The organism is Pseudomonas sp. NPDC090201, from assembly GCF_044746825.1.
GTDB classification, from domain to species: domain Bacteria; phylum Pseudomonadota; class Gammaproteobacteria; order Pseudomonadales; family Pseudomonadaceae; genus Aquipseudomonas; species Aquipseudomonas putida_AD.
In genome coordinates this window covers 112,190-166,877 of record NZ_JBIVCX010000004.1, presented here as the reverse complement: position 1 = coordinate 166,877, position 54,688 = coordinate 112,190, and the positions used below count along the sequence as shown (strand labels likewise).

59 protein-coding genes (2 of these 59 cut by a window edge) are annotated in these 54,688 nt (G+C 59.5%); 33 read left to right on the top strand and 26 right to left on the bottom strand.

Annotated elements, in window-relative coordinates; translation table 11 throughout:
- Positions 1-102 carry the 3' portion of a pyridoxal-phosphate dependent enzyme gene (locus ACIPOO_RS14860; protein WP_400608164.1) on the top strand. Its footprint begins 813 nt before the window's first position, so the window shows 102 of its 915 coding nt (coding positions 814-915); its start codon lies off the left edge, out of view; its stop codon occupies positions 100-102.
- Positions 103-109: 7 nt separating this feature from the next.
- Here ACIPOO_RS14860 and ACIPOO_RS14855 read toward each other — a convergent pair whose 3' ends face one another.
- Entirely contained in the window at positions 110-301 is a 192-nt protein-coding gene (locus ACIPOO_RS14855; RefSeq protein WP_400608163.1) for a hypothetical protein, read from the bottom strand.
- 258 nt (positions 302-559) lie between these two features.
- On the opposite strand from ACIPOO_RS14855, the gene ACIPOO_RS14850 reads away from it, so the two are divergent.
- The 8 genes from ACIPOO_RS14850 (at position 560) to ACIPOO_RS14815 (ending at position 9,273) form a co-directional block, all read left to right on the top strand.
- Entirely contained in the window at positions 560-1,447 is an 888-nt protein-coding gene (locus tag ACIPOO_RS14850) for a LysR family transcriptional regulator (protein ID WP_400608161.1), read from the top strand.
- Positions 1,448-1,535: 88 nt separating this feature from the next.
- Positions 1,536-2,318, top strand: coding sequence for an aldolase (locus tag ACIPOO_RS14845; protein ID WP_274130478.1), 783 nt, complete (start codon positions 1,536-1,538; stop codon positions 2,316-2,318).
- 169 nt (positions 2,319-2,487) lie between these two features.
- Positions 2,488-3,762: an MFS transporter gene (locus tag ACIPOO_RS14840; protein ID WP_400608158.1), complete on the top strand. Its 1,275-nt coding sequence runs from the start codon at positions 2,488-2,490 to the stop codon at positions 3,760-3,762.
- Positions 3,763-3,978: 216 nt separating this feature from the next.
- Positions 3,979-4,212 carry a hypothetical protein gene (locus ACIPOO_RS14835; protein WP_400608156.1) on the top strand — a complete coding sequence of 78 codons (234 nt, stop codon included), beginning with the start codon at positions 3,979-3,981 and terminating at the stop codon, positions 4,210-4,212.
- A 171-nt stretch (positions 4,213-4,383) separates the two neighbouring features.
- A complete protein-coding gene (locus tag ACIPOO_RS14830; protein WP_400608154.1) occupies positions 4,384-5,988 on the top strand; it encodes an inorganic phosphate transporter in 1,605 nt (534 codons plus the stop codon).
- On the top strand, positions 5,975-7,864 hold the full coding sequence (locus tag ACIPOO_RS14825) for a pyruvate kinase (RefSeq protein ID WP_400608575.1): 1,890 nt from the start codon (positions 5,975-5,977) through the stop codon (positions 7,862-7,864). The genes ACIPOO_RS14830 and ACIPOO_RS14825 overlap by 14 nt, the downstream gene beginning before the upstream one ends.
- A 236-nt stretch (positions 7,865-8,100) precedes the next feature.
- On the top strand, positions 8,101-8,661 hold the full coding sequence (locus ACIPOO_RS14820; RefSeq protein ID WP_400608152.1) for a hypothetical protein: 561 nt from the start codon (positions 8,101-8,103) through the stop codon (positions 8,659-8,661).
- A gap of 66 nt (positions 8,662-8,727) precedes the next feature.
- The gene (locus tag ACIPOO_RS14815; RefSeq protein WP_400608150.1) at positions 8,728-9,273 is read left to right on the top strand and encodes an NmrA family NAD(P)-binding protein; all 546 of its coding nucleotides are present in this window, start codon (positions 8,728-8,730) and stop codon (positions 9,271-9,273) included.
- Positions 9,274-9,358: 85 nt separating this feature from the next.
- Here the strand turns inward: ACIPOO_RS14815 and ACIPOO_RS14810 are convergent, their stop codons facing one another.
- The 6 genes from ACIPOO_RS14810 to ACIPOO_RS14785 form a co-directional block, all read right to left on the bottom strand.
- Complete coding sequence (locus tag ACIPOO_RS14810) at positions 9,359-9,955, bottom strand: hypothetical protein (protein WP_400608148.1); 597 nt, start codon at positions 9,953-9,955, stop codon at positions 9,359-9,361.
- Positions 9,956-10,433: 478 nt separating this feature from the next.
- A complete protein-coding gene (locus tag ACIPOO_RS14805) occupies positions 10,434-11,582 on the bottom strand; it encodes an MFS transporter (protein WP_400608146.1) in 1,149 nt (382 codons plus the stop codon).
- Positions 11,583-11,717: 135 nt separating this feature from the next.
- Complete coding sequence (locus ACIPOO_RS14800; protein ID WP_400608574.1) at positions 11,718-12,464, bottom strand: SDR family NAD(P)-dependent oxidoreductase; 747 nt, start codon at positions 12,462-12,464, stop codon at positions 11,718-11,720.
- A gap of 278 nt (positions 12,465-12,742) precedes the next feature.
- A complete protein-coding gene (locus ACIPOO_RS14795) occupies positions 12,743-13,183 on the bottom strand; it encodes a hypothetical protein (protein WP_400608144.1) in 441 nt (146 codons plus the stop codon).
- 197 nt (positions 13,184-13,380) lie between these two features.
- Positions 13,381-13,947 carry an SRPBCC family protein gene (locus ACIPOO_RS14790; RefSeq protein ID WP_400608142.1) on the bottom strand — a complete coding sequence of 189 codons (567 nt, stop codon included), beginning with the start codon at positions 13,945-13,947 and terminating at the stop codon, positions 13,381-13,383.
- Entirely contained in the window at positions 13,944-14,972 is a 1,029-nt protein-coding gene (locus ACIPOO_RS14785; RefSeq protein ID WP_400608573.1) for an LLM class oxidoreductase, read from the bottom strand. Before ACIPOO_RS14785 ends, ACIPOO_RS14790 begins: the two co-directional genes overlap by 4 nt.
- Positions 14,973-15,078: 106 nt before the next feature.
- Here ACIPOO_RS14785 and ACIPOO_RS14780 point away from each other — a divergent pair, with 106 nt between their 5' ends.
- The 4 genes from ACIPOO_RS14780 (at position 15,079) to ACIPOO_RS14765 (ending at position 22,101) form a co-directional block, all read left to right on the top strand.
- A complete protein-coding gene (locus tag ACIPOO_RS14780; RefSeq protein ID WP_400608140.1) occupies positions 15,079-15,966 on the top strand; it encodes a LysR family transcriptional regulator in 888 nt (295 codons plus the stop codon).
- A gap of 189 nt (positions 15,967-16,155) precedes the next feature.
- Positions 16,156-17,340: an efflux RND transporter periplasmic adaptor subunit gene (locus tag ACIPOO_RS14775; RefSeq protein ID WP_400608138.1), complete on the top strand. Its 1,185-nt coding sequence runs from the start codon at positions 16,156-16,158 to the stop codon at positions 17,338-17,340.
- A 15-nt stretch (positions 17,341-17,355) separates the two neighbouring features.
- Positions 17,356-20,586 (top strand): efflux RND transporter permease subunit, encoded by a 3,231-nt coding sequence (locus tag ACIPOO_RS14770; protein ID WP_400608136.1) that lies wholly within the window; start codon positions 17,356-17,358, stop codon positions 20,584-20,586.
- Positions 20,587-20,607: 21 nt separating this feature from the next.
- A complete protein-coding gene (locus tag ACIPOO_RS14765; RefSeq protein WP_400608134.1) occupies positions 20,608-22,101 on the top strand; it encodes an efflux transporter outer membrane subunit in 1,494 nt (497 codons plus the stop codon).
- Between the two features lie 110 nt (positions 22,102-22,211).
- On the opposite strand, the gene ACIPOO_RS14760 is transcribed toward ACIPOO_RS14765, so the two are convergent.
- Together ACIPOO_RS14760 and ACIPOO_RS14755 are read right to left on the bottom strand one after the other, a co-directional pair.
- Entirely contained in the window at positions 22,212-22,544 is a 333-nt protein-coding gene (locus ACIPOO_RS14760; protein ID WP_400608132.1) for a LysR family transcriptional regulator, read from the bottom strand.
- Positions 22,541-22,855: an antibiotic biosynthesis monooxygenase gene (locus ACIPOO_RS14755; RefSeq protein ID WP_400608130.1), complete on the bottom strand. Its 315-nt coding sequence runs from the start codon at positions 22,853-22,855 to the stop codon at positions 22,541-22,543. Before ACIPOO_RS14755 ends, ACIPOO_RS14760 begins: the two co-directional genes overlap by 4 nt.
- A 96-nt stretch (positions 22,856-22,951) precedes the next feature.
- Here ACIPOO_RS14755 and ACIPOO_RS14750 point away from each other — a divergent pair, with 96 nt between their 5' ends.
- Positions 22,952-23,866, top strand: a complete 915-nt coding sequence (locus tag ACIPOO_RS14750) for a LysR family transcriptional regulator (protein ID WP_400608128.1) — start codon at positions 22,952-22,954, stop codon at positions 23,864-23,866.
- A 150-nt stretch (positions 23,867-24,016) separates the two neighbouring features.
- A complete protein-coding gene (locus ACIPOO_RS14745; RefSeq protein ID WP_400608126.1) occupies positions 24,017-24,409 on the top strand; it encodes a VOC family protein in 393 nt (130 codons plus the stop codon).
- A gap of 76 nt (positions 24,410-24,485) precedes the next feature.
- On the opposite strand, the gene aldA is transcribed toward ACIPOO_RS14745, so the two are convergent.
- The 4 genes from aldA to ACIPOO_RS14725 all read right to left on the bottom strand — a co-directional run bounded on the left by aldA (position 24,486) and on the right by ACIPOO_RS14725 (position 29,312).
- Positions 24,486-25,919 carry an aldehyde dehydrogenase gene (gene aldA / locus ACIPOO_RS14740; RefSeq protein ID WP_274130469.1) on the bottom strand — a complete coding sequence of 478 codons (1,434 nt, stop codon included), beginning with the start codon at positions 25,917-25,919 and terminating at the stop codon, positions 24,486-24,488.
- 18 nt (positions 25,920-25,937) lie between these two features.
- A complete protein-coding gene (locus tag ACIPOO_RS14735) occupies positions 25,938-26,735 on the bottom strand; it encodes an HpcH/HpaI aldolase/citrate lyase family protein (protein WP_400608123.1) in 798 nt (265 codons plus the stop codon).
- 77 nt (positions 26,736-26,812) lie between these two features.
- Positions 26,813-27,997, bottom strand: a complete 1,185-nt coding sequence (rhmD, locus tag ACIPOO_RS14730; RefSeq protein WP_400608121.1) for an L-rhamnonate dehydratase — start codon at positions 27,995-27,997, stop codon at positions 26,813-26,815.
- 16 nt (positions 27,998-28,013) lie between these two features.
- A complete protein-coding gene (locus ACIPOO_RS14725) occupies positions 28,014-29,312 on the bottom strand; it encodes an MFS transporter (protein WP_400608119.1) in 1,299 nt (432 codons plus the stop codon).
- 124 nt (positions 29,313-29,436) lie between these two features.
- Here ACIPOO_RS14725 and ACIPOO_RS14720 point away from each other — a divergent pair, with 124 nt between their 5' ends.
- The 6 genes from ACIPOO_RS14720 (at position 29,437) to ACIPOO_RS14695 (ending at position 34,178) form a co-directional block, all read left to right on the top strand.
- Positions 29,437-30,381 carry a LysR family transcriptional regulator gene (locus ACIPOO_RS14720; protein ID WP_400608117.1) on the top strand — a complete coding sequence of 315 codons (945 nt, stop codon included), beginning with the start codon at positions 29,437-29,439 and terminating at the stop codon, positions 30,379-30,381.
- Between the two features lie 117 nt (positions 30,382-30,498).
- On the top strand, positions 30,499-31,380 hold the full coding sequence (locus ACIPOO_RS14715) for an amidohydrolase family protein (protein WP_400608114.1): 882 nt from the start codon (positions 30,499-30,501) through the stop codon (positions 31,378-31,380).
- Complete coding sequence (gene rhaM, locus ACIPOO_RS14710) at positions 31,380-31,700, top strand: L-rhamnose mutarotase (protein ID WP_400608111.1); 321 nt, start codon at positions 31,380-31,382, stop codon at positions 31,698-31,700. Before ACIPOO_RS14715 ends, rhaM begins: the two co-directional genes overlap by 1 nt.
- Before the next feature lie 40 nt (positions 31,701-31,740).
- Positions 31,741-32,799 carry an L-rhamnose/proton symporter RhaT gene (gene rhaT, locus ACIPOO_RS14705; RefSeq protein WP_400608108.1) on the top strand — a complete coding sequence of 353 codons (1,059 nt, stop codon included), beginning with the start codon at positions 31,741-31,743 and terminating at the stop codon, positions 32,797-32,799.
- Between the two features lie 41 nt (positions 32,800-32,840).
- On the top strand, positions 32,841-33,611 hold the full coding sequence (locus ACIPOO_RS14700) for an SDR family NAD(P)-dependent oxidoreductase (protein ID WP_274130461.1): 771 nt from the start codon (positions 32,841-32,843) through the stop codon (positions 33,609-33,611).
- A gap of 330 nt (positions 33,612-33,941) precedes the next feature.
- Positions 33,942-34,178, top strand: coding sequence for a hypothetical protein (locus tag ACIPOO_RS14695; RefSeq protein ID WP_400608104.1), 237 nt, complete (start codon positions 33,942-33,944; stop codon positions 34,176-34,178).
- Between the two features lie 578 nt (positions 34,179-34,756).
- On the opposite strand, the gene ACIPOO_RS14690 is transcribed toward ACIPOO_RS14695, so the two are convergent.
- Positions 34,757-35,818: an SDR family oxidoreductase gene (locus ACIPOO_RS14690; protein ID WP_400608101.1), complete on the bottom strand. Its 1,062-nt coding sequence runs from the start codon at positions 35,816-35,818 to the stop codon at positions 34,757-34,759.
- Positions 35,819-35,953: 135 nt separating this feature from the next.
- Positions 35,954-36,982 carry a cupin domain-containing protein gene (locus ACIPOO_RS14685; protein ID WP_400608098.1) on the bottom strand — a complete coding sequence of 343 codons (1,029 nt, stop codon included), beginning with the start codon at positions 36,980-36,982 and terminating at the stop codon, positions 35,954-35,956.
- On the opposite strand from ACIPOO_RS14685, the gene ACIPOO_RS14680 reads away from it, so the two are divergent.
- Positions 36,981-37,946, top strand: a complete 966-nt coding sequence (locus tag ACIPOO_RS14680; protein WP_400608095.1) for an oxidoreductase — start codon at positions 36,981-36,983, stop codon at positions 37,944-37,946. The two genes, ACIPOO_RS14685 and ACIPOO_RS14680, sit on opposite strands and share 2 nt — an antisense overlap.
- Positions 37,947-38,061: 115 nt before the next feature.
- Here the strand turns inward: ACIPOO_RS14680 and ACIPOO_RS14675 are convergent, their stop codons facing one another.
- Entirely contained in the window at positions 38,062-38,955 is an 894-nt protein-coding gene (locus ACIPOO_RS14675) for a LysR family transcriptional regulator (RefSeq protein WP_400608092.1), read from the bottom strand.
- 159 nt (positions 38,956-39,114) lie between these two features.
- On the opposite strand from ACIPOO_RS14675, the gene ACIPOO_RS14670 reads away from it, so the two are divergent.
- Positions 39,115-39,594: a GFA family protein gene (locus ACIPOO_RS14670; protein WP_400608572.1), complete on the top strand. Its 480-nt coding sequence runs from the start codon at positions 39,115-39,117 to the stop codon at positions 39,592-39,594.
- Here the strand turns inward: ACIPOO_RS14670 and ACIPOO_RS14665 are convergent.
- On the bottom strand, positions 39,578-40,039 hold the full coding sequence (locus ACIPOO_RS14665) for a GNAT family N-acetyltransferase (protein ID WP_400608089.1): 462 nt from the start codon (positions 40,037-40,039) through the stop codon (positions 39,578-39,580). The genes ACIPOO_RS14670 and ACIPOO_RS14665 overlap by 17 nt on opposite strands.
- A gap of 105 nt (positions 40,040-40,144) precedes the next feature.
- Positions 40,145-41,245 carry a tRNA-dihydrouridine synthase gene (locus tag ACIPOO_RS14660; protein WP_400608086.1) on the bottom strand — a complete coding sequence of 367 codons (1,101 nt, stop codon included), beginning with the start codon at positions 41,243-41,245 and terminating at the stop codon, positions 40,145-40,147.
- 122 nt (positions 41,246-41,367) lie between these two features.
- Between ACIPOO_RS14660 and ACIPOO_RS14655 the strand changes: the two genes are divergently transcribed.
- Entirely contained in the window at positions 41,368-42,270 is a 903-nt protein-coding gene (locus ACIPOO_RS14655) for a LysR family transcriptional regulator (protein WP_274130449.1), read from the top strand.
- A 15-nt stretch (positions 42,271-42,285) separates the two neighbouring features.
- On the opposite strand, the gene ACIPOO_RS14650 is transcribed toward ACIPOO_RS14655, so the two are convergent.
- The 3 genes from ACIPOO_RS14650 to ACIPOO_RS14640 form a co-directional block, all read right to left on the bottom strand.
- A complete protein-coding gene (locus ACIPOO_RS14650) occupies positions 42,286-42,783 on the bottom strand; it encodes a YkgB family protein (protein ID WP_400608084.1) in 498 nt (165 codons plus the stop codon).
- Between the two features lie 294 nt (positions 42,784-43,077).
- Positions 43,078-43,953 (bottom strand): alpha/beta fold hydrolase, encoded by an 876-nt coding sequence (locus tag ACIPOO_RS14645; protein ID WP_400608081.1) that lies wholly within the window; start codon positions 43,951-43,953, stop codon positions 43,078-43,080.
- 151 nt (positions 43,954-44,104) lie between these two features.
- Positions 44,105-44,734, bottom strand: coding sequence for a CGNR zinc finger domain-containing protein (locus ACIPOO_RS14640; protein ID WP_400608079.1), 630 nt, complete (start codon positions 44,732-44,734; stop codon positions 44,105-44,107).
- Positions 44,735-44,941: 207 nt separating this feature from the next.
- On the opposite strand from ACIPOO_RS14640, the gene ACIPOO_RS14635 reads away from it, so the two are divergent.
- Positions 44,942-45,916, top strand: a complete 975-nt coding sequence (locus tag ACIPOO_RS14635) for a zinc-binding alcohol dehydrogenase family protein (protein ID WP_400608076.1) — start codon at positions 44,942-44,944, stop codon at positions 45,914-45,916.
- An 18-nt stretch (positions 45,917-45,934) separates the two neighbouring features.
- Positions 45,935-46,723 carry an SDR family oxidoreductase gene (locus ACIPOO_RS14630; protein ID WP_400608073.1) on the top strand — a complete coding sequence of 263 codons (789 nt, stop codon included), beginning with the start codon at positions 45,935-45,937 and terminating at the stop codon, positions 46,721-46,723.
- A 78-nt stretch (positions 46,724-46,801) separates the two neighbouring features.
- Here the strand turns inward: ACIPOO_RS14630 and ACIPOO_RS14625 are convergent, their stop codons facing one another.
- The gene (locus ACIPOO_RS14625) at positions 46,802-47,764 is read right to left on the bottom strand and encodes a cupin domain-containing protein (RefSeq protein WP_400608070.1); all 963 of its coding nucleotides are present in this window, start codon (positions 47,762-47,764) and stop codon (positions 46,802-46,804) included.
- 114 nt (positions 47,765-47,878) lie between these two features.
- On the opposite strand from ACIPOO_RS14625, the gene ACIPOO_RS14620 reads away from it, so the two are divergent.
- The 6 genes from ACIPOO_RS14620 to ACIPOO_RS14595 all read left to right on the top strand — a co-directional run bounded on the left by ACIPOO_RS14620 (position 47,879) and on the right by ACIPOO_RS14595 (position 51,706).
- Positions 47,879-48,418, top strand: a complete 540-nt coding sequence (locus ACIPOO_RS14620) for a carboxymuconolactone decarboxylase family protein (protein ID WP_274130441.1) — start codon at positions 47,879-47,881, stop codon at positions 48,416-48,418.
- Between the two features lie 164 nt (positions 48,419-48,582).
- The gene (locus tag ACIPOO_RS14615; protein WP_400608067.1) at positions 48,583-49,110 is read left to right on the top strand and encodes a DUF3455 domain-containing protein; all 528 of its coding nucleotides are present in this window, start codon (positions 48,583-48,585) and stop codon (positions 49,108-49,110) included.
- 105 nt (positions 49,111-49,215) lie between these two features.
- Entirely contained in the window at positions 49,216-49,764 is a 549-nt protein-coding gene (locus ACIPOO_RS14610) for a sigma-70 family RNA polymerase sigma factor (protein WP_400608064.1), read from the top strand.
- Positions 49,761-50,459 (top strand): anti-sigma factor domain-containing protein, encoded by a 699-nt coding sequence (locus ACIPOO_RS14605; protein WP_400608061.1) that lies wholly within the window; start codon positions 49,761-49,763, stop codon positions 50,457-50,459. The genes ACIPOO_RS14610 and ACIPOO_RS14605 overlap by 4 nt, the downstream gene beginning before the upstream one ends.
- Positions 50,460-50,829: 370 nt before the next feature.
- Entirely contained in the window at positions 50,830-51,159 is a 330-nt protein-coding gene (locus ACIPOO_RS14600) for a hypothetical protein (RefSeq protein WP_274130437.1), read from the top strand.
- A 142-nt stretch (positions 51,160-51,301) separates the two neighbouring features.
- A complete protein-coding gene (locus tag ACIPOO_RS14595; protein WP_400608056.1) occupies positions 51,302-51,706 on the top strand; it encodes a DUF4279 domain-containing protein in 405 nt (134 codons plus the stop codon).
- A 175-nt stretch (positions 51,707-51,881) separates the two neighbouring features.
- On the opposite strand, the gene arsH is transcribed toward ACIPOO_RS14595, so the two are convergent.
- From arsH to ACIPOO_RS14580, 3 genes are all read right to left on the bottom strand, one after another.
- Positions 51,882-52,616, bottom strand: coding sequence for an arsenical resistance protein ArsH (gene arsH / locus ACIPOO_RS14590; RefSeq protein WP_400608053.1), 735 nt, complete (start codon positions 52,614-52,616; stop codon positions 51,882-51,884).
- Positions 52,616-53,086, bottom strand: coding sequence for an arsenate reductase ArsC (locus ACIPOO_RS14585; RefSeq protein ID WP_400608050.1), 471 nt, complete (start codon positions 53,084-53,086; stop codon positions 52,616-52,618). The genes arsH and ACIPOO_RS14585 overlap by 1 nt, the downstream gene beginning before the upstream one ends.
- Positions 53,087-53,234: 148 nt before the next feature.
- Entirely contained in the window at positions 53,235-53,585 is a 351-nt protein-coding gene (locus ACIPOO_RS14580; RefSeq protein WP_400608571.1) for a metalloregulator ArsR/SmtB family transcription factor, read from the bottom strand.
- A gap of 206 nt (positions 53,586-53,791) precedes the next feature.
- Between ACIPOO_RS14580 and ACIPOO_RS14575 the strand changes: the two genes are divergently transcribed.
- Positions 53,792-54,286, top strand: a complete 495-nt coding sequence (locus tag ACIPOO_RS14575; protein WP_400608047.1) for a hypothetical protein — start codon at positions 53,792-53,794, stop codon at positions 54,284-54,286.
- A 33-nt stretch (positions 54,287-54,319) separates the two neighbouring features.
- Here the strand turns inward: ACIPOO_RS14575 and ACIPOO_RS14570 are convergent, their stop codons facing one another.
- On the bottom strand, positions 54,320-54,688 hold the final stretch of the coding sequence (locus tag ACIPOO_RS14570; protein WP_400608044.1) for a DMT family transporter. It continues 576 nt past the right edge of the window; the window shows 369 of its 945 coding nt (coding positions 577-945); its start codon lies beyond the right edge, outside the window; its stop codon occupies positions 54,320-54,322.

Genomic DNA, 54,688 nt, shown 5'->3' with positions numbered 1-54,688 from the left:
ACCCCAACCTTGCTCAAAGAGTACAAGAACGTGCTGATCGTGGTTTGCGGCGGGGCCACTGCGACCTACGCGCAGATTGGCGCTTGGCGAGCCGGGCTGTGACTGCCGGTTAGCTGAGGCTGGCTAGCTGATACTCGGCGACCAGTTTGTCCAGAAAGATATACAGCTTCTGGTTCATCTCATCCCAGTCGTTGGCGCGAAGCGCAGCGGGCTGTTGCACGAAGCGGTGCCGGGTGAGATTGGCCAGCTCCGTTTCAGAGGCGGCGATCAGAAGCTCAACGACTTCGCGGGTGAACTCCATGTGGCATTGGAAGCCGTACACCAGGTTGCTGTACTCGACGATCTGGCGAGGACAACCCAGGTTTCATACGCTCCGGGTGCTTCGAACGATTCGTGGACGATGAAATGGACTCGCATGACAGGTTTCCCGAAAGTGGAAGGTGAGGGGTAAAGAGAGGTCGTGTGTTCTCTGGACAGGAAAGACACTTGTCGATATTAATGACACCATGTGTCATGATCAAGGGCGTCGTTTTCCCAGGAGCCGCGAAGGAGGCGTAGCGTGAGTGAAGAACAGGACAAAAAGATCCGCAATTTCCTATCCATCTCACTGCACGGATCGATTTCCAGGGCTTCGGAGTTCCTCGATATTTCGCAGCCGAGCTTGAGCCGTCAGTTGGCGAGCCTGGAGGCCTACATTGGCCAGCCGCTGTTCAAGCGTACCGGTCGAGGCCTCGTATTGACCGATGCAGGAACACAACTTGCCTCGGTAGCAGGACCCGCCTTCATGTCGGTTGATTCAGTGGTATCGCAATTGAGGGACGATTACGGAGTGACCCAGGGCAATCTTCGTCTAGCGACGGTGCACACCCTGACGTACTACTTTCTGGGCGAGGCCGTCTCGCGTTTTGTGCATGCCCACGAAGACGTCAACGTTTCTTTCATGGCGAGAAGCTCGACCGATGTAGTCAAACTGGTGGAAAACGGTACAGCCCAGCTTGGACTGGTCTACGACAGTGAAGTGGCCTCGGCAGAGTTGGCTTCCACCCATCTCTTCAACGAAAGGATGGCGATTGTCGCCAGGCAAGGTGATCCACTTCTGCAGTCGCCGGTCAACCTGGTTGAAACCCCGTTGCGACTGGTCGTGTTCTCCACGGGTTACGCATTGCGCAGGATGCTCGACGTCAGTGGCTTTTCATACACCGTCACCGCAGAAGTCGAGACAGTGGACGCGATGCTCGAACTGGTTGCCGCAGGTGTAGGTGCCTGCATCCTTCCGGCGCTGATTCCAGACCGGGTACTCACGCAATACGGTCTGGCGCGATCACTTGATTACTCCCCCCGATTGGCCAGGAAGGTCGTCGCCATCCAGAGGACCGACTCGGCTCCCCGGGCGATGACGAGAGCTTTCCTCGACATGGCAATTCAGACTGCGCGCGGGCTGTACTGAAAAGCAGCTATAACCCTGGCCGCATCGCACCGGCACTGGTGCCAACCCTATTCTTGCGCCGTGAAAGCCCGAGAACAGGAGATGAGTCATGAACCAGAGCCTTCGCAGCAAAGAATACTTCGATCAGCGAGCCACTGAAGAAATGGGCCGCTTGCTCAAGACCAGGGACATGTCACAGAAGGAGCGGCTGGCCTATGCGGCGCGCATCCTCGCCATGACAGGTCAGGAAGCCGGGCTTGCAGGGCAGCTCACCGCCCGTTCGGAGCGGGAAGATACCTACTGGACCCTCCGTTTTGGCCTTGGGTTCGAGGAAGCTACCGCCGAAGACTTCATCGAGGTGGACCAGGACCTCAACACTGTCACCGGCGAAGGAATGGCAAACCCTGCCACACGCTTCCATCTGTGGGTCTACCGAAATCGCCCCGATGTGATGTCGATTATCCATACCCACTCGCCATGGGCCTCGGCCCTGGCCGCTGCACGTCAGCCACTGGTCATTTCGCAAATGGACATGACTCCCTTGTTCAATGATTGCGCCTTTCTCTCGGAATGGCCCGGTGTGCCGATCGCCGACCACGAAGGCACGCTGATATCCGAAGCCTTGGGCGGAATGAAATCGATCATCCTGGCTCACCACGGCTACCTGACCGCGGGCGTCTCGATCGAAGAGGCCACCTACCTCTCTGTGTATCTGGAACGCGCAGCGCGCATGCAGCTGCGTGCCAAAGCCTATGGGGACCTTACCCCGGTCGATCCAGTGCTGGCTCAAGAGGCACACGACTACCTCCTCAAGCCTTCAATCGTCCGCGCCACCTTCGAGTACTGGTGCCGCCAGACCCACCGCGCGCCGGGCATGCCGGCCTTCACCTGACCGAACACCTACGGGTGCCCCACGCTCCCGGGCGTGGGTAGCAAGGCAGACGAGTCAGACAATAAACCTAGAACTGCGGGCCTGAAAAATGCCAAAAACAATGAGAGACGCAGAGTGTGCAAAGCGGTCCGGACGTTCCCAGACCCTAACGGCCGGGCTGGCCAGTCTGATGGGCACAACCATCGAGTGGTATGACTATTTCCTGTACGGGACAGCGGCAGCGCTGATCTTCAACAAAATCTTCTTCCCGGATTTCGACCCGGTAACCGGAACCCTCGCGGCATTCGCCACCTACGCGGTCGGGTTCTTCGCACGTCCGTTTGGCGGCATCGTGTTCGGACATTTCGGTGATCGACTGGGGCGCAAGTCCATGTTGCTGATCACGCTGTTCATGATGGGCATACCCACCATCGTGATCGGCCTGATTCCTTCCTATGACAGCATTGGTTACTGGGCGGCGGTTCTGCTCGTTGTCATGCGATTGCTGCAAGGCATCGCGGTAGGGGGAGAGTGGGGAGGTGCTGTGCTCCTTGCGGTCGAACATGCTCCCGAGGGAAAGAAGGGACTGTTCGGCAGCCTTCCTCAAACCGGGGTGGCGCCAGGTCTCATCCTGTCTTCACTGGCCATGGGCGCGGTCGCGCAAATGCCGGAAGAGGACATGCTCAGTTGGGGCTGGAGAATTCCCTTCCTGGCGAGCGCAGCGCTGCTGTTGGTAGGCTGGTACATCCGCGAGAAGGTCTCGGAATCCCCGGATTTCGTGGCGGTGAAACATGAGCCGAAGTCAATTCCACCCTTGAAGGCAGTGTTTCGTGATCATCGGGTAGAACTGCTGGCAGTCGCGGGAGCTCGACTTGCCGAAGTGACTTGGTTCTACACGGTTGCAACCTTCTCACTGGCCTACGCCACCAAGACGTTGCTCGTGCCCAAGCAGACCGTGTTGTCAGCCGTCGTCTGGGGCGCCGCAGTTGCGATGTTCACCATGCCGATATGCGGGTGGCTGGCCGACAAGATGGGCCAGCGAAGAATGTTCGCTTATGGAACAGTCGGACTTATCATTTTCGCACCGGTGTTTTTCCTGCTTCTGCAAACTCAAGACGCTGCCTGGATCACGGTTGCCATGATCATTGCGATCGGTCTGGTCTATTCGCTGCTCTACGGCCCTGAGGGGGCGCTGTTCGCTGCTCAGTTCAAACCCGAAGTGCGTTACACCGGTATCTCGGTCGGGGTGCAGGTCTCCGGTGCAATCGGCGGTGGCTTGGCCCCGCTGGTGGCCACCTCGCTGCTCGCGTTCGGCAATGGCAACCCGCTGTACATCAGCGGTTATCTCATGGCGTTGGGCGTCATAGCGCTTATCTCCGTGCGGGCGATGAAAAGCGTTTCACAGCCTCTGGAAGTGAAGAAGGGAGAGACGGTCAAGCCGTTCGCCGCGGAGCAGGCCAGGTAATTCGACGTCAGGGATTCAAGAGTCAGTCGCGTCGACAACGCATAGGTCAGGGAAGACCTTCCTGGCCTTGGCTTATCCCTTCCGTATCAAGCTTTCGCTCGGGCGCTCGCATCCTGCCGCTCATCAGCGATCCGGCGCCCGTCTTGGAATGCTCATGAACGAGCGTTACCCTCCAATGACTTCATCTCCCGCAGACTCAAACAAGAAGGGGGCGCCATGAGTTGTCTGATTTGCGCAGGCCACGCTGAAACCATCGAGTGCACGGAGGGTTGGGAAGAGCGTCGCTGCGCGGAGTGCGGCCGCTATCGCATGTCCCTGGCACTGGTGCTCAGCTTGATGGAGCAGGGACAGATCTTCGACACCGAGAGAATGCGCAGCTGGCTAAAAGCGCAGCGGTGTGTCGTTTCAGTGCCGTCCATCGATGTCGACGAAGCGCTGTTGGCTGAGTAGAGCAGTCCGTGAAGTCACTGTCCGCTCTGGAGAGAGCAAGCCAATCGTTTGAGTGGAGTTTGGGCCCGTTAGTCTAAAGTCTTGGCGTATCGTCCCTGATATCGCCACTGGTAAGAAAAGCGTCATCTGCGCTGACTAGGTTGAAGTCTCACTCTGAGCTGAGACAACAACATGAACAATTCAGCCGCCCATGACACCGCCCATCTTTCACGCCCCAAACTCGATCATGCCCTGAGCCGGCGAAGTCTGGCGCTGTTCTTCGGCCTGCTGGTCGTCGGTGTGATCGTTAGCGGATGGGGCATCGTTCAGGACGTCGATGACGCCGGAGCCGTGGCCACTACCTGGCTGCCCTATGGCCTGCTGTGCCTGGCGCTGGTGATTGCGTTGGGCTTCGAATTCGTCAACGGTTTCCACGACACGGCCAACGCGGTGGCGACGGTGATCTACACCCACTCGCTGCCGGCGAACATCGCGGTGGTGTGGTCGGGCTTCTGCAACTTCAGCGGCGTGCTGGCTTCAAGCGGCGCGGTGGCCTTCAGCATCATTGCGCTGCTGCCTGTGGACATGATCCTCCAGGTGGGTTCGGCGAACGGTTTCGCGATGATCTTCGCGCTGTTGATCGCCGCCATCGTCTGGAACCTGGGCACCTGGTGGCTGGGGCTGCCGGCGTCTTCATCGCATACCCTGATCGGCTCGATCCTCGGCGTCGGGCTGGCCAATGCCTGGATGCAGGGCCGCTCTGCGTCGGACAGCGTCGACTGGTCGCAGGTGTCCAAGGTGGCCTACGCGCTGTTGCTGTCGCCACTGGTGGGTTTCGTCTGCGCGGCGGGGTTGCTGCTGCTCCTCAGACTGCTGGTCAAACAGAAAGAGCTGTATCAGGAGCCCAAGGGCCAGAATCCGCCACCGCCCTGGATTCGCGGGCTGTTGATCCTGACCTGCAGCGGGGTCTCCTTCGCCCACGGCTCCAACGATGGGCAGAAGGGCATGGGGCTGATCATGCTGATTCTGGTGGGCACCTTGCCGATGGCGTACGCGCTGGACCGCGCAGTGCCGGTGACCCAGACCACCCAGTTTGTGGCGGTCGCGCAGGTCACCCACCAGGGGCTGACCAACGAAGCCAAAGGGCGCCGCGTGGAGGATCCGCGCACGGCGCTGATGGAATACGTGCGCACCCGAAAAGCCAGCGAAGACACGATTCCTGCGCTGGCCGCCGTGACCGGCATCATCGCCGACGAGGTGAAGAACTACGGGACGCTGGCCAAGGTGCCCGCCCAGGCCATGACCAACGTGCGCAACGACATGTTCCTGACTTCGGAGAGCATCCGGCTGCTGGGCACCCAGCACCTTGATGACTTTTCCGCGGACACGCGCACCAACGTGGCCGAATTCAAACGCCAGATCGATGCGGCCACGCGCTTCATTCCGTTCTGGGTGAAGATCGCCGTGGCCATCGCGCTGGGGCTTGGCACCCTGGTGGGTTGGCGTCGCATCGTCATCACGGTTGGCGAGCGGATCGGCAAGGCGCACCTGACCTACGCCCAGGGTGCCAGCGCTGAACTGGTGACCATGGCAACCATAGGCGCCGCCGACGTGTTCGGCTTGCCGGTGTCCACCACCCATGTGCTCTCGTCGGGCGTCGCCGGCGCCATGGCCGCCAACGGCAGCGGCCTGCAAATGGCCACGGTGCGCAACCTGATTCTGGCGTGGGTGTTCACCCTGCCTGCCGCCATGGCGCTCTCGGCACTGCTGTTCTGGCTGTTCCATTCCATTTTCTGAGTGCCGAGCCATTAACGCCATCCAGTCCGCCGGATTCTCCAGCCTTGATGACGACGCCATCAAGGCCGCGCTGCGTGAAACCCTGTTTCTGCGAAACAAGATGATTGCCGCCCAGGCGCGGGTCGAGGACATGCACCTGCATCCCGTGCACCTGGCCAGCGCGCAAAACCTGCTCGCCTACCTGGCACTGCGTCGCCATGACATCAGGCCCTTGCAGCAGACCCTGTCCAGGCTCGGGCTGTCGTCGCTGGGGCGTTGCGAAGCCGATGCGCTGACCGCGCTGGACCGGGTCATCGAGGTGCTGCACCGGTTAAGCGCCGAATCGCAGACACCCTCTGCCACATCGCCACAGCTCAAAGACAACGCTGAGGAACCGCTGGAGGCCCACACCCAGGCGTTGTTCGGCGGGCAGCCTCCAGAGCGTGGCACCCGGATCATGGTCACCTTGCCCAGCGAGGCCGCCGCCGACTACGGGCAGGTCAAGGATATGTTGAACGCCGGGATGGACTGCGCGCGGATCAACTGTGCGCACGACACCGCGCAAGACTGGGCGCGGATGATCGAGCACGTGCACCGTGCATCGCGCGCGTTGAGCAAGCCGTGCGCGGTGCTGATGGACCTGGCCGGGCCCAAGCTACGCACCGGCCTGATCGATCCCGCGCCTGCGGTACTGCGCCTGCGGCCGAACCGTGACGTATTCGGTCGCGTGGTCACGCCCGCCCGGGTATGGCTGCACCATGGCGAGTACTTGCCCGCACAAGAGCAACAGGCCATCCAGGTGCCGCGCAAATGGCTTTGCAGTCTGCTTGTCGGCGATGTCATTGCCTTGAGCGACGCCCGCGAGTCCAGGCGTCGCATGCGCATTACCGAGGTGAGCGACAACGGTTGCTGGGCGGCGCTGGACAAGACTGCCTACCTGGTGCCCGGCGTGACCCTCAACCTGAAAAAGCGCAACGGCCGCAAGAAGTCGGCACGAGTGCTCGACGTCTCGCGCAAGCCCGCGCAAAGCATCAAGCTGAAAGAAGGGGACACCCTGCTGCTGACCCGGGACGCACGCAGCGGCCGCGGCGCAATGCTCGATCAATCAGGCCAGGTCAAGGCACCGGCAACCATCGGCTGTACGCTGCCCTCGGTGTTCGCTGACGTTAAAGTCGGCGAGCCGATCTGGTTCGACGACGGCAAGATCGGCGGGACCATCCAGACGGTCGAACCCGACGCGCTTCACGTCCTGATCAATCACGCCCCTGGCGGTGCGAAGCTCAAGAGCGACAAGGGCATCAACCTGCCCGACAGCGATCTCAAGCTGGAGGCGCTTTCTGCCAGCGACATCCAGGCGCTGGAGTTCGCCTGTAAAAACGCCGATGGGGTGCAGATGTCGTTCGTCAACAGCGGCGCGGACATCGAGTCACTGGCGGCCCATCTGACCCGCCTGGATGCGTCGAACATGGCGGTCGTGCTGAAGATCGAAACCCGCCAGGCCTTCGACAACCTCGCCCAATTGCTGATCGCAGGCATGCAGCTGCCCAGGCTCGGCGTGATGATCGCCCGTGGCGACCTGGCCATCGAAACCGGCTTTGAACGCACGGCCGAGCTGCAGGAAGAACTCCTGTGCATCTGCGAGGCCGCCCACGTGCCGGTCATCTGGGCCACGCAAGTGCTGGAAACGCTGGCCAAGACCGGCAGCCCGACCCGCGCCGAAATGACCGACGCCGCCACAGGCGCTCGCGCCGAATGTGTGATGCTGAACAAGGGCCCGCATATCCAGGAAGCCATTCGCTGCCTGGATAACGTGCTTGGGCGCATGCAGAGTCATCGGCGCAAGAAGGTGGATCTGATGCGAAGATTGGGAGTGGCGAATCTGCGGCCGGTGGGTTAGGGCGGGCGATTGCCGAGTCTTATCGAGTTCATGTGGCGAGCTCCTGTTGGAGTGTTCTCTCGTTGCAACTTCAGGTACTGGAGACTTCCCATAAACGATGGAGAGACGAATCTCAAGTTTGAAGAATTTCGCCGATACAGTCACGGATGCAACCGGTAGCGCAAGGCTCTAGAGCGGCGCTTTCCGGTGCATGTCAGGTCAGATCACTCGACATACGCGACAGTACGGAATTTTTTATGAAACGGATTGAAAGAGACTTCGTCACGCTATTCAACTACCTCTGGTACAAAGACTTTCCCGTAGATGAATCCGCAGGTTTGGCCAATCGTGCCAACTGGACAATCCACATGGGTCTGGTCGTTCGGCAATGCTCCAGCCTGCTTGGCGCACGGGCGCTTTTTGAGTCTGGCGGGCGTACTGATGCAGTGGTGCAATACTCTGATAAAGACGTTCTGACCTACGTTGAGTGGGAGTGGAAACGCGCTCACACGGATATCAATGAAATCGAGAAGTTGCGCAGCAAGGCTGCGCAGGCAGTCTTCCAGACCTTCATCGGCTATAGCCGTGTGGAAGATGTTGCCAAGGCCCTTGAGCAGACATTGCACACCTGGACCGACGCAGACAGCCCTTTGATTTATTTTCTTATCACCTACGAGGTGGTCAAAGGAAACCGCCACTTCAAAGACCTGGTGACCTACCAGTTCACGAAAAACCGCTACAAGAAAATACGCAGCCAGCCTGCGTTGCCCTGGATGGTCAATCGCAAGAAGTTTATCAATGCTGATGAGAACACCTGAGGCGTTCTTCTTTGGCTGATACCTCGTTTACACGACGGCCGATGATTTTTTTCCGCGGGGATGAACGTGCCGCATTTCGCAGGCAAGTACGGGGTCGAGCGGATGATTGAACACATGGGGCTCAACGCCACGATTCTGCGTCCCGCTTACTTCATGGATAACGATCACACGATCAAGGATGTAATCACCCGTCACGGCATCTACCCGATGCCAGTGGGCAGCAAAGGCCTGGCGATGATTGATACCCGGGACGTTGGCGAGGTTGCAGCCATCGAGTTGTTGCGTCGTGAACAGTCGTCTGTACCGTTGCCAATGGAACGGATCAATCTGGTAGGCCCTGACACCCTGACCGGCACGGACATTGCCGCTCTATGGACTCAGGCACTGGGCCGTCCGATCACCTATCCGGGTGAAGACACTGCCGCGTCTGAGCAGAACCTGCGTCAGTTCATGCCCAACTGGATGGCCTATGACATGCGCATGATGAGCGAGCGCTTCATCACAGACGGCATGATTCCGGAAAAGGGTGACGTGGAGCGTCTGACCGAGATGCTGGGGCGTCCACTTCACGCCTATCGCGAGCTCGCGGCTCAAATCGCTGCCTCGGTTTGACGTTGCCGCACATTCGCAGGGGTGAGACGGCCGATGGTGTTGATGTTCGACACCATTGGCCGCTGTTCTGCATAAAGCTCAACGGCTAACTGTGTTTCTGGCAAACGTTGTAAACCTGATTCTGGTCCATCGATTCCACGCGCTGCCCATAGCCTGTCATCAAAACCAGTTTGCGCTCGGTAATGCCAGTCGGTTGATAGGGCATACCCTGGGCATCAAGGTGGGGAAGGAAGCCGGCGGCCGTCATCTGATCGATCAATTGCTTGCGGAGGGGAACGTTGATAAGTCCCCTGTTGTTGCCGGTTGTCAGGAATACCGGGCGATCAGCTTTCAATAACCACACTGGCTGGGCGCTGACATCACCCTTGAAAATGTACATGCAGTCAGTTGAAGAACTGGCGAACTCAGCCTGACGGACATAATGGCCTTTTTCATAACCCACGAGTGTGAGCAAGCCAGGTTGAACCAGCGCGAGAGCATCTACCGTGTCCACGCCTTCCTGTTGAATGCCATAGTCGAAATAGGACCATTTCAGAGGAAGCACGCCGGTGGGTGCATGCTCCAGCTTGAGGTCCTGCTTCATACGGGCCAGATCTTCAGGTGTTTGATAGGGTCCCGTACTGCTACAGGCTGCAATAAGCGCGGCGCAGCTTCCAGCGAGCAGGGCGTTCAGGCGTTTCATTGTCACTCTCCGTGTGTTGATGTCGGCATTGCTGACTGAGCGGGGGGAGGGATGCTATCAGAAATACTGCAGAGTTCGTGATGAGTGCTCGGCGGCCACTGCTGGCCGTCAGTTCTTCAGGGTTCGTGGCATTCGGTTATGGATTGCGCTCGTTGCCAAGGGTGGGTATGGCAAGGAGCATTGGGTCATTCTCATGGTCTTTGAACGCGCTTGGCCGTATCGATGGCGGTCTGTTGGCTGGGACGGCGGTGACTCCGCAGTGCTGGGCGCAGCGAAACCTAAGGCATTGAGGTCGTGCCTGCGCAGACAGTATCGGGTCGATAGCTGCGTGTAGCGAAGGGTTGTTTACGACCCAAAGCGGACTTCTGCGTTTGAGAGACTGTAGTCCTCACCAAAGTAATAATTCTGAAGCTGCGTATTCTAGCGCACGCGCGGTGATGTTCGATGCGCGATCCGTGTCGCGGAATGTCGACGACGCTCAGACAACTCCTTTCCTAAACCTCCCACACATCAGTGAAGATAATCCTGCTGCCACTGCGATGATGGCGGCAGCGACTGGAATCGCAGTAAGCGGGTACCCTGCGGATAGAACGAGGCTGCCCACCCAGGAGCCGAGCGCGACACCCACGTTGAACGCTGAAATGTTTAGGGTCGACACGAGGTTTGGAGCGCTGGCCCCAAAGAGCATGACATTCACCTGCGACACAGGGATGGCTGCAAACGTCGCTGCGCCCCATAGGAACCAGTTGATTTCTGCCAACAAGAGACTCGCACTGGTCCAGCGAAGGGCTGCCGAGACTATGGTGATTGCAACGGCGATTAGAATCAAAGCGCGGCTCAAGTTCCAATCTGCGAGTCGCCCCCCCAGATAGCTTCCGGCCGTCATGCCCAGACCGACCAGAAACAGGCTCCGGGTGATGCCGTCTGCGGTGAGTCCTGTTACGTCCTGCAGCATCGGAGCTATGAACGTGAACAGCGGGAATGCACAGCCAGTGAACAGTGCGGTCGTTCCCAAGGCTGCCCATATGCGTATGTCTTTCAACGCTTGCATTTCAGCGATGAGGTTGGTTTTCTCCTCGGGATCACCCTTTTGGATGAACGCCCATAGTCCGATCAGAGCGACGACTGCAAGGCGCGTAATGACCCAGAAGGGGGTCCGCCAACCGTGCCATTGACCCAGTGCCGTGCCCAAAGGCACACCGGCTATAGTCGCCAGCGTTAGCCCGAGGAACATGGTCGCGATGGCTGTGGCCCTGCGGTGTTCGGGGACAAGGCTTGCTGCCAGCACCGCGCCGATGCCGAAAAACGCGCCCTGGCCCAGAGAGGTGATGATCCGCGCAGAGAGCAGGTAAGCGTAGCCTTCTGCGAGCCCGCACAACGCATTGCCGATGGCGAATAGCGACATCAAGGCGATCAGGGCGCCTTTGCGGGAGAGGCAGGAGGTGAGTAAGGTCATCACAGGCCCACCGAGCGCGATACCCAGCGCATACGCAGTGACCACCCAGCCGGCTTCGGGCACTGTCGTCTGCAAGTCATGGGCGATGTTGGGTAACAGGCCCATGATCACAAATTCGCAAGTTCCTAAGATGAATGTGGCTAATGTGAGAACGAGAACGGCAAGAGGCATTTGGCTGTTCGCCTTTGGTCAACGAGAGTTGCTGTTACGAGAACCCTTTGGCCTGGGCAGGCTAGAGGGCATCAGGTGGTGGGAAAGTGGCGGCGGAGCCCGTGAGGTCATCCCCACGGGCAAGGACAGAATGCGTCAGGCGCCGTAGCCGCCGTCGACTGCAATCCCGGTGCCGGTGATGTGGCCGGCGCCAGGTCCACTTAGAAAGGCCACCAGTGCGGCCACGTCGTCGGTCTTGCCGTATCGGCCAAGGGCGATGCCATCTCGCATTGCCTGGGAGCCCGCGCCGTCAGCGGGGTTCATGTCGGTGTCTGTGGGGCCGGGATGCACGATGTTGACTGTGATATTGCGAACACCCAAATCACGGGCTAGCCCCTTTGTCAGTGCGATCAGTGCTGCTTTGCTCATCGAATAAATACTGAGGTTGGTCATCGGGACACGTTCGGCCAAGACACTCCCCAGGTTGATGATGCGTCCACCCTCGGGCAGGTAAGCGAGGGCGGCCTGGCTGGCCAATACAACTGACTTGATATTGATATTCAACACGCTGTCAAGCGTCTCCAGATCTAGCTCTTCCAGAGGGCCATACTGAAAGATTCCGGCGTTGTTCACCAGAATGTCCAATCCGCCCAATGCCTGTGACGCGAGATCCACCGAACGTTTGACGGCCTCGGGGTCAGCGCTGTCGGCCTGGAATGCATAGGCGTTGCAACCACCCGCCTTGATCTCTGCGACCAGCGCCTGAGCCTTTTCATGGGAGCGTTCGTAGGTGATAGCGACATCAGCGCCTTGTTCAGCAAGAGCCAGCGCAATAGCCTTGCCAATGCCACGACTGGCGCCTGTCACGAGAGCACGTTTTCCCTTTAGGTTGGGCATCTTTATTTCTCCTGAGATTGAAATGGCAGTGTATGAGTCGGATGTAAAAATGTTGGCTGCTTTGCGGTATTGCTCCATAATTCTGTTGGCTGCTTTTCGTCCAGGATTAGAGTGCATAAGCGGTTTCGCCAGTCAGAAAAAATCAATTAATCGGTTATAAATTCTTCGAGGTCTGTAGAGCTAATGGGCGGCCAATTTGTTGGTTATTAAAGTTTAAAAGACGCGGACTAACTAATGATAAAGACGGCGTTTTCACCTGCATTAGTAGAGGGGCGTGTTAGGGCTCAGACTTTTACGCTGATGCCTTTGGCATGGTTTTTTACGATGTTTACTTGCCCGGAGATGGCTGACCTGGCTCCCCGCTGCGAACGCTGAGCCTGAGCAAAATCGTCAAGGTTTTGAAGCACGTGAACTGTCTTAATGTAATCAGGCACCACATGAAAACCATATTCATTGCTTCCTGCTCCGGCGGTACGAAGGCTATGTATCCGGGCGGAAAAAAAGTCCAGCGCATTCATCTTCTGATCAGGATGGGTCTGGTTTCCCATGGCGTCCAGGCTGGTGCCAGCAACGACCATTAGGTTGGCCGTGGTTTTGTCGATCAACCCAAGTGCATATAGATTTTTGCTCACCAAACCCAACTCGGTCGGTGTAATAGCGGACATATCGAACTGCGCAAAGCTTTGTCCCAAACCCATCCTCTCAAGTGCATGGATATCCAGCACTCCTTCTTTCTTTCCAATCTCTCTGGACAATTGAGTTGTCAAAGATGAAGGTATCTTGGACGATAGGCCGGGAATACGGATCGCAACAGCACTGAGTGAAGAGCTAGCGGATGTAGGCATATCGTAATCTCATATGTCTTTGATCGGGCAAAGCGACAACCGGCCAACGGGCCTCAGCAAAATTCGGGGTTGTCCGGTTATGAATACCTGAGACTTTCGTGGGAGGGAGTTCGGTGATCAGAAGCGGGTGGGAAACCTGATTGAGCTTTTGTATTCAGCGCATCGAGCCAGATGTCATGCTGTTCGACAAGTCCCTGAGTGAACCGGTCGGTGGCCCAGATGCCGAGGGTGCTGATCTGCGTTTCATCGGTAATGACCAGGGTTTCGCTATCCGATAGCCGATGCAGATACCAGGTGTGGTAGGCGAGAACGCCGTCTGCCTGGGCCACCCATCCCAATCGACGTTCGATTTCGAAGTCATGAACGGTAGAGGTCAGGCGAAGACCGAAGGTCGTCCAATTGAATACTGAGCCTGGCTGCAGGGTTGGCCCGGGCCAAATTCTGAATTCAACATCCTGCGCATTGGGATACCATTGCGGCCAACTATCTGCGTAAGTCAGCCATGCCCACACCCTGGCCACCGGGGCTGAAATCACTTTAGCGTTACGCGCACAGAGTGGTGCTGTTTCAGGCTTGTAGACCTCCGGCCAGCGGATATCTGCCCGTAGTTCTGCGATCAGTTCATTAAGTGCTGTAGTCGTCATGGTTTGACCTTCAATTCAATTGTGTGTGATGGACTGTATGAGTCGCTCAGAGGCTCAGTGGTCCTGGCCGGAAAATGCGCAACGACGTACTCGCCCAGCTCGTCGAGCATTTCCTCGGCGGGTCGCTTGCCGAACCTGAGGTTCAACATGACGTGGTTGACTCCGACGTCCCTGAGCGCGTCAAGCAGATCGATCAGGTGGTTGCGCCCTAACCGGTAGCCCAGATGAATGGGTTCAGGCGGGCTATCCGGTGAGGCGGTCAAGTCGATGTTCAGTGCATTGCAGAAGGGCTTGAAGATATCGCCGCACTGCTGCCTCACTGCTGCACGCCAACTGTTGATAAAGTTTTTCTGGTGCACGGGCGGTCTTGGGTAGCTGATCCATCCATGGCTGTTGGACGCGATCCAGTCCAGGGATTGGCGACTGTTGCCTGTGATGAGCAGCGGCACCTCTTCGGCGTAGGGCTTGGGAATCATGTCCGCCCCACTCAGGTATCCACCCCTCCATTGCAGGGTTTCGAAACGGGTCTTCTGGGAGCGACGCAATACTTCGACGTACTCGCGAAACAGTTCGCCGCGCTGGTCCGGGTCGATACCGAACGCAGGGAATTCGACCTGCCGGTCGCCTGTGGCGACGCCCAGCAATAATCTGCCGCCGCTCAACTGGTCGACGCTGGTGGCCGACTTGGCCAGGTGCAGCGGATGCCGAATAGGCACGATGCTGGACGCGGTCCCCAAGGCAACATGCTGGGTATGACCGGCGATGTAGCCCAGATAGACCCACGGATCGAAGATCTGCCCCATGTCACCGAATTCAGGATCGAGCAGCGGAATATCGCGTACCCAGAGAGCGGCGAATCCGTGTGCCTCTGCCTTGCGGGCCAATCGGGCCTGGCCCTGCAGGGTCGGTACTCCAAAACCGGAGGCCTCTATCGGGAACACGATGCCCAGGGTGAGGCACCCTGACTCGAAGGTTCGAGCAAAGCCTGGCTGCAAGGTGTACGGGATAGATGATAGCGACAACATGTTCGGTTTCAGTCCTGCATATGAGGTCAGATCAGACCTGATGCAGCGCAGACTAGATTTGCCCAGATACAACTACAAACAATCATTTCTTGTATAAGATACAAAAATGAACAGAGCCTCCCGATTGGGTTTTCGCCAGTTGCGCATCTTTGCCGCGCTGCTCAAGACCCGCAATTTAAGCGTCGTCGCAGACCAGATGGGTCTTACGCAACAAGCCGTCAGTGCCAACCTGACGACGCTGCGGGAGATCTTCGGCGACCCATTGTTTGCCCGCACTGGCAGGGGCGTGATGCCTACTGCGCTTGCGCTTGAGCTCAGGGCCGAGGTTGACGAAATACTGCTGGCGCTGGAGCGACTGGTAGAGCGCGCGCCCTTCGATCCGGCACTGGTGGTGGGCACCTTGAACATCTCCGCGTCCGACTACGCCCATCAGGTGGTGATCGCCCCCAGGCTGGGATTGATCCGACAGCAGGCGCCCCATCTCAAACTCATTCTCAGCGAGATGCAAGTCGATGCCGTGGCCAACAAAATGGCAAGCGGCGAGATAGACTTGGTGCTCTCATTGAACGATTACGTGCCAGAGCATTTCTCGCGTCGCCCACTGTTCGACGAGCACTACCTGTGTGTCGCACCAGAGGGTTCGCCGCTCGCGAAGGGACGCGTTTCCCTCTCCAGATTGGCCCGCCAGCCTCACGTCGTGGTCTCGCCTGCGCGTGCCAATCTGATCGGCTCTGCCGACGGCTGGTTCGAGGCGCAGGGGCTCAAGCGGGAAGTGATTCTGTCGGTGCCGCACTTTCTCCTCGTCGCGCCTATGGTCAAGGCTGCCGATGCGGTGGCGTTCCTGCCTTCGCGCCTGCTGCCCTGTCCGGGGCTGACAACGATCCGGGTCGAGGACGACGCCTATCCGCCAGGCTATGAGCTGATCGCAGCCTGGCATCCACGCTCAGATTCGAACCCGCTGATCAACTGGCTTGTCGATCTGCTCGCCAGCTGAATCCCCGCGCAAACGCGCGGCAATTGTGGCAGCAAACGCCACAATCAGTGTCTGCGCACATCGTTTATCAAACGTCTGACCCCACCCAGAATGGCGCCCCTCGGTTTCCCTGGCTCGTGCACAGGGAACAGCAACAGCTTGAGGTGAGCATCCCTCGCGCTATTCATCAAGGTTCCTGGAGTCAAGACGATGTCATCTAATCGTAAACGGCTGGGCGTTGCCGCCACTGTCTTACTGGTCATTGCGGGTGTTGCAGCGATCGGATCGTCCAAGCACACGGGCGATCCGGCCATCGGGTCGGCCCATGCTGCAGGCCCGGACGCTGAGGCAACGCAAGTCGGTGTGGCCGTTGTGCTATCCCGGCCCGTCACTGAGCGGCAGGAATATTCGGGCAGGCTTGCGGCGATCGACGACATCGCAATTCGACCGCTGGTGTCCGGCACCATCGTCGGCGTGCATTTCAAAGATGCAAGCCTGGTTCGGCGCGGCGATTTGCTCTTCAGCATCGATCCCAAGCCTTACCAGGCCGAAGTGGACCGTGCATCCGGGCTCCTGGCAGCGGCGCAGGCACGCGTGGCTTTCGCCAGTGCCGACGCGGCGCGGGCTGAGCGACTGATTGCGACCAATGCCATTTCCAGAAGGGATCTGGACGAGAAGATCAACGCATTGCATGAAGCTCAGGCCACCGTCAAAACGGCGATGGCTGCGCTGGATTCCGCACGTATCAACCTGGGTTACACCCGGGTGACCGCACCGGTGGCCGGAAGGGTGTCGCGCGCCGAACTGACGCTTGGCAACACCGTTTCCAGCGGGGCATCTGCGCCGCTGTTGACGAATCTGGTGTCCGTGTCGCCGATCTACGCCTCGTTTGATGTCGACGAGCAAACCTACCTGGCTTACCTGTGCTGCTCATCGGGTGCACCGGTACCGGTGTCGCTCGGCCTGGCCAACGAAACTGGTTACTCGCGCCAGGGGGTGATCGATTCGCTGGACAACCAGCTCGACAGCAGGTCGGGGACCATCCGCGTGCGTGCCCGGTTCGACAATGCCGACGGCGCGTTGCTGCCAGGCCTGTATGCGCGCATTCGAGTAAGCGGTGGGCAATCCCATGACAGGGTATTGATCAACGATACGGCGGTCGGCACCGACCAGACCCGCAAATACGTGCTGGTGGTCGATGAACAGGACCGGGCGCAGTACAGGCAGGTGGAGCTGGGCAACCTGCATGACGGTCTGCGCATCGTATTGAGCGGGCTTGAGCCGGGGGAGAAGATCATCGTCAACGGCGTGCAACGCGTACGGCCCCAGGAAAAAGTCAGCGTGCAGCCCGTCGAGATGGCGAACCTGGCACCTTCCACCAAGCCTGCGGCATAGGCATCGGACTCCTTTATGAACATCTCTAGATTCTTTATCGACCGGCCGATCTTCGCCGGCGTGCTTTCGGTGCTCGTCGTCCTCGCTGGGCTTATCGCACTGGCCAGGCTGCCGTCCGCCGAATACCCGGAAGTGGTGCCGCCGTCGGTGCTGGTGCATGCGCAGTACCCAGGTGCCAGTTCCAAAGTCATCGCCGAAACGGTGGCCTCACCCATCGAGGAGCAGATCAACGGGGTGGAGGACATGCTCTACATGCAGTCGCAGGCGACCAGCGACGGCCACATGACCACCACCGTGACCTTCAAGCTGGGGACCAATCCGGACCTTGCTCAGCAACTGGTACAGACCCGAGTGGCGCAGGCACTACCGCGGCTGCCTGAGGAGGTTCAGCGCCTGGGCGTGACTTCGATCAAGTCTTCGCCCACGCTGACCATCGCGGTGAACCTGGTATCCCCCGACCGTCGATACGATCGGGCCTACCTGCGCAATTACCTGCTGATCAACGTGCGTGATCGACTTGCCCGCATCCCTGGCGTCGGCGAAGCCCGCTTGTGGGGCGGTGGCGATTACTCGATGCGCGTCTGGCTGGACCCGCAGAAAATCGCGCGCTTGAATATGACCGCTTCCGAGGTGGTACAGGCCATACGTGAGCAGAACGTCCAGGTAGCGGCGGGCATGGTCGGCGGATCACCCATGGTGAGCAATGTTCCGCAGCAGCTGACCATCGACGCACAAGGGCGGTTGAAAACCGAACAAGAATTTCTCGACATCATTCTTAAGTCTTCGGCTGGCGGTGCGATCACGCGTCTGTCGGACGTCGCGCGGGTCGAGATGGGCGCCGCCGAGTACGGGCTTCGCTCGTTGCTGGACAACGAACAGTCGGCCCAGGTGGTGATCTTCCAGCAGCCGGGTGCCAACTCGCTGCAGATTTCCGCTGACGTGCGCGCCGCGATGGCCGAGCTTCGCGCGGACATGCCCGAAGACATGGATTACCGGATTGCCTATGACCCCAGTCAGTTCGTCCAGGAAAGCATCAACGCGGTGATCATGACCCTGCTGGAAGCCATCGCGCTGGTCGTGCTGGTCGTGATCGTGTTCCTGCAGACATGGCGTGCATCCTTGATTCCCTTGCTGGCGGTCCCGGTCTCGATCATCGGCACCTTCGCGCTCCTGCTTGCCTTCGGTTTCACCATCAATGCGCTGTCGCTTTTCGGCATGGTGCTGGCGATCGGCATCGTCGTCGATGACGCGATCGTCGTGGTCGAGAACGTCGAACGCAACATCGAGGCAGGTCTCTCGCCCCGCGATGCCACTTATAAAGCCATGCAGGAGGTCAGCGGGCCGATCATCGCCATCGCGCTGACGCTGGTTGCGGTGTTCGTGCCGCTGGCGTTCATGTCCGGGCTGACCGGGCAGTTCTATCAACAGTTCGCGATGACAATCGCCATTTCCACGGTCATCTCGGCATTCAACTCGCTGACGCTGTCGCCGGCACTGGCGGCCATTCTGCTCAAGGGCCATGGGGCTCCCAAAGACTGGCTGACCCGAAGCATGGATCGCCTGTTCGGCCGGTTCTTCGACGGCTTCAACCGATTGTTCAACAACGGCTCCCAGGCCTACGGGCGCGGCGTGGGGCGCATGATCAACCGCAAGGTTCTGATGATGGCGTTCTACGCTTTGCTGGCTGCTGGCGCGGTGTACATGGGCAAAGTGGTGCCCGGCGGGTTTGTTCCCCAGCAGGACAAGGACTATGTGTTGGCGGTGGCGCAACTGCCCAACGGCGCATCCATGGAGCGCACCGAACACGTCGTACGCGAGATGGCCGAAATCGCTTTGAAGCTGCCGGGCGTCGAGCGCGCAGTGCAATACCCGGGGATGTCCATCAACGGTTTCACCCACTCCTCGAGTGCAGGGCTGATTTTCATGATTCTTAAGCCATCCCGGCAACGCGGGGAGGGTGAGTCGACCGCCGATATCGTCGCGTCGTTGAACGCCAGCTACGGCAGGATCAAGGAAGCCAGCGTCGCGGCATTTCCGCCACCGCCGGTTCTGGGACTCGGTACTCTGGGCGGCTTCAAGTTGCAACTTGAAGATCGGGGTTCATTGGGCTACGAAGCGTTGAATGCCGCGACCCAAGCCTTCCTGGCCAAGGCGGCCCAGGCGCCCGAACTGGGGCCTGCGTTCTCGACCTTCCAGATCAACGTACCGCAACTCAACGTCGAGCTTGATCGGGTCAAGGCCAAACAGTTGGGTGTTTCCGTGACCGATGTCTTCGAAACCCTGCAGATCTACCTTGGCTCGACCTACATCAATGATTTCAACAAGTTTGGTCGTGTGTATCAGGTCAGGGCTCAGGCTGACGCCCCGTTTCGTGCCACGGCGGCCGATATCGGAGTGTTGAAGACCCGCAATGAAGCCGGGGAAATGGTCCCGCTGTCCTCGTTGGTCAAGGTCACGACCACTTATGGCCCAGAATCGGTGGTGCGCTACAACGGATTTCCTGCAGCCGACATCAACGGTGGGCCGGCGCCGGGTTATTCCTCTGACCAGGCCCAGGCTGCGGTGGAGCGGATCGCCAGCGAGGTACTCCCCCGGGGCATCCGGTTCGAATGGACCGACCTGACCTACCAACAGGTGCTGGTGGGTAATGCATCGCTGTGGGTGTTCCCGATCAGCCTGGTGCTAGTGTTCCTGGTGCTGGCCGCGCTGTACGAAAGCCTCACGCTGCCACTGGCAATTATCCTGATCGTGCCGATGAGCCTGCTGTCGGCGCTGGTCGGGGTGTGGCTAACCAAAGGCGACAACAATATCTTTACCCAGATCGGCTTGATGGTGCTGGTGGGGCTGTCGGTGAAAAACGCCATTCTCATCGTTGAGTTCGCCCGCGAACTGGAGATGCAGGGACGCACCGTTGTCCAGGCGGCAGTGGAGGCAAGCCGGCTTCGCCTGCGGCCCATCCTGATGACATCCATCGCCTTCATCATGGGCGTCGTACCCCTGGTATTTTCCACCGGCGCAGGCGCCGAGATGCGCGCCGCCATGGGTATCGCAGTGTTCTTTGGCATGCTCGGCGTAACCCTGTTCGGCCTGATGTTGACTCCGGTGTTCTACGTGCTTTTGCGAAAACTGTCAGGGGTCGAGCGCCTTGTCGACAAGCACGGCAACCATCCCGAAATTCAAGTGGTTGCCGCAGGCCACCCTCACTCCCATGAACGATCGCCTGTGCGCGAGTCTTCCCATGTGTAATCGCAATAGGTGTGTGCCTGTATGAGAAACCAGTCTTTCAATAAACCGCATCGTAACGCTGTGTGGTTGCTCTCATCGCTTATGCTGGCAGGCTGTGCTCAGTCGCCTGAGTATCTGAAACCCGAGCTTGTGCTTGCGACTTCATTCAAGGAAGGCTCCGCCACGGAGCCTGTCGAGGCCGGGCAGTGGAAGACCGCGCAACCTTCGGACGCGGTCGAGCGAGGACGGTGGTGGGAAGTGTTCGACGACCCTCTGCTGAACCAGCTTGAAGAAGAGGCGCAACGGCAGAACCAGAACCTGCAGGCGGCCGTTGCCCGTCTCAAACAAGCCAGGGCACTGGCGAGGGTCGCGGATGCCGGGCGATTTCCCGACCTGAACGCCGGATTCGGACCGACCCGGCAACGGTTGTCAGCGCAGTCTCAGGCCGATGGCGGCAACGGTCTGCAGCAGACCCTCTGGCGGGCCCAGGTGGGCGCCTCCTACGAAGTCGATATGTTCGGGCGGGTGGCGGCCAGCGTCAGCGCAGCCAATGCCGATACCCAGCGCAGCATCGCGCTGCTGCGTTCGGTGATGCTGAGTGTGCAGGCCGATGTGGCCCAGAACTACTTCGCTTTGCGTCAGTTGGACGCCGAGCTGGCGGTGTTTTCGGAAACGGTGAAACTGCGGGAGCAGGGGCTGGAGCTGATCGAGCATCGATTCGCCCTTGGCGATATCGGAGAGCTGGATGTCGCGCGGGCCCGTGCCGAGTTGGCAACCACTCGGTCAGATGCCATGTCGGCACAACGCCTGCGGGCCGTTGCCGAACACCGTCTGGCGCTGCTGTTAGGCAAGACGCCCGCTCAGTTCTCGCTGGCTGCTCATCCGCTGGAACAGATTCGTGTCGATATCCCGCCGGGGCTGCCCTCTGCCTTGCTGGAGCGTCGCCCCGACATCGCGGCGGCCGAACGCGCGATGGCGGCGGCCAATGCGCGGATCGGCATCGCCAAGGCTGCATTCTTTCCATCATTGACTTTGACTGCGGCCACAGGCTTTGAGTCTGGCTCGATGAGCGACCTGTTCAAATGGAGCAGCCGCACCTTCCTGCTGGGGCCGCTGGTTGGCACTGCCCTGAACACGCCACTGTTCGACGGGGGGCTGCGCAAGGGCAATCTGGCGTATGCCAATGCGGTCTTTGAAGAGGATGTCGCACGGTATCGCGAGCAGGTGTTTCTCGCGTTCCAGGAAGTGGAGGATAACCTTTCAGAGTTGCGAATCCTGCGCGAGCAATCGATGGAGCAGGCTCGGGCTGTGGAGGCGTCCGCCCGCGCATCGACCATTGCGCGCACCCAGTATGATGAGGGGAACGTGATCTATCTATCGGTGCTCGATGCGCAACGAACGGCGTTGCAGTCCCGCAGAGGCGCAGTCCAGCTACAGGGCGGCCAGGCGATAGCGACGGTCAATCTGATCAAGGCCTTGGGAGGAGGGTGGGAAATGCCGGTGCAACCGCTGGCGCAATTGCAGACGGCGCCATAGTGGCTGGCCGCCCACCGGTGGCATCGGTGGGCGGTCATCCATGGCATGTTATCCGGTTGTATCTGATACAAGTAATGATTGTTGGCGCGCTGTCGGGCACCGACAGACAATCAGGCGTCTGATTGCGACGCCGATGATCGGTCGATGTTGAGCGAAGCAGCCTTGGGAGTGTCTATCAGCAGGGCTTCGATAACGCTCAATGCAGGAATCAACACTGTTGCAATCGAATCAGCAAGGGCTGTTGGGCGCATCTTGCGACCGCAGCGCAGGAACAGCGGATCATTGAAAAGCAGCCGTAGCTTCGCAAGGGAATTACTGATCGCAGGTTGGCCCACTTCCAGGCATTTGGCCGTATGGGTCACGCTCCGCTCTCGGTACAGCACAGAAAACATAAGCATCAGGTTGAGGTCGATATTCAGGAAGTTCTGTTCATTGATGGTCATCGGACAGCTCGCCCGAAAGACTCGACGATGTAGCTGTTGAACTCTATGGAAAACACGCTCTCGAGCTTTATCAGTTCAAGGAAATACTCACCCGCGGGATCATGGAAGGAGGCCCTCATTTCAACCACAGTTTTCCAGTGGCCTGTGATGATCCAGAGATGCGGATTGAAGTGACTGCGCACGACATGATGAAGCATGCAGCCAGGTAATCGTTTGACCTTTTCTCCCGCGATTACAAGAGCGCGGCCTAATTCATCGCTTTTTTCGGGCAACGACCGTATGTGTATCGTATTTATAGCCTGCGTCAACATTACGTTTTCCTCGGGGCAGATCACCCGGAGTTTAAGGAGCCCCCTCTTCACGATAAATGATGTAGGTCGATACACATTGTCGCGTTGGGAGCCACAATGATCAGGCGTGGTGATATCTCGCTAGCCGACGTGGTGACATTTACCACCGTCGCTCAGGCTGGCAGTTTTACGCGGGCTGCCGACCGTCTGGGGACGGACAAGTCCAACGTCGGCAAGGCGGTACAACGGCTTGAGAATAGGTTAGGCATTCAGTTGTTTCAGCGTACGACCCGCGCGATACGTCTGACTGATGATGGCGAGACATATCTGGAAGGGGCTCTCGCTGCCCTGGATTGCTTCTATGAAGTGGAGCATTCATTGGCGATTCGCCGCACTGAACCCGTGGGTCGGGTCAAGCTCAATCTTCCGGCCAGTTTCGGCCGTCTGTTGCTTCCTACATTTGTGGCGCTGGGCGAGAGATATCCCAAACTGACACTTGAGTTGGCAGTGACCGACCAAGTATCCGATCCTGTGGCTGAAGGTTGGGATATCGTGGTGCGCATCGGCGAGTTGCCTCCGGACAGCGAGATGACCGTACGCAAGTTATGCGATACGCATTTTGGTCTTTATGCGTCTCCTGATTACATAAAGCGCAACGGACTTCTCACGTCGGTGGAAAACATTGCCCGCCATTCGGCAATCGTGTTCAAGGGACGCAATGGCCGGCTGCGGCCGTGGACGTTGCTAGATGGCGATCAGATCAGGGAAATCAAACCTGATCCAGCAATCATAATGTCTGACACACAGGTCATCATCGATGCAATGGTGCAGGGTCTGGGGGTGGGACAGATCCTGGATCGTATGGCCGAACCCTACGTGCGCGAAGGCACCCTTGTACATCTGCTGGACTGGGCAGACACGCCTGGACTTCCCGTGCATGCTTTGATTCCGCTGGGGCAAAAGATGTCCGCTCGAACCCGGTTGGTGCTCAATCATTTATCAGAACATTTGCAATCGGGGTCAAGATCTTAGTTGCAGCTCGGTGGCAGCTTCTGGCCGATAGCTGACTCTCTACCTAAAACAGGCTCAAAAGTCCCACAGTAAGCGGGCCTACCGAAGGTGAATCTAACCATCTGCAGGTGGTCGCATGTTGTATCTCACACGCAGCCCTCGGAGACGACCATGCTCAGTTATCTGTGGATCGGTGCAAACGATGTCGATGCGTCCGTAGCTTTCTACGATTCACTTCTTCTGCCGTTGGGGTATGAGAAAGACTATTCGCAAGAGGTGAGTAGCTATTCGCTTCCAGATACCATCGATAAGTTGAATGGCCCTGGAACGGTACATGTCGGCAAACCCTTTGATGGTGGGCCGGCCACTGCAGGTAATGGGATGATGCCGGCGTTTCGTGCCAGGTCTTGCGCCGAGGTCGACGCGTTGTATGCTGCCGGCTTGGCTCAGGGAGGAACGGATGAGGGCGCTCCCGGAACTCGAGCTGCCTACACACCAGACTTCTACGTTGCCTACCTCAGAGATCCGACCGGTAACAAGCTTGCTGTGTTTTTCAACGGCTGACAGCCGGGGTGTCGGGCGGTTATCGGGTAAACGCGAAAGGGGAGCGCGACCATCAGTCTCGTTCCCCTTTTTGTGATCAGGCCTGCAGATACACCACGTGGGTATGGGTGTATTCGTACAAGCCGTGCTTGCCGTCAGCGCCGCCAATCCCTGATTTGCGAACCCCTGCGTGGAAGCCTTGCATGGCCTCGAAATTCTCCCGGTTGATGTAGGTCTCGCCGAAATCGATCTCGCGAATCGCGTGCATGGCCTTGCTCAAATCCCGGGTGTACAGGGATGACGTCAGCCCATATTCGCAGTCGTTGGCCAACGCAATGGCTTCATCGAGGTCATCGACGATCTGGATGGGCAGCACTGGTCCGAAGACTTCCTTGCGCATGATCTCCATGTCCGCACGGCAGCCTGCAAGGACTGTGGGTTGGTAGTGAAAGCCCTGGCCGAGGTCTGCGATGTCGCCGCCGGTGATGAGGGATGCGCCTTGCTCCCTGGCTTTCCTGACCTTGGCGGCGACGCTGTCCAGGCCCTGGCGATTGATCAACGGCCCCATCTCGACCGAGGCATCGGCAAGCGGGTCGCCATAACGAGTTGCGGCCATGGCAGCACTGATCTTCTCGATGAACTGATCGGCTACCTGACGCTCCACGTAGACGCGCTCGGCGCAGTTGCAGACCTGGCCGGTGTTGATGATTCGCGAATCCCTGATCGCCTTGACGGCCAGATCCAGGTCAGCATCCGCCAACACGATGGCAGGCGCCTTGCCGCCCAGCTCGAGGTTGAGTTTGGTGATGTTGGGCGCCGCTGCGCTCATGATCCGGGCGCCGGTCTCAACGCTGCCGGTGAAGCTGATCAGGTTGACCTGCTCGTGCGCCGAGAGTGCAGCACCCACTCGTCCGTCGCCGCTGACCACATTGAACACACCAGGCGGAAGGTCGACTTCTGCAACCAGCCGCGCGAACTCGAAGCAGTTGTTGGGGGTTTCTTCACTGGGTTTGATGACGATGGTATTGCCTGTGACCAAGGCCGGCGCCATCTTGCGAGCGATCAGGAAAAACGGGAAGTTCCACGGCAGAATGCCTGCGACGACGCCCAGCGGCTTGCGAAACATGAAGATGTTCTCGCCTGGCCGGTCACTGGTGATGATCTCGCCCTCGATCCGTCGTGCCCACTCAGCCATGTAGTCGAGGTAGTCGGCGGTGAAGTTGACCTCCACTTCAGCAAGGCCCGAGGTCTTGCCTTGCTCCAGGGTGATGGTGCGGGCCAGGTGGGGAACGTTTTCCCGCAGCTTGTTGGCGATCTTGCGCAAATAGCTTGCCCGGTCATTGGCGGGGCGCCGGGCCCAAGCTGATTGCGCGGCCCGGGCAGCGGCCAGGGCACGGTCGACCTGATCTGCATCCGAGGCAGGGACCTTGGCCAACAGGGCGCCGGTCGCCGGGTTCAGCACTTCGAAATGTTCCGAGGCCGATACGAACTGGCCGTTGATGTAGTTCTGATAGACGGGTACTGAGGACATGGTCTGGCTCCTTCCTGATCAATAGGTTCTGGATTCGCTGCGCTGCTCGGTTTCACGGTACCGGGCAAGGTTGGCCAGGGCGGCCTGGCGCATCAGGCTGATGTCGATTGCGACAGCGATGAACTGGCAACCCCAACTCTGATAACGACGAGCGTCCTCTTCGGCCGGGGCCAGGATTCCGCTGACCTTGCCGGCAGCAAGGGTGGCGTCGATCGCCTGCCTGATTTTTTCCTGCACCTCAGGATGGGACGGATTGCCGATGTGACCCAGACCGGTGGACAGGTCGGCCGGGCCGATGAAAACCGCATCCACACCCTCAACCGCTGCGATCTGCGCAACGTTTTCGACGCCGGTGCGTGACTCCACCTGCACGATCAGGCAGAGCTCTTCATGGGCAGTGTCGATGTAGTTGGGAACACCGTCCCAGCGAGTCGCGCGGGTCAATCCACCGCCGACCCCGCGAATGCCATGGGGCGGATAACGCGTCGCCCTGACCAGCGCTTGCGCCTGCTCAGGCGTCTCGACCATCGGAATCATCAGGTTCTGTGTGCCGATATCCAGCAGCTGCTTGATCAGTACCGGGTCGTGTCCGACCGCGCGCACGATGGGGGCGGTGGAGTAGGGGGCCACCGACTGCAACTGGGCCAGGATCGATGGCACGGTATTAGGGGCGTGTTCACCGTCAATCAGCATCCAGTCGTAACCGAAGCTTGCGGTGATTTCTGCGGCGTAGCCTGTGGCGAATCCCGCCCAGATGCCGTACAGCGGCTCGTTTTTGGCCAGCGCAGCCTTGAAAGTATTGCGGGGCAGTTTCATAGCGCAACGTCCTGTGGAATGAGATAGGTCGCGGTGGCGGCCCGCCGACACCTATGGATCGGCGAGCGTTGATCCGGTCAATGCTGGTAAGGGCGGTGCAGCTGGCATTCCGGATTCAAGGTCACGCCAAAGCCCGGCTGATCGAGCTTCGACAGACGCATGCGGCCGTTCTCTGGCACAGGCTCGCCCAGCAGTTGCGGGTGGAACATGGGGACTACCTGATCTGCCTTAGGCGCCATCATCAGGAATTCGGCGAAGGGGCTATTGGTGCGCGTGGCGACGAAATGGTAGCTGTACACCGATGAACCGTGCGGCACGACCATGGCGCTGTGCGCGTCGGCCAGCGCCGAGATCTTGATCAGTTCGGTGATGCCGCCGCACCAGCCGACATCGGGCTGGATGATGTCGCAGCAGCCCATCTCCAGCAGCATGCGAAAGCCCCAGCGGGTTGCCTCATGCTCACCGGTGGTCACCAGCATGCCGGTGGGCACGGCCTTCTTCAGCGCGGCATAACCCCAGTAGTCGTCCGGCGACAGCGCTTCTTCGATCCATTTGAGGCCGAACTCTTGAGCACCGTGGGCCAGCCGCGTGGCGTAGTTGAGGTCCAGGCTCATCCAGCAGTCGAGCATCAGCCAGAAATCCTTGCCGACCCGCTCGCGCATCACGGCCAGCTCTTCAAAATTCTTGCGAAGGCCTTCTTCGCCCTCGGCAGGGCCATGGTGCAGCGGCAACTTGCCACCGATGAAGCCCATCTTCTGCGCCAGATCAGGACGTGCACCGGTGGCATAAAACTGCAGTTCGTCGCGCACTGCACCACCGAGCAATTGGTGTACCGGCTCCTTGCGCACTTTGCCGAGCAAATCCCACAGCGCCAGGTCGATACCCGAGATGGTATTGATGACCAGCCCCTTGCGGCCGTAGTACTGGGAGGCGAAGTACATCTGGTCCCAGATACGCTCGATATCCGTGACCTTGGCGCCCTCCACGAAACGGGCCAGGTGTTTCTCGACGATGTAGGCCGCAGGTTCCCCGCCGGTGGTCACGGCAAAGCCGATGTTGCCCTCCGAATCCTCGACCTCGACGACCAGGGTGCCGAGTACGTTGATGCCGAAACTGCGACGACTCTGGCGATACTCCGGGTATTTGCTCATCGGCGTGGCAATGTGATCGTCGATCCAGTGACCGTCGCCTTGATCGTGATAGTCGGCGCCACCCCCACGAAGGACAAAGGCGCGAACATGTTTGATGGTTGGTGTGGCCATGGTTGATTCCTTTAGATCAGATCTGGAAGGTGGGTTGCTTGTGAGGCGTGGCGACGCGGGGAGGGCGAATGCCCATGACCAGCGCTGCGGAAATCAGGGTGGTGACGGCGAGCAGGTAGAGGCCTGCGGCGGGAGACTGAAACGCGCCTTCAGCCCAGTTCTTCAGGATGGGCGCGATGAAGCCGCCCAGTGCCCCGAAGGAGTTGATCAGGGCGATGGCGCCTGCAGCGGCGGATCCTGCGAGGAAACTCCCCGGGAACGTCCAGAAGACAGGCTGGACTGCAATGAAACCGGACGCGGCGAAGCACAGCGCCAGAATGCCGATCAGCGGGCTTGCGAAGCTGACGGAGGCGGCGATCCCCAGCCCGGAAATCACCAGTGTCAGGGCCGCCACAGTGCGCCGCTGGCCGGTACGGTCGGCGATGGCCGGCACCTTCCAGGCAGCCAGCAGTGCGCACAGCCAGGGCAGGGCGCTGACAAGGCCCACCATCAGCCCGACCTTCGTACCCAAAAGACCTGCCACTTGGCTTGGCAGGTAGAACACCACGCCGTAGACGCTTGCCTGTATCAGCAGATAAATCAGGCACAGGTAGAGCACCGCCGGCTGCATGAGCACCTTGAGCAGGCTGCCGTGGGCTTGTTTGTGGCTGTCCTCGGCATCCAGCACGGCCTGAAGCTGGCTGCGCTCCTGAAGGGTCAACCACTTCGCGTCGCTCGGCCGGTTGTCCAGATAGAAGTAAGCCCAGACGCCCACCGCAGTTGCCATCAGGCCTTCCACTGCGAACAGCCACTGCCAGCCGTGAGTGCCCAACACACCATCGAGCTCAAGCAGCAAACCGGAGAGGGGACTGCCGAAGATGAAGGCCAGCGGAGCGCCGAAGTAGAAGAAACCCATGGCCTTGCCGCGAGCAGCACTGGGGAACCAGTAGGTCAGATACAGGATGACGCCTGGAAAGAAGCCGGCTTCCGCGACCCCCAGCAGGAAGCGCAGTACGTAGAAGCTGGTTTCGGTGTGTGCGAACACCATGGCCGCCGATATCAGGCCCCATGTCACCATGATCCGACACATCCACAACCGGGCGCCGACCCTGTGCATGATCAGGTTGCTGGGGACTTCGAGTAACGCATAGCCGGCAAAGAAGACGCCCGCACCGAAGGCGAATGCAGCGTCGCCGATGCCGGTGTCGGCCTGGAACGCTTGCTTGGCAAAGCCCACGTTGGCCCGGTCCAGGAACGCCATGATGTACATCAGTAAGAGGAACGGCAGGAGCCGCCATGAAACCTTGGCCAGCAGGGATGTGGGGAGAGAGCTCACGTCAGTTTCCTTTTCTTGGAATTATTTGACTGCGTAGGGCTGACTCTACTGCGCGTCAGTGATGCGTGACCAATCGAATTAAGCTTATAGTTGATACCTTGAAGTTATCGATAGGAGTGAGGGTATGAGCGTCGAGCGGTCACCTCAGCAGTTGTTCAGCCGGTTGCGTTACAAGCATCTGCAGATGCTGGTCGTGCTGGGTTCGAGTCTGAATCTGCACCGGGCCTCACTGAGCATGAACATGTCCCAGCCGGCGGCGACACGCATGCTGCAGGAAATCGAGGACATGTTTGATTGCGAGCTCTTCGAGCGCTTGCCTCGGGGAATGCGACCTACGGCGCTGGGGCGCGAACTGTTGCGCTTTGCAGAAGCGGCGCTCAGTGGCCTGGATCGGGCCTCCGCGGACTTGGCTGCGCGCAAGCTGGGCGGATACGGTTACCTGTCGATCGGCACGATCATGGGCGCCGCTCCGGATCTGGTGATGAACGCGGTGGCCGAAATCAAGGCGCTTCATCCTCAACTGCGCATTCGAATCATGGGCGACACCAGCGACCAGGTCGTGCAATTGCTTGAGCAAGGGCGCGTGGACATTGCAGTCACGCGGCGCAGTCCGATCAATGACCGTGAACACTACGAGTTCGAGCCTTTGGGCAACGAGCGGCTGATTGCCGTCGTTCACAGCGGCCATCCTTTGGCCAAACGTCGCAAGCTGCAGTGGAAAGAGTTGGTGACGGACTGGCCATGGATCCTTCAACCCGAAACCAGTCCCGCACGGATCGTCATCGAGCAGGCATTGCAGCGGCTTGAATTGCCAATGCCGGCCGACATCATCGAATGCAGTTCGGTGTATTCGATGCAGCAATTGGTGCAGCTCACGGACGCGCTGATGGTGCTTTCCGAGTCCGCGATGCGTGATTACTTGAAGATGGGGCTGGTCAAGGCGTTGCCGGTAACCCTCGACGCACACATGGCGCCGTTCGGTTTGTTGCGCCGCAAGGATGAGCCGGTGAGTCGCGAGTTGCAGCACTTCATTGACCTGTTGAGAAAGCGTGCCTTTGAGGCGCCTTGAGCAAATCGGTGCTACCGATACCAAACAGGTATCGCTCCTAAACAAAAATCGATTAGTCACGTATCGGATAGCCACCTACAGTCGCACCCAATAACAACAAATCTGGACGGACGCAGCATGACTGCAGAACGTTACACGGGCCCTGTCATCGACAGCCATATCCATTTGTTCGATGCCTTGCGACCTGAAGGAATTCCCTGGCCTGAGCCCGGCCACCCGCTTCACGGTGTCGCCCTCCCGCAAAGCTACTGGGCACTTGCCAGCCAGCAGCAGATCATCGGTGCCATCGTGGTCGAAGCCAGCCCTTGGCGTCTGGACAATACCTGGTTGCTTGAGACCCTGCGCGATAGCCCCAAGATGCTGGGCTTTGTCGGCAACCTGTCGCCCTTCGATGCAACATTTGACGATGACCTCAGCCTTCTTGAATCAGAGCCGTTGTTCCTGGGATTGCGATACGGAAATCTCTGGGACAGGGATTTGCTGGAGGATCAAAGCCGCCCGGGGTTCATCGACGCCATGAAGCGGCTGGCGGCCAGCGGTCGAAGCCTGGACAGCGCCAATCCCGATCCACGCCTGATAAAGGCTTTGCTGCGTCTGAGCGACGCCGTACCCAACCTGCGGATTGTCGTGGACCACCTTCCGAACGCCGTAGTGCCTGAGCAGCAAATGGCGGATTTTCAGCGAGATGTGTTCGCACTGGCCGAACGGCCCAACGTCTTTGCCAAGCTCGCCGAAATTCCCCAGCAGACCGGGCAGGGCGTTGTGAACAATCCTGCCTGGTACCGGGATCGGCTGGCCTATCTCTGGGAAGCCTTCGGTGAGGATCGGTGTTTCTTTGGCAGTGATTGGCCCAACAGTGATTCGATCACCGACTTTGCGAGCACGGTTGATCTGGTCAGGCGTTACATGGCCGACAAGACGGTTGAGGTTCAGGAAAAGTTTTTCCTGCGCAATGTCGCACAGGCCTATTCGCTACCTGATTTGAAGAGGGCGGGATAATGCCGGTCCGCGCCTTTCGCATGAGCCTCAATCCCGGCCGGGCGGAGGAATACCGCAAGCGCCACGACGAGATCTGGCCGGAGTTGATCGACGCTCTGCGTACTGCCGGCGTGCGGGATTATCGAATCTTTCTTGACCCCGAATCGCTGGCGCTGTTCGCCGTGCTGACCCATGACGATGAGCATCTGCTCGATGAGTTACCCCGCCTTGCGGTGATGCAGCGCTGGTGGCAGCACATGCAGTCGATCATGCCCAGTCACCGTGACGCCTCACCCATCACTGTGGATCTGCTGCCCGTGTTCAGCCTGAATCGGGACTGAATACTTTGTCACGCCAATAACAAAAAAAGGGATAGTGAACGTGGAAATCATTCTGCTCGGCGTTTTGTTGCATTTCATTGGAGGATCAGCCTCCGGCAGCTTCTACATTCCGTACAAGAAAGTGCGAGGGTGGAAGTGGGAAAGCTACTGGATCACGGGTGGGCTGGCCTCCTGGCTCATCGTTCCGCTGATCGCCGCCCAACTCACCGTCCCGGGCTTTGTCGACATCCTCCGCGAGGCGGACGGCGTCACGTTGTTCTGGACCTATGTGTTTGGCGTGCTGTGGGGGATCGGCGGACTGACGTTTGGCCTGACCATGCGTTACCTGGGCCTTTCACTCGGCATGTCCCTGGTCATGGGCCTGACCTCCGCCTTGGGGGCTCTGATGCCCGCGCTGTATCGCGATCTGTTCACCGATGCCAAGGCCGGCACGCTCAGCGAAATGGTGACCAGTTCAAGCGGTAACTGGGTGCTCTGGGGCGTTGCCGTCTCCCTGGTGGGAATCGCGCTGTGTGGTCGCGCGGGAGTGCTGAAAGAGCGGGAGGTCAGCGACGAGACCAAATTTGCCAGCATCAGTGAATTCTCACTGAGCAAGGGCGCACTGGTTGCCGTGATCTCCGGCGTGCTGAGCGCCTGCTTCAGTTACGGCATCAGCGCGGGCCGCCCATTAGCAGAAGCTGCGGTGCAACACGGTGCCAACTCGCTGTTCCAGAACAACGTCACGTTCATGGTCATCATGTGGGGCGGGCTTACCACCAACGCCATCTGGTGCTTGTGGCTCAACAAACGCAATAACAGCTTCGGCGACTACGTGAACACGCAGACGCCTCTGCTGCGCAACTACTTGCTGGTGGCGTGCGCAGGAACGCTGTGGTTCCTGCAGTTCTTCTTTTACGGCATGGGTGAGACCAGGCTGCACAACGACGCCAGTTCATGGGTCTTGCACATGTCCTTCATCATCATCGTATCCAACTGCTGGGGGCTGTATTTCCGGGAATGGCAGGGCACCACGGCATCGAACAAAGGTGTACTGGTCTCGGGTATCGCCGTGATCCTGGGCGCCATCGGTATGGTTGGTTATGGCAATTATCTGAGCTGAATCCTGACCGGACTCAGTCTTCGCTATCCAAGGAGTTTTCTATGTTACTGGCAGGCAAAACGGTCATCATCACTGGCGCTTCCCGCGGTATCGGTCGTGCCGCCGCGAAAGAGTGCGCAAGGCAAGGCGCTCGTGTGGTCATCGGGCACAGCGGCAGCGCGCAGGGCACTGAGGCTGCGCGCAGTCTGATCGAAGAAATAGCAGCATTCGATGGGCAAGCCGTCGAAGTGGGCAGCGATGCCGCCGATCCCGATACCGGCGATCGCCTGGTGGCGGGCGCACTCAAGGCTTTCGGCAGCGTCGATGTATTCGTCAACAACGCCGGCATTTGCCCGTTCCATTCATTCCTCGACATGCCGCGCGAGGTCTATCTCAAAACCGTGAACACCAACCTCAACGGTGCCTATTTCGCTGTCCAGGCTGCTGCGAATCAGATGAAGAAACAGGGCAAAGGCGGAGCGATCATTGCGGTCAGCTCCATCAGCGCGCTGGTGGGCGGCGCCATGCAGACTCACTACACGCCAACCAAAGCCGGCCTGCACTCGTTGATGCAGTCCTGCGCCATTGCCTTGGGGCCTTATGGCATTCGTTGTAACTCCGTGCTGCCCGGCACCATTGCGACCGATATCAACAAAGAGGATCTCGCAGACGAGGAAAAGCTGGCCTACATGGAGTCCCGTACGCCACTGGGGCGTCTTGGCGAGCCTGATGACATCGCAGGCCCCATCGTGTTTCTGGCTTCCGACATGGCGAAGTACGTGACGGGGGCATCGCTGTTGGTGGATGGCGGGTTGTTTGTCAATTTGCAGTAGTTTTTGTGCAAGACGCCCGAATTTCACCCCTGGAGAGAGGCTGGCGTGTGAAAAGACGCCCGCCCACAACCGTCACATGACCCAGCGTTTACGGGTTTTCATCGACTGGCTGGCGGAACGCTTTCCAGCGAAGTTGCGCGGAATGGAACAGAGCTGACTCTCACCTGCGCGGTGTAGCAGGGGGATAGCTATTTAGCAGGTAGATAACGTCCACTCAGCCATCCGCGGATATAAAACATGGAACCGCTTTCGCCAGCGTTCGCCTAATGGTCAGCGTGCGGATATTTCCGCAGGCCAAGTGCCAACCTGGCACATTCCGAGAGGTGTAACGTGGCTAAAGACGATAAGAAGAGCAAAGGTGACGCTTCGAAAGCCAGCAAGGATCTGAAGGATAAAAAGGCATCGCCTGCCAAGAAATCCGCTGCGGCTTCTGCGCTTTCAAAATCTTCCGAAAAGAAAGACAAGAAAGCCAGTGAACCGAAGAAATCTGCAAAGAAGGCGGATAGCAAACCAACGAAGACCAAGAAATCCGAAAAATCAGACAAGCCTGCAAAGAAGAGTAAGTGACACCGTAATCAGCCAGGGCTACATGCCCTGGTTTCCAGCTGGCTTCAATTGTTGCTGAAAACTGGCGTTTTCGGAGGCAACAAATGATCAGGCACCGTAGAACCAAGTGATGTCATTTTGATCTTATTCTGGAGTTCGTTGGCTCTCTCAGTTGGCTGCTCTCCAGGAAGTGTTTCGTGGCAAGACGCTTGTTCAAAGTGTGTGTTGTTCTTTGTGTGACCTTACCCTTGTCGGGCTGCGCCTGGTTCTGGAAAGAGCCTCTGACCGGCGCCTACGGGGACGGATATCGCAGTGGATGTGACGCCCGGGAACATGGCTACGGGTATGAGGCACGGGATGCTGATCGCCGAGCGCGTTTTCAGGAGCGTTACTGGGCGGGATGGGGTCGGGGCTTCAACTCCTGTATGTCGCCTTGGGAGAAGGAACGGCAAGAAAAGTTCTTGAACGGCAACGAGAAAAAATACTGCACCAAGCACCAGAAGAAGCGAGGCCATTGCGAGGATTGAACGCCTGGCAGTGGCACCGATCCGTTCTGGTGGGCGAGTTTCTTGAATGCGTAAGCGAACCTGTCCCGAGTATCAGGGAATCAGACGCTCCCTACGCAGTTGGTCAAACACATTGAAGAATGCCTGGTCACTGGCTTGAAACTCCGTGAAGCCCATCGCCCGGCTCTTTGACATATCCGTTACCACTTCGATAGGCCGCCCCAGGTCAGCGTCGGTGTGCCATGGCGAAACCAGGCGATTGATGTCAGATTCTTTCAGTCCGCGCTCGGCGGCAATCTGGCTCCAGATCGCCTGATCATCGGCCATCTGAGACTCAAGTGGCGAAGGGGCAGGGGGATACGCAGCGGGGTGCAGGCCGAAGTAGTCGGCAATCCTCGTCCACATCCATTTCCAACGAAAGATATCGCCGTTGGTGATGTTGAACGCCTGGTTCGCCGCTGCAGGGGTTTGAGCAGCCCAGAGCAGTTGCTTGGCCAACTGCTTCGCATCGGTCATGTCCGTGAGGCTGTCCCACTGGACTCGCGATCCCGGAAATACAAAGGGCCGGCCCGTCTGTTTGCAGATCGTGGCGTAGACGGCCAGGGTGGTCGCCATGTTCATCGCATTGCCGACGGCGACGCCAGTGACGGTGTGTGGGCGGTGCACGCTCCAGGTGAAGCCATCTTTCTTGGCAGCCGAGAACACTTCATCCTCTTGGGCATAGTAGAAATTTTCGACGTCCAGGCGACCTTGCTCTTCACGGAAAGGCGTCTGCGGCAGTGTGCCCTTGCCGTAGGCTTCGAACGGGCCAAGATAGTGCTTGAGCCCCGTCACCAAGGCCACATGGGCAACGCTTTTTGCGGGGCGTATCGCATCCAGGACGTTTCGAACCATCGCGGCGTTGACCCGAATGTTCTCAGCCTCTGTGGCCTGGCGCGACCAGGTCGTGATGAACACATGCGTGGGTTTCAGATCCTGCAGCGCGTGGCGTACGGATTCCGGATCCTGCAGGTCCGCTGCAACAGGTATCACGCCCGAGGCTTGGGACGGGTGGCGGGAGAGGGCCGCAACCTGCCACTGGTTGTCGAGTAGCAGTTGGGTGATAGCGCTGCCGACAATGCCGCTGGCGCCTACAACGAGTGCGAGTTGGGTCATGGGGTTTCTCCTTGAGGTCCATAGCTGACAACCCGCCAGCCGACGAATTCCTTCGTTGAAGCGGCAGATTCCCGTTCGCAGTGGCGGAGCATGCCGGGTCTGGCGTCGCGTTCAAGGGCTTCAATTATATGGGCGTCACACTGGCCTATCAGCACTCTGACCTGTTGCCTCTCGCCGATACTGCCCAGGCGATTTTCCGTGAACCCGGCGAAAGGCGACTCCAAAAGCAGCGTCTGACAGATAACCCAAGGAGGCGGCAACGGTCGCCACGCTGTCCCGGCTTGCATACAACCTGGAGGCGGCAACTTGCATGCGCCAGCGAATCGAATACTCGACAGGAGGATGGCCCACCCGATGCTTGAACAGTGCTGCGAAGCTGGATCGCGACATGCAAGCGATCTCCGCCATCTGCGCCAGTGTCCAGGATTTCTCCGGGGCACCATGAATGGCGCGCATCACGTTGGCGATGGCAGGGTCGCGCAGGCCTCCCAGCCAGGCAAGGTCGGCGACGTCGGCAGTGCTGATGTGATGACGCAACCCATGGACGAAAATCAGACGAAGCAGGTCGTTGCACATGGCGTTGGCGCCTGGTTGCGCGGACTGCCATTCCCGGTCCAGTTCATCCAGCAACCAGGCAAACGACGAAGCGGCACCCGAGGCTGCATGGATGATGATCGCAGGCGGCAGCAACGACAGGAGCTGGCCGGCGCCGGCATTGATCAGGCTCACGCTGCCACCCAGTAACTCCACATCGTCACCGGCACCCAGGGTGGCGAGTGTGCTGGACTGGGCGAAGGCATCGGACGCATTGACCGCATCGCCCTCCGGATCGCTCGCCAGAATGAACGGGGTGCGGGAAATCACGAAGCAGTCGCCCGCCCGCAATTGACGCGGCTGGCTGCCCTCGATGCGCAGCCAGCACTGGCCACGTCGCACGACGTTGAATTTGAGTTCAATCGGACGAAAACGCAGCGCCCATTGTCCACCCGCCCGCAGGCGCACAGAGCAGGCAGCGCGAAGCCCGGCCAGCGCGAGGACATCGGATAGGGGCTCTGAAAGCGGATTTTGGATGATCAAGACAGAAACCTGGATTATCTGAGCTGTTTCGTCCAGCCATCTTAAAGAACAATGGGCGCCAAAGCCATGCAACGAGGAGCCCCTCATGACAACGCCTCAGAAACCTGTTCTTTCACCTTTTTCCGCCGCCAGTACCGCAACCGAGGTCATGGCTGGAGTGAATCTCGCCGGGCATCTCGCGGTTGTTACTGGTGGGTATTCCGGACTGGGGCTGGTCACCGCCAAAAGCCTGGCCCGCGCAGGTGCCCAGGTCATTGTCCCGGCCAGAGACCCTGATCGCGCGCGCAAGGCCCTGGCGGGGGAGAAGGATATCTCTGTCCATGGGATGGATCTGATCGATGCCGATTCCATTCAGGCGTTCACCGCTCAGATCGTGCGGCGCGGACAACCGCTCTCGTTGTTGATCAATTGCGCGGGCGTCATGGCCTCGCCCCTGGCACGAGATGTAGATGGGCACGAGAGCCAGTTCGCGATCAACCATCTTGGGCACTTCCGTCTGGTGTGCGGTCTGTGGCCAGCACTGGTGGCGGCTCGCGCTGCCCGGGTGGTTGCGGTGTCATCGCGAGGTCACCAGATTGCCGGTGTCGACTTCGATGACATCGACTTCATCCATCGTCCCTATGACAAATGGGCGGCTTATGGTCAGTCGAAAACCGCCAACGCACTGTTCGCGATGGGGCTCGACCAGCGCGGTTCTGGCCAGGGCGTGCGGGCTTTCTCCCTTCACCCCGGTCAGATTCTGACTGACCTGGGACGCCATCTGACCAGCGCCGAGATCGCAGCATTTGATGTGTTTGATGAGCACGGCCAGCAAAAGGTCGTACCGGAAGTCGGCCTCAAGAACCTGGAGCAGGGAGCGGCAACGGGCTTGTGGTGCGCAACCAGCCCTGCACTGAATGGCAAGGGCGGCGTCTACTGCGAAGACTGCAACATCGCGCCGGTCAACGATGCCGAATCAGGTCGCAAGGGAGTGGCAAGTTGGGCCGCCAATACGGAATTCGCCGAGCGTCTCTGGAGCATTTCCGAAGAGTGGACGGGGATGTCGCTGTGAAGGGAATTCGGTGCGCCAGTGCCTTCCACAGCTCTGGACTCTGCGATCAAGTGGATGAGTCATGTGAGTGAATCCAGGGGCGGCTTTTGGCCGTTACCTGGCGCCAGCTCACTGATCAGGCGTCGGACAAAAAGCGGGACAGCGATTGCGAAAGTGCATCGAATACCAAGGTGACACGCCGTACCCGCTTGAGGTCCTGGTGCATCGCGATCCAGACGTCGACCGGGAAGTCCACATGCTCGGGGAGCACGCGAACAAGGCCGTGACGTCTCGCCAACTGGCTTGAACAGACGCCGATACCCAGGCCTGCCCGCAGGGAGGCGAACTGGGTCAGATGACTGTCGCTGCGAATGACAGCGTTCTCCCCCGTACAGAAAAAGCCGCGTTCCCTGAGGAAGGTCTGTTCCGTCAGGTTGCGGTCCGGGCCGATGACGGGGTACTCGTTCAATTCATCTGCGCTGCGAGGCAGGCCCCGGTGCGCGATCAATTGAGGCGTGGCATAAAGGCCAACGCGCAAGTCGCCCACATGGCGGGTGACGACGGCCGCCTCATTCGGGCGCCGAATACGGACGGCCACATCGGCTTCCTGCAATGCCAGGTCTTCCAGTCGATTGGACACGCTCAGCTCAACCGCCAATCGGGGTTGGGCGGCGCGAATCTCGCCCAGCATCGAAGGCAGAACCTCTACGCCCAGCAACTGGCTGCTCGTCACGCGCACGGTGCCGCCCGGCACATTGGCCTGCGCCGACGCGGCTCGGGCGAAGGCTTCGGCGGCCAATGCCATCGATTGCGCATGGTCGACCAGTTCCCGGGCGGTGTCGGTGGGCAACAACCCCGCAGGGGAGCGAACGAACAGGCTGGTGCCTACGCTGTGCTCCAACGAATCGATGCGTCGTCGCGCAGTGGCCTGCGCGATGCCCAGCGCCCGGGCTGCAGCCGACAAGCTGCCTGTTCGCAAAACAGCCAGGAAAACCCGCTGGGTTTCCCACTGAAGTGTCGGGATGTTCATACATTTCCTATGAGCCGCTGGTAAGGTCTGATCAATTTTCATCAGCTTGAACAGTAGGCATGCTTAACCTTGTGGGTGCCTGACATCAAGCGTCCACTGTGGAAAACAGGCGAATTTGCCCATGAAGCTTGCTGGAGGATACCTATGACCGAGGAAATCATGACCATTGACGGGCCCTGTGCCACCGGCAGTTGCCGGTGCGGTCAGGTGACTTTCCAGGTGCGCTCGAAACCCGTGATCACCAGCGCGTGCCACTGTGTTGGCTGCCAGAAAATGTCCGGAAGCGCTTTTTCATTGACCGCGCTGTTTCCAGCCGAAGCTTTTTCCGTCACCACAGGTTCGCCAGTGATTGGCGGCATGCATGGCTCGACCCGGCACTATTTCTGTCCCCATTGTCTGTCCTGGCTGTTCACCCGCCCTGACGAAAGTGACGCATTCGTTGGCGTGCGCAGCAGCCTGCTCGACCAGCCCCAGCATTACGCGCCGTTCATGGAAACCTGGGTTCGTGAAAAGCTGCCCTGGGCCAGCACGGGAGCACGGGTGAGCTACGATGCCTTTCCCGACCCTCGGGATTATCCTGCGCTGATGGCCGAGTTCAGATCCGAGTCTATATCTGACGCAGTCAAGCCTGGTGGCTGAGGCTCTTTTCCATGATGATCGTGCGCTCGGCGCCGTGGAATGCGTCCCGCACCTTCACGAAGCCCAGAGAAAGGTAGAAGCTTTGCGCAGTGATCGATGAGGGGAGACGCAGTCGTTCGATGCCGCTCTTCACCGCCACTGACTCGATAGCCGCCATCAGAAGACACCCAATGCCTTGTCGCTGATAAGCCGGATCGACGAATACGCTGCGCACCGTATTTCCTTCGAGACTTGCAGTGGCCACGACATGGGTATCGATGCACGCGACGTACACTTGGCGCAGGCTCATGAGTTTCAAGACTTGCGAGGGCGAAAAGCTCTGCACCACCTGCTCGATAACGTCCGGCGGGTAATCCTGGGCATTGGATTTTCGCAACGCGGCCTCGACGATCAGGCTGATCGCTGATGCATCCGTGCTGTCAGCTTTCCTGATCAAGCAAGCCATTGGATACTCCTGGCCGATCTCAACGAGCTCGACGTCAGTCTAGGGTATCGAGGATCGCGCTGCGACTTTAGGGTTCTGGCCGATAGCTTACGGCCGCCCCTCCACTCACATCGCCAGCTCACTCTCCTTGATGTTCGCAATTGGCCCCAGAATCGACGCATCGAACCCTGACAGCGCACGGCCCTCGGCGAGGCGGTTCGGGTAGTCGGGGTTGGCCAGTGCTGCCTTGCCGATGGCCAGGATATCGACTCCGTCGTTCAGCACGGCGTTGGCGTGTTCTTTCTCATGCAGGCCGCCGTTGGCAAGCAGTACGACGCCGGGTGCATGGCGACGGGCCAGGGCAGCGAGGCTTTGGGTGGTGCTGGCGAAAGCAGGTTTCCATGCTTCGAATTCGGTCACGTGGATGTAGTCGACGCCGGCGTCCTTGAGCGAGCCGAAGATGATTTCGGCGTCGTGCTCACCGTTTGCCCATTTGTGTCCGAAGTCGTTGACCTTGCCTTGGGAGATGCGAACGCCGACGGGGACGCTACCTACCGCCTCACGGACGGCCTTGATCACTTCAAGAATCAAGCCGACCCGTTGTTGGGTGCTCCCGCCCCAGCGGTCGTTGCGTTGATTGCTGAAGTCGGTGAGGAACTGGTCGAGCAGGTAGCCGTTGGCGCCATGGATCTCGACGCCATCGAAGCCTGCATCCAGCATTGCGCGCTTGGCTGCCTGGGCGAATCCGGCGATGGCGTCGGCGATGTCTTCGTCGGTCATGGCAACGGGCACCGGGTACTGGCCCTCCCCGAAGTAGAAGCGCATTTGCTCGCCTTTCGGGCGGACTGCGGAGGGCGCTGCGGTGTGCTGGGTGAAGCGATTGCCCTGGCTCAGTGCCCCGGCATGCATGAGCTGCGCGAAAACAGCCGCTTCCTGAACGTGGATGCGGTCTGTGACTGTGCGCCATGCCTGGGCCTGTTCGGCGTCTGTCATGCCGGGCTGGAAGGGATAGCCCTGGGAGAAGCGCTGGTCGGTGTAGATGCCTTCGGTGATGACCATGCCGAACCCGCCTTTGGCGAAGCGTTCGTAGTAGCGGACCATCGCGTCGGTCGCGACGCCGGTTTGCGTGGCGCTGACGCGAGTCATGGGGGCCACCGCCAGGCGGTTGCGCAGGGTGAGGTTCTTGATATCGAAAGGCGTTAGAATCGATGGGGTCGAATGGTTCATGGCTGCACCTCGTGTTCAAGCGTAGTGGGCGTAATTGCCTGTTGTTAGCGATCCTACGGAGGTGTCAGGGCCAGACCAAGCCGGTCTGGGGTGAAGCCGGCATAACCTGAAAGGATATAATCATGCTGACAACCGACCTGCGTATTTTCCTGGCGGTCGCGACGGCGCGCAGCCTCTCGGACGCCTCGCGCAGGCTGGATGTGATGCCGATGCAGGTGTCGCGGCGCATCACTGCGCTGGAGCAGGAATTGGGCGTGCGGCTGTTTCAGCGCACCACCAGGGCGGTCTCGCTCACGGCCGAGGGCGAGGCGTTTCTTCCTTATGCCCATACCATGCTCGAGGCCGAAGAGAGTGCGCTGGAGGCGTTGCAGCCGTCGACGAGCCGGGTGACAGGGCTGTTGCGGGTGACGGCGCCCAGCGTCTTCGGACAATCCATTGTCTTGCCCATGCTGCCGCAACTGTTGCAGCAATACCCTGATCTGCGGGTGGAGCTCGACGTTTCGGACACCGTGGTCGATCTGGTGGGCCGCGGGTTCGACCTGGCGCTGCGGGTCGCGCCGCTGGCCGATTCCGAACTGGTTGCCCGGCGGGTCGCGCCTAATCCTCGCGTGCTCTGTGCGGCCCCGCATTATCTGCGAGAGCACGGCACACCCGTCACGCTGGACGAGCTTGAACAGCACCAGTGCATCGTGCTTCAGGCAGTGCCGAGATGGCCGTTCGTGGTGAATGGCGAAATCGTCCGGCGGCGGGTGGAGGGGCGGGTGATGATCAGCAATGTGGGCGCAGTGCGCGATGCTGCCATCGAAGGGCTGGGCATTGCGATGCTGGCGTACTGGGACGTGCTGCCCCAGTTGCGGGACGGTTCGCTGGTGGAAATCCGCCTGGCCGACGGCGACATGGAGCAGTTGTCGGTCTGGGCCGTCACCCCGACCCGGCAGTATGTGCCTGCCAGGGTGAAGGTTTTCCTGCAGATGCTCGAAGCCGACATGACTGCGCGGCTTCAGAGCACCGTGTCGAAGTCCTGAATGCCCGCTGCTGGTTCAGGCGGCGTGTTCAGCCAGCTTCAACTGCCGGGCAACGTCCTGCCTGAGCAGGTAGACCGAGACCGTGAGCAACACCAGATCCTTCAGAAGAAACGCGGCCACGATGGTCATCGCCGGGAAACCGCCGGCGCCTTCATGCCAGGCTCCGGGTGCGAACGGCATGATGGTGACGGTTCCGATAAAAGTGGCGCAGGAGCCGAGGGCGCCCAGTATCCCAAGCTTCCTGTTCCAGAAACCCAGGAAGATCAGCAGGCCAAAGGTCCATTCGGCTGTGCCCAGGAAGACACTGGTGCCTTTGACGCCCAGCACCGGAATGGTCCATGAAATCAGCGGGCCGTTGGTGATCAGCGGCAGCAGGTCGGTGATCTCGGCAACAAACCACTTGTCATAGCCAAACCAGACGAAGATGACCACCATCGCGGCGCGCAGCAGGTGGTAGTCGAGATCACGTTTCATGAGGCCCGAGCGCCCGAGAATGCTGACCAGATAATTCATGCTTGAGTCCTCCCTGGCGCGGTGTGGGCGGCGGCGTGAGCGGCAGGCGCCAGGAACGGGGTGTGGGTACGTGACATGGGAAACTCCATCGAGTGTTAGGTATTCGTCAACGACGCCATGGTAGGGCGTCTAGGTAATACCCTTAAGCCTGTTAGATATCTAAAAGATGCTCCAAAGTCTCAAAAGCTCAGACAGGATTGACTACGGCTCCAACTGACGGGAAGCGGGCTCGGGAGTTTGAGGGGCAAGTGCGCCGTCCATGGCAGCGACTCGTGTGGGGCGTCTTAACGGCTGTCAGCGGATCACTTCGATGATGCGCGCGGCGATGTGCGCGGCATGGGTTTCGAGTGCGAAGTGGCCGGTGTCCAGAAGCTCGACCACGGCCTGCGGGTTATCCCGTTTGAACGCCTCGGCGCCCGGGGGAATGAAGAACGGGTCGTGCTTGCCCCAGATGACCAGCGTCGGGATCTTGTGCGCACGAAAGAACGCCTGAAACTCCGGGTACAGCTTCAGGTTGTTGGCGTAATCCAGAAACAGGTCCAGCTGGATGTCCTTGTTCCCGGGGCGTTCCATCAAGAGCGCATCCAGTGTGTAGCCTTCCGGCGCGATGAGTTCGGGCTGGCTGACCCCATGCATGTACTGCCAGCGCGTGCCTTCCAGGTTCAACACGGCATCGGCGATTACCTGCCGATTGGCCGCGGTGGGTTCAGCCCAATAGGCACGGATCGGCGCCCAGGCATCACCCAGCCCCTCCAGATATGCATTGCCGTTCTGGCTGACCAGCCCGGTGACACGCTCCGGATGCTTGAGCGCGAGCCTCAGCCCAGTCGGTGCTCCGTAGTCGAAAACGTACATTGCGTAGCTCTTGAGTCCCAGGGCATCGACGAAGTCCGCCAGGGTCCTGGCCAGTCCGTCGAAGCTGTAGACGTAGTTTCTGGCCTCTGGCACTTCGGTGAAGCCGAAGCCCGGCAAGTCAGGGGCGATCACATGGAAGTGCGGGGCGAGCAGGGGGATCAACTGGCGGAACTGATGGGACGAGCTTGGAAAACCGTGAAGCAGGAGCAGGGTGGGCAGGGCGCGGTCGCCGGCTTCTCGATAGAACACCCTGACGCCGTCAGCGTCTGCGAAGGCGTGGTTGATCACCGGCGTTGAAGCATTTGCAATATTCATGACGTGATCCTCTTGGCGTGTGCGGGGATAGGCAGATACAGCTGCGTATCTGAAGTTTGCACAGCTTGAGTAACCTGTCAAACTAATTTGAAGAGGTTATCGCTCCCTCTCCCGTTTTCAGCGCTCGGGATCTTCGCCTGATGACTGCCCATCACACCGAGTCGGACTTCTTGCGCTCTCGGTGCGCCGCCGCCTTGGCGCGATTGCCGCACACCGCCATGCTGCACCACCGACGTTTCTTGCCGCGGGTGTGGTCGACGAACATCAGGGTACAACTGGCACCCTCACAGCTTTTGACGTCGGAAAAGTCCTCGTCGCAGATGAACCTCGCCAACTGCTCAGCGATAGGCAGCAGCAATGAATCCGGGGTTTTCCAGCGTCTGCGCGGCGCAAGGGTCAGCTTCGAGGCGTCCGTGTCGGTGACGGTTATCTGGGTAAAGCCTTCGTCCCTGGCCAGCAGGCGGTTGAGCGCAGCGAGGTCCTCCAGGGCCTGGGGCGACAGTGGCTGACCCCGGTGCGTCAAAACGAAATCCCTGAACCAGTCGCGCAGCGCCCGGGTTTGCCCGGCCACCATCTCCAGCTCACCGGGCATGGCCTCCTGGGCTATCTGCTGCAGGGTGTGTTCGCTGACCCAGCCTGCCTGGCGCAGCCAGTCGAGCAGTCCCTGCCCATCGCCAATCCAGTCAACGACCTCGTCCACCGGGGTAGCGATGGAATTGAGGAAATCCAGCGCCGGGGCGTCCGCGATGAACATCGCCGGACCGTGCAAATGGGTGCTCATCGAATGCTCGCTATCTCTGGAAGTGTCGAAAAATAGTAACCATTCAAAATGTGTTTGACAAGTTACTATGTCGTTACTAACCTCCAAGCCGGCAGTAGAGAGGTTACTCGGGCGGCGTCGATGACGACCCCAGTTGGCCTCCCTCTCACACGACGTCTACCCAGCCAATCGGATCAGGTGCCTAAACGGCCTCTACAGGAGAATCTTATGAAAGCGATCGTTCTAGAGAAATTCGGCGGTCTGGACAGCCTGGTTTATCAAGACATCCCGGAGCCCACGGCCGAGGAAGGGCACGTCGTCATTCAGATCAAGGCGTTCGGCATCAATCACGCCGAGATGCACATGCGCCGGGGTGAATGGGCGGAAGCGGCACCGGTCAGCGGCATCGAGTGCGTGGGCATCGTGAAGTCATGCCCCGGTGGCGAATTCCCGGTCGGGGCGAAGGTGGCTGCCTTGATGGGAGGGCTGGGCCGCACCATTAACGGCAGCTACGCGCAATACACTCGTGCACCGGTTTCCAACGTGGCCTTGATCGACGCCGATCTGCCGTGGGCCGAACTGGCGGCGATCCCGGAAACCTACGCCACGGCGTGGACCTGTCTTTTCCGCAATCTGGAGATCGAGAAGGGCCAGACCGTCCTCATTCGAGGTGCGACCTCATCGTTCGGCCAGGCCGCGGTGAAACTGGCGGTGAACGCTGGGGCGCGCGTGGTTGCCACGACTCGCAGCGAGAAACGCGCGCAGATGCTCAAGGACCTCGGCGCCGTGGCAGTGGAACTGGAAGGGCCGCAGCTGTCCGCCCGGATCAAGGGCGCGAAAACCTTCGATGCAGTACTCGATCTGGTGGGCAACAGCACGGTGATCGATTCGCTGGCGATCGTTCGCCGGGGCGGGCGCGTGTGCCTGGCAGGCTGGTTGGGCGGGCTTGAGCCCATCGCCGATTTCAATCCGCTGTTGCAGATGTCCAGTGGCGTCTATCTGACCTTCTTTGGAAGCTTCGTGTTCGGCACCGAGGGCTTCCCGCTGGCCGATGTGCCGCTGCAGGCCATTGCCCAGGAAGCAGCCGCCGGCAGGCTCGACGTGAAACCGACGCGAGTCTTCAAATTCGAGGAAATCCATGAGGCTCACCGCGTCATGGAGGCCAACGAAGCCGCGGGCAAAATGGTCGTGGTTGTCGATTGATCCCCCAATCCAAATGCGTTGAATGAGGAAATTGCGATGGTGAAGTCTGTAGCTATTGTCACGGGTGCAAGTCAGGGGATCGGTCGCGCCACAGCCCTTCGCCTGGCCAGGGATTTTGAGGCACTGGTCCTGGTGGCGCGAAACCGCGAGAACTTGCAAGACACGGCCCGGCAGATCGAGGCGATCGGTGCGCAAGCGCTGGTGCTGGACGCCGATATTTCCGCACCGGGTGTGCCCTCTGAAGTGGTTGAGCAGACGCTGGCCCGGTTTGGCAGGATTGACGCCCTGTTGAACATCGCCGGGGCCGTGCCTCAGATCGATCTCTTCGAGATGACCGACGAGCAGTGGCACGACGGTGCCGAGCTCAAGTTGCACGGCGCACGGCGGATGACGCTGGCGGCGTGGCCTGCGCTCAAGGCATCGCGAGGTTCGGTGGTACTGATGTCCGGTAACTCGGCGGATACGCCAAAAGCCGGCTATGCAGCGGTCGCGACCATCAACGCTGCCATTGTGGCCTTGGCCAAGGCGTTCGCTGATCGCGGCATCCAGGAGGGCGTCCAGGTCAACAGTGTGTTGCCGGGTCCGGTGATGACGGGGCGTCGCCGTTCCTTTCTGGAGAAATGGGCACCTGCCAATGGCATGAGTGTTGAAGAAGCGACGATCAGGTTTCCGCAGAATGCCGGGATTTCAAGATTTGGTGAGCCCGAAGAGATTGCCGACCTGCTGGCGTTCCTGGTGTCGCCGTCTGCGAAATGGATGACCGGATCGGCGTTGCGGATCGACGGGGGAGAGGTGAAATCCGTCTGAGGTTGAGTGCACATCCTGCCTGACAAGCCAGGTGCCACCGAACCGGTGTGGCACCTGGCTTTAGCGTTCATGGTCCTTTCATGGAGTCGCGCCCGGGTGTCTGGACCTGCGAATGTCGCCCGGGGTCATGCCCATGCGTTGGGTGAAGGCACGCCGAAACGCGGCGACGGATTGATAGCCGACGGCTTCGGCAATCGCCTCGGTAGGCAGGGTAGTGGAGGTGAGTTCATTGGCCGCCATGGTCATGCGCACGTCGGTGAGGATGGCGTTCGCAGACTTGCCCACCTTGTCCTGGAAATGGCGAATCAGGGTCGCCCGGGACATGTTGCACAGATCCGCCAGCTCCGGCAGCGTCCAGGCCCGGGCCGGGTCGTTGAAGATCGCGGTCAGTGCGGGTGCCAGTCTTGGGTGGCCTGCCATCGCCAGCAGGCCCACCGGTGTGTCTGCCGATTCGCTGGCCAGGCGCAGGGTCATGGTGAACAGCGCGGTAGACAGGGCATCGAGCATGGCATTGCCGCCCAGGCTTGCAACCAGTGACTCTTGCCGCATCACGGCGAGCAGATGAGTCAGTTGCGTGTGCGTCTGGGTGTCAGAGGGTTGGCTGGCCGTGCGGACGATCAAGCGGCCCGGCAAATACTCCCTGATGAAGCGGTCATGGGGTGGCCGGATCACGAAGCGGCCGCAGAGCATTTCCAGGGGCTCACCGCCGCCGGTGTTTTCACTGACCACCAGATTGAGCTCATCACGGTAGCTCGCCTGGGGCGGGCTGATGCCGCTGCCGTCATGCAATAGGTGTTCAGAGCCATGCAGCATCAGCAGCACGTCACCGGCCTGTAATCGTCGCGGCGCGCCAAGGCCCGGGGTTTCGAGAATGGCCGACCCGCGCATCACCACGTGATAGGGCATCTCTCCCGGTTCCGAGTCTTCATACACGACCTGCCACGGCGCCCCGTATGCGCACCGCAGTTCCAGGCGTCCTTTGACGGTAATCATCTCCAGCAGTCGGCTGAGCCAGTCCTGCTGGCGGGAAGAAGCGGTCATGGCGATGTCCGTATTTGATACTTATGAGCACTATAGTGAGCTATTAGAGTCTCTACAAGATCATGGGTGCTGGATAAAGTGGAGCCATCTAACCCACCGAGCAGGAGTTTCACCATGAGCCGCATCGCAATCCCCGCTGTTGCAACTGCCACTGGCGCCACCGCTGACGTCTATGCCGAAGTCCGGAAAATCGCCGGCGGTACTGTGCCTAATCTGTTCGCCGCATTAGGCCATCTGGTGCCGAATGCACTGTCGGCTGTGCTCAACGCCGAGGGCGTGCTGGCCAACGGCAGCCTGAGCAAACAGGACCTGGAAACCATCAAACTGTTGGTCAGCGAGCAGACCGGCTGTGACTACTGCGTTGCGGCCCATGTGATGTTGGGCAAGATGACCGGCCTGCCGTCCCAGGTCCTGACCCAGATCCGCCAGGGCACCTCGACAGGGGACAGCAAGCGCGATGCCCTGGTCAGCTTCGTACTGAAGCTGCAGAAAACCAGCGGCACCCTGAGCGATGCCGATGTTGCTGCGATCCGCCAGGCGGGTTACAGCGATGCGCAACTGGCGGAAATCTCGCTGACGATCGCGCTGACCATCTTCACCAATACCTTCAACCGCATCAACGACACCGACATCGATATGCCGCCGGTGAAGTGAATCGCTGAGCGCGTCGAACCGGGCAGGCTGGGTATCCCCGTCGGGATGCCCAGACCCTCGCGCAATTATTTTTTCAGGCGGTGCATCCAGTTCTGCAACTGGCGGGTATTGGTAATGGGCGGCATGTGACTGCCCAGCCCAATGATCCTTCAGGAGCACTGCCCATGAACATCAAAACCCCCGTCTGCCTGCTCGCCTGCAGCCTCGCTATCGGCCTGCAGACTGCCCACGCCCAGTCCGCGCTGCCGGATGCGGTCAAAGTCCCTGATGGCCATCGGGTGATGCTTGAAACCGTCGGCGTCGGCGAAATCACTTATCAATGCCGCGACAAGACCGATGCCCCTGGCAAGACAGAATGGACCTTCGTGGGCCCCAAGGCCGTGCTCAACGACCGTGCCGGCAAACCCGTGGGTGACTACTTCGGGCCGCCGGCTACCTGGCAGGCCAAGGACGGTTCGAAAGTCACCGGCACCCAGTTGGCGGTGGCAAAAGCGGCGGACGGCGACCTGCCGTATCAACTGGTCAAAGCCAACCCGGTCGAAGGCACGGGCGCTATGCAAGGGGTCAGCTACATTCAGCGCGTGGCTACCCGTGGCGGCGTGGCCCCGGCGAGCGATTGCACCGCCCAGAACAAGGGCGCGCAGCAGATCGTCAAGTATCAGGCAGACTATGTGTTCTGGACGGCCAAGTGATACGCAATCAGGCAGACGCCGTTGCGATCGATCCTCTACGCTGTTGGGCAAGCACCCCGGTCAGATGACCGGGGCACCCCGTTTGAAACAAGGACACCGCACACGTTGAACGCGCCTGTAGTCCCCTTCGATTTCCACCGCTGTCTGGAGGCCTGTGCACAGGGCGACCGGAGAGCCTTGCAGGCGCTCTACGATCATGAGGGGGCACGTATGCTGGGTGTGGCCCGGCGCATCGCCCGCGACCACGCCACGGCAGAAGACGTTGTCCACGATGCCATGGTGCGCATCTGGACCCGTGCAGCCAGCTTCGATCCCGAGCGCGGTTCGGCCCGGGGCTGGATCTACAGCATCACCCGCCACCTGGCGCTGAATTCGATACGCGATACGCGGCGGGAAACCGAGCTGGATGAGTCCGGGATCGATACCGGCGTCGTGTTGCACGGGGGGCAGGACGATGCAGACCTGTGGTCAGGGTCGGCGAAGATCTACCGCTGCCTTGAGCAACTGCAACCCACACCGCAGCGCTGCATCCTGCACGCCTACGTGGACGGCTGCAGCCATGCCGAAATCGCCACCTTGCTGGGTGCGCCGCTGGGGACTGTCAAAGCCTGGATCAAGCGCAGCCTCAAGGCGCTGCGGGAGTGTCTGGAATGAAGCCCGAAGCCGCCGAAACACTGGACGCCCTCGCCGGAGAATATGTGCTGGGAACGCTGTCCCCCGAACAACATGCCGACGTGACCGAGCGCCTGCGCACCGACGCTGCACTGAGAGCCGCCGTGGATGCCTGGGAGGTTCGCCTGCTGGACCTCACCGAACTCGCCACGCCGGTGCCCCCCAGTGCCCGACTGTGGGGCCGTATCCAGCGCAGCCTTGACGAGTTTGCCGCAGCGCCCGCCCAACGTCAGGCAAGCTGGTGGCAGCGCCTGGGCCTGTGGCAGGGATTGAGTGCGGCGGGGTTTGCGGCAAGCCTGATGCTGGCGTTCATCCTGCTCAATGCCCCTGCGCCCACGACCCAATACCTGGTGGTGCTGGTGGCTCCGAACAGCCAGGCGCCCGGCTGGGTGGTACAGGCCAACGACAACCGAACCATCGAGCTGCTTCCGCTGGGGCAGGATTCGGTTCCCGATGGCATGGCGCTGCAATTCTGGACCAAAGGCGAGCGGTGGGGCGCCCCGGTTTCCCTGGGTCTGGTCAAGCCAGGCGCGCCTAACCGCGTTCCGTTGCAGAGCCTGCCGCCGCTTGAACCTGATCAGCTATTCGAACTGACCCTGGAGAAAGCCGGAGGGTCGCCCACCGGCCGGCCGACCGGCCCGATCCAGTTCATAGGTCGTGCGGTGAAGGTGATATGAGCCAGTGTCGGGGGTGCGGCTTGAGTAGGCCTGATGTGAGGTCGCGAACTCGGCGAGGATGCCGTTGTTGAGGGGCTGTGCGTTTCTGGCAGAGGCGTTATGTTGGGGGTGGCTGGTTATGGCCGGGAGCGGCCGGTCACCACAGGCTGCTATCGGCCACAAGCGGTCGTTCGATCGGCACAATTGAGGCGGTTGTTGAAATCAACGGCAGCGGGTATGCGGGAAAATCACGACGGTCGAATGAGCTATACCAAGGGCCTCAGAAGGAGAGAACTGTTGAAATGCGTGAGATTGAATATCAGGGAAGCTGACTAGGCATAGCCGTGGAGCGTACGGCAAAATGCCTTTAACCATTACACGGAGGTCTGCAATGAGCTTTCACACTGATGTTTGGGTCCAACCGTTGGACGGTGACTTGCTGGTACTGGACAGCGTGCGATCGGAGTTGATCGCATACCTGGACAGTAACGCCCTCAGCCAAGACGTTTACACCGACCTCGTCACCGCATGCACCGAGTCCAATGCGTACTTTTCGTTGGATAGCTGGTCAGTTCGTGCACTTTTCGAAGTGGTTGCACGCTTATTGCCGAAACTTAGTTTCACAGTCAAAGGCGTGGGCGAAGAGACGCGCGACATTTGGGTGCGAGAGTTTATGGACGGTCAAATCTCCTTTGAGGCAGGGCCGTTCAACGAAGACTGAACCAACGGTGGCAGCACGACCGGCCGAAATGAGGTGTTGATCGGCTTAGGGTAGGGCTCATCGGTGACTGCTGTTGGCGGTTTCCCGAAGCGGTTCTGCACTAAAATCGGTGGGTGGCTGCATATAGGGAGGTCTTGGGACTATGCCCGCATTAGACAGAGGCGTTGCAGCGCTTCGTATATTTGGTGAACATCTTGATCCGGAGGAGCTGAACTGCTTGTTTGGCCGTTCTTATACAGACGGATGGGTCAAGGGAGAAGAGTTCTCAACGTCATCCGGCGCGGTTGTTACCAAGAAAACTGGTGGGTGGGTCCTCGAAGCTGAACCAGTTGAAAACGCAGATTTTGATGGTCAAATTTTACGGCTGTTGGGCAGTATCGACGCTAGCTTGGATGTCTGGGCTTTGGTGGCGAGTCGATTCGAAATGGACATCTTTTGTGGATGGTTCATGCGCGAATCCATCGAGCGAGTCACGATTTCGCCCCAAATAATGCGAATGCTCAGTGACCGTGGTATCACTCTTTACGTTGACATTTATGCTCCGTAAGACGAGGAGTAACGTCGGTTTGCGCAAAAATTCGTTCGTTCATTATGCGGGCGGCGCGAGTCCGTCGGGCTTGAGAGGAGTGGCCGCTCTTGGCCGAAAGCGGACGCGCGGTTCATCTTGCCTGAGCACCTGAATACGTGGTGCTCAGGTAAGAGCCGTCCTCGCCAGAACAGGCTCAGATCGAGCGCTGATTCATCCGTGCCGACAAGGCCTCGGCGCTCTCTTTCCGTTCGGAATAGCGGTCAACCAGATAGTCCTCGCGGCCACGAACCAGCAGCGTGAACTTGACCAGTTCTTCCATCACATCGACTACACGGTCGTAGTACGGCGAAGGTTTCATTCGGTCTGGGTCATCGAATTCCAGATAGGCCTTGGGCACCGACGACTGGTTCGGGATGGTAACCATGCGCATCCACCGACCCAGAACACGCATCTGGTTCACGGTGTTGAAGGACTGCGAGCCGCCGCACACCTGCATCACCGCGAGGGTTTTGCCCTGGGTAGGCCGCACGGCGCCCATGGTTAAAGGAATCCAGTCGATCTGCGCTTTGAACACCGCAGACATCGCGCCGTGACGTTCCGGGGAGCACCACACCTGACCCTCTGACCACAGCACCAGATCGCGTAGCTCCTTCACCTTGGGGTGATCGACCGGTGCGTCATCCGGCAAGGGTAGCCCTGATGGATCGAAGATCATCGTCTCGGCCCCCATGTGCTGGAGCAGACGTGCTGCCTCCAGCGTCAGCAGTCTGCTGAACGAACGCTCTCTGGTCGATCCATAGAGAAGAAGGATTCGTGGCTTGACGTTCGAAGCAGCTGCAAGGCCCAGCTTGTCGGTGCTGGGCAAATCCATCAGCGACAGATCAAGGGCTGGAAAGGTCTCGGCAGGGTCCGTATCGAATTCGCTCATCACAGTGCTCCAATCCGGTCCAGGGCCCTTTTCAGATCAGCACCCTGAAGCGTTTTCAGATCCAGGGTGAAGAACGCGGAAAATCGCCTCTTGATGTGTTCAACCGTCGCATTGAATGCGGCCTGAACATCCTCATCGGTGCCCTCTGCCTCGGACGGGTCGGAAAGCCCCCAGTGGCTTTTTATGGCCGCGCCGAAATACACCGGGCAGGGCTCGCCGCCTGCCTTGTCGCACACGGTGATGACGACATCTGGTGGTGTGTCTGCGAAGGCTTCCGAGCCTTTGCTGTACAGGCCGGACGTGTCGATTCCCAATCCTTGCAGAGTGCTCACCGCACGCGGATTGAGCTTGCCGCTGGGGAAACTGCCCGAACTGATGGCGATGAACCCGTCCGGGGCCACATGATTGAACAACCCCTCGGACAGGACGCTACGGCAGCTATTGGCCGTACACATGAACAGGACTTTCATAAGCTGACTCCTACGCGCTGATGCTCAAGCGCACGGCAAGCACTACCAGTGTCGCAAGAAGAATGGGAGAGGTGAGGACGCGGCCGACCGTGCCCGCGTGACCAGAAATATTGAGATTGCCCGCAGCATGTCAGTTCTCCAGAAGCACTTAGCAGCAGGAAACCTGGCGTACCGGGCGACCTTCCATGGCAGCCAGGCGGCCTTGGTCATCACCTAGCCACGAACGGTTAGCCTCCAGCGTCGTTTGCAGTACATCCACTGCCCACTGAGGCAGTTCTGGATGAAGGCGGTAATAGATCCACTGCCCCTGACGGCGGTCCTCCAGCAGCCCGCAGATACGCAACTGCGCAAGGTGTCGGGAGACTTTCGGTTGATGATCGTCGAGCGCCCAAATCAGCTCGCAGACACATAGCTCGCCCTCGGCAGCGAGCATGAGCATGATCCGGGCGCGGGTCTCGTCACCGAGACATTTGAAGAACGTGTGGGGCTGAGTCGGCATGGCTGACCTGTATATTCGTTTCTGCGTATATACGAATTTACAGATGTATTTCTTCCATGGAAGACCTGTTTCGGTTTTGGTGGTCACGTGGCGGGGCGAGGGTCTGCTTCGAACCAACAGACCGTCCAACGTTGATCTACTGTGATGTGAGGTTGGCGGAGCAGCCTGATTCACGCCGTGCTCATCATTTTCCAGGAAGGGCTTTGATGCTGAGACGTTATTTGATGACGATAGTTATGCTTTTTGGCATTGCATGCCTGTTCGTGGTCGACAAGCTGATATCGGCCAGGTGGCCCGAACAGTTGGAGGTGGTTGTCGGGACCTTTTCCGTGAAAAGTGGAGGGCGGGATGAGTACTTGTCGATCTCCAATGAGCAGGGGGCCATCATTCTCAGTTGCTCACTGGGTATCACTGGCACGACGCGATGTTTTTCAGAAGAGCAGCTTCGAGCTTTGACCGGTAAGCGTGTAACGGCTCACTGGTATCGTCAGTCGGTTTATGGCGGGATCAGGAACAACAAGCTGGTTGCACTCGATGACGGCGCGAACATCATACGTGATCCAGAAAAGACCAGATCCCTGGATCGATTCAACATAAAAAGCTCGGCTATTGTTGGCGGCGTAATTGTAGGCCTTATGTTTCTGGTGTGGGTTGTGATTGTATTGCGACTGAAAGGTCGGCATGACGTCGCCAATAGCTGAGGGTGAAGCTCGGGCTCAGAGTCAGTGTATGAGCTAGCCAGCTTGAGAGTACTGTGGACTGCGATGGCAATTCAGACACCAGACAACCCCCGTTACAAGGAGTGCGATGGCCGCCATTTCGTAGGCATCGGGTAACCGCTGTTCCCATAGAAAACCGAAAACCAGCGCCGCCAGCGTCTCGATCACCAGCACTTGCCCGCTGAGCGCCAGCGGCAGAAGTCGGCTTGCCTGATTCCAGCACGCGCCACCCACGACCGAAGAGAGAAGGGCCACTCCACCTGCCACCAGGAAGAAGTGCAGCCATTCGCCGCTGCCATGGGTCTCTGCCTGAAAAGCCAGGGCTGGCACCGCCAAAAGCAGCGACTGCGCGCCCGTCATGACCCCCGTCAGCAGGGCCCAGTC

What these genes read in the sequence shown, in the direction of transcription:
- ACIPOO_RS14770 (WP_400608136.1), top strand. Translation starts at nt 17,356, where the DNA reads ATGAACATCTCTAGATTCTTTATCGACCGGCCGATCTTCGCCGGCGTG.
- ACIPOO_RS14720 (WP_400608117.1), top strand. Translation starts at nt 29,437, where the DNA reads ATGAGCGTCGAGCGGTCACCTCAGCAGTTGTTCAGCCGGTTGCGTTAC.
- ACIPOO_RS14685 (WP_400608098.1), bottom strand. Translation starts at nt 36,982, where the DNA reads ATGAGGGGCTCCTCGTTGCATGGCTTTGGCGCCCATTGTTCTTTAAGA.
- ACIPOO_RS14585 (WP_400608050.1), bottom strand. Translation starts at nt 53,086, where the DNA reads ATGAAAGTCCTGTTCATGTGTACGGCCAATAGCTGCCGTAGCGTCCTG.
- ACIPOO_RS14615 (WP_400608067.1), top strand. Translation starts at nt 48,583, where the DNA reads ATGAACATCAAAACCCCCGTCTGCCTGCTCGCCTGCAGCCTCGCTATC.
- ACIPOO_RS14575 (WP_400608047.1), top strand. Translation starts at nt 53,792, where the DNA reads ATGCTGAGACGTTATTTGATGACGATAGTTATGCTTTTTGGCATTGCA.
- arsH (WP_400608053.1), bottom strand. Translation starts at nt 52,616, where the DNA reads ATGAGCGAATTCGATACGGACCCTGCCGAGACCTTTCCAGCCCTTGAT.
- aldA (WP_274130469.1), bottom strand. Translation starts at nt 25,919, where the DNA reads ATGTCCTCAGTACCCGTCTATCAGAACTACATCAACGGCCAGTTCGTA.
- ACIPOO_RS14765 (WP_400608134.1), top strand. Translation starts at nt 20,608, where the DNA reads ATGAGAAACCAGTCTTTCAATAAACCGCATCGTAACGCTGTGTGGTTG.
- ACIPOO_RS14785 (WP_400608573.1), bottom strand. Translation starts at nt 14,972, where the DNA reads ATGTTGTCGCTATCATCTATCCCGTACACCTTGCAGCCAGGCTTTGCT.
- ACIPOO_RS14620 (WP_274130441.1), top strand. Translation starts at nt 47,879, where the DNA reads ATGAGCCGCATCGCAATCCCCGCTGTTGCAACTGCCACTGGCGCCACC.
- ACIPOO_RS14855 (WP_400608163.1), bottom strand. Translation starts at nt 301, where the DNA reads ATGGAGTTCACCCGCGAAGTCGTTGAGCTTCTGATCGCCGCCTCTGAA.
- ACIPOO_RS14655 (WP_274130449.1), top strand. Translation starts at nt 41,368, where the DNA reads ATGCTGACAACCGACCTGCGTATTTTCCTGGCGGTCGCGACGGCGCGC.
- ACIPOO_RS14790 (WP_400608142.1), bottom strand. Translation starts at nt 13,947, where the DNA reads ATGACGACTACAGCACTTAATGAACTGATCGCAGAACTACGGGCAGAT.
- ACIPOO_RS14680 (WP_400608095.1), top strand. Translation starts at nt 36,981, where the DNA reads ATGACAACGCCTCAGAAACCTGTTCTTTCACCTTTTTCCGCCGCCAGT.
- rhmD (WP_400608121.1), bottom strand. Translation starts at nt 27,997, where the DNA reads ATGGCCACACCAACCATCAAACATGTTCGCGCCTTTGTCCTTCGTGGG.
- ACIPOO_RS14745 (WP_400608126.1), top strand. Translation starts at nt 24,017, where the DNA reads ATGCTCAGTTATCTGTGGATCGGTGCAAACGATGTCGATGCGTCCGTA.
- ACIPOO_RS14650 (WP_400608084.1), bottom strand. Translation starts at nt 42,783, where the DNA reads ATGAATTATCTGGTCAGCATTCTCGGGCGCTCGGGCCTCATGAAACGT.
- ACIPOO_RS14735 (WP_400608123.1), bottom strand. Translation starts at nt 26,735, where the DNA reads ATGAAACTGCCCCGCAATACTTTCAAGGCTGCGCTGGCCAAAAACGAG.
- ACIPOO_RS14645 (WP_400608081.1), bottom strand. Translation starts at nt 43,953, where the DNA reads ATGAATATTGCAAATGCTTCAACGCCGGTGATCAACCACGCCTTCGCA.
- ACIPOO_RS14760 (WP_400608132.1), bottom strand. Translation starts at nt 22,544, where the DNA reads ATGACCATCAATGAACAGAACTTCCTGAATATCGACCTCAACCTGATG.
- ACIPOO_RS14835 (WP_400608156.1), top strand. Translation starts at nt 3,979, where the DNA reads ATGAGTTGTCTGATTTGCGCAGGCCACGCTGAAACCATCGAGTGCACG.
- ACIPOO_RS14595 (WP_400608056.1), top strand. Translation starts at nt 51,302, where the DNA reads ATGCCCGCATTAGACAGAGGCGTTGCAGCGCTTCGTATATTTGGTGAA.
- ACIPOO_RS14845 (WP_274130478.1), top strand. Translation starts at nt 1,536, where the DNA reads ATGAACCAGAGCCTTCGCAGCAAAGAATACTTCGATCAGCGAGCCACT.
- ACIPOO_RS14675 (WP_400608092.1), bottom strand. Translation starts at nt 38,955, where the DNA reads ATGAACATCCCGACACTTCAGTGGGAAACCCAGCGGGTTTTCCTGGCT.
- ACIPOO_RS14690 (WP_400608101.1), bottom strand. Translation starts at nt 35,818, where the DNA reads ATGACCCAACTCGCACTCGTTGTAGGCGCCAGCGGCATTGTCGGCAGC.
- ACIPOO_RS14715 (WP_400608114.1), top strand. Translation starts at nt 30,499, where the DNA reads ATGACTGCAGAACGTTACACGGGCCCTGTCATCGACAGCCATATCCAT.
- ACIPOO_RS14600 (WP_274130437.1), top strand. Translation starts at nt 50,830, where the DNA reads ATGAGCTTTCACACTGATGTTTGGGTCCAACCGTTGGACGGTGACTTG.
- ACIPOO_RS14775 (WP_400608138.1), top strand. Translation starts at nt 16,156, where the DNA reads ATGTCATCTAATCGTAAACGGCTGGGCGTTGCCGCCACTGTCTTACTG.
- ACIPOO_RS14750 (WP_400608128.1), top strand. Translation starts at nt 22,952, where the DNA reads ATGATCAGGCGTGGTGATATCTCGCTAGCCGACGTGGTGACATTTACC.
- rhaM (WP_400608111.1), top strand. Translation starts at nt 31,380, where the DNA reads ATGCCGGTCCGCGCCTTTCGCATGAGCCTCAATCCCGGCCGGGCGGAG.
- ACIPOO_RS14805 (WP_400608146.1), bottom strand. Translation starts at nt 11,582, where the DNA reads ATGCCTCTTGCCGTTCTCGTTCTCACATTAGCCACATTCATCTTAGGA.
- ACIPOO_RS14840 (WP_400608158.1), top strand. Translation starts at nt 2,488, where the DNA reads ATGGGCACAACCATCGAGTGGTATGACTATTTCCTGTACGGGACAGCG.
- ACIPOO_RS14780 (WP_400608140.1), top strand. Translation starts at nt 15,079, where the DNA reads ATGAACAGAGCCTCCCGATTGGGTTTTCGCCAGTTGCGCATCTTTGCC.
- ACIPOO_RS14635 (WP_400608076.1), top strand. Translation starts at nt 44,942, where the DNA reads ATGAAAGCGATCGTTCTAGAGAAATTCGGCGGTCTGGACAGCCTGGTT.
- ACIPOO_RS14755 (WP_400608130.1), bottom strand. Translation starts at nt 22,855, where the DNA reads ATGTTGACGCAGGCTATAAATACGATACACATACGGTCGTTGCCCGAA.
- ACIPOO_RS14670 (WP_400608572.1), top strand. Translation starts at nt 39,115, where the DNA reads ATGACCATTGACGGGCCCTGTGCCACCGGCAGTTGCCGGTGCGGTCAG.
- ACIPOO_RS14700 (WP_274130461.1), top strand. Translation starts at nt 32,841, where the DNA reads ATGTTACTGGCAGGCAAAACGGTCATCATCACTGGCGCTTCCCGCGGT.
- ACIPOO_RS14660 (WP_400608086.1), bottom strand. Translation starts at nt 41,245, where the DNA reads ATGAACCATTCGACCCCATCGATTCTAACGCCTTTCGATATCAAGAAC.
- ACIPOO_RS14810 (WP_400608148.1), bottom strand. Translation starts at nt 9,955, where the DNA reads ATGAAACGCCTGAACGCCCTGCTCGCTGGAAGCTGCGCCGCGCTTATT.
- ACIPOO_RS14665 (WP_400608089.1), bottom strand. Translation starts at nt 40,039, where the DNA reads ATGGCTTGCTTGATCAGGAAAGCTGACAGCACGGATGCATCAGCGATC.
- ACIPOO_RS14820 (WP_400608152.1), top strand. Translation starts at nt 8,101, where the DNA reads ATGAAACGGATTGAAAGAGACTTCGTCACGCTATTCAACTACCTCTGG.
- ACIPOO_RS14830 (WP_400608154.1), top strand. Translation starts at nt 4,384, where the DNA reads ATGAACAATTCAGCCGCCCATGACACCGCCCATCTTTCACGCCCCAAA.
- ACIPOO_RS14625 (WP_400608070.1), bottom strand. Translation starts at nt 47,764, where the DNA reads ATGACCGCTTCTTCCCGCCAGCAGGACTGGCTCAGCCGACTGCTGGAG.
- ACIPOO_RS14640 (WP_400608079.1), bottom strand. Translation starts at nt 44,734, where the DNA reads ATGAGCACCCATTTGCACGGTCCGGCGATGTTCATCGCGGACGCCCCG.
- ACIPOO_RS14605 (WP_400608061.1), top strand. Translation starts at nt 49,761, where the DNA reads ATGAAGCCCGAAGCCGCCGAAACACTGGACGCCCTCGCCGGAGAATAT.
- ACIPOO_RS14580 (WP_400608571.1), bottom strand. Translation starts at nt 53,585, where the DNA reads ATGCCGACTCAGCCCCACACGTTCTTCAAATGTCTCGGTGACGAGACC.